The following is a 56359-nucleotide window of genomic DNA, read 5'->3' as shown; positions in this document are numbered from 1 at the left end:
GCGCTCCCGATCTTCTGGTTCGCCGTGCTGCTCAAGCAGTTCCTGGCGATCGGCGTCAACGATTACCTGAACAACCCCCAGGTGAACTGGCCCGCCGTGCTCGTCCTCTCGGTGGTCTCCGGTCTGTTCTGGGCGGGCGTCCTCGGCGGCAACGCCAAGCGCAAGGTGATCGTCTTCGTGTCTGCGTTCGCCGTCTCGCTCGCGGTGCTCGCCTACGCGCTGCTGTCCGGCTGGGTGGAGCACCCAGGCTTCGGCCTGATCGGCACGCTGGTCATCGGGCTCGCCGCCGCGGTGGCGATGGCCGTCATCTTCGCGGGCATCAACAACAGGCGCGCGCTGTACGCGGGTCTCACCACCGCGGTGGTCGGGGCCGTGCTGTACATCCCGATGCAGTGGTTCTTCTACTACGTGCCGATGTCCGACCTGATCGCGGTGGGGCTGCTGATCGTCGCCGTTCTTGTGGCGCTCCTCATCGGCTGGGCGTTCGGCGGTCCCGACCGAGCGGTCTCGATGCGGACCGCCGCCGTCGTCGCGATCTTCGCCTCGGTGGCGATCTACACCGACCGCGTGCTGCAGGGTTGGCAGCTGTACTCGAACGCCAGCGTGATCGGCGGGCGTCCCATCGCCACCATCGGCGCGGCGACCCCCAATCTCGGCGGCGACTACTGGATCACCCAGCTCGACAAGTGGACGCACCTGTTGCTGCCCACGATCGCGCTGGTCGTCATCTCCTTCGCCACCTACACCCGCTACGAGCGCGGTGCGATGCTCGAGGTGCTGAACCAGGACTACATCCGCACCGCGCGGGCCAAGGGTCTTTCCGAGCGCGTCGTGATCGTCCGGCACGCGCTGCGCAACGCGCTGATGCCGCTGGCCTCGATCGTCCCGGTCGACTTCATCAGCCTCATCGGTGGCGCAGTGCTGACGGAGACCATCTTCGGCTGGTCCGGCATGGGTCGTATGTTCGTCCAGGCGCTGTCGGCGAGCGAGATCGACCCGGTGATGATCTACATCATGATCACTGGCGGGCTGGCGATGATCGCCAACCTTGTGGCCGACTTCCTCTACGCCATCATCGATCCCAGGATTCGGGTGAACGCATGAGCAACGACAACACGACCCCCCGTCCCGGCGAACTTCCCGAGGACGAGCGTCGGGTTGGGCCCGGCCCGATCGACGAGGACGCCGCCGGCTCCGGCCGCGACGAGCGCGTTTACGACGATGGCGAGATGGGGGACCGCATCCTCGGCGACGATCCGGTGCGCGGCGGCGCGGCCCCGTCGGGCCCGCTGCGCACCGCCGAGGCCGCCGACGGCGACTTCGCCGTCGAGGAGACCGACGCGCACGGCCGCGGCGAGGGCGTCGGCCAGGCCAAAGAGGTGGAAGGCCTGTCCCAGAGCCAGATCGTCTGGCGGCGCTTCATCCGGCACCGTGGCGCGATCTTCGGCCTGGTGACGCTCACGCTGGTCGCCCTGCTCTCGATCCTCGCCATGGGCCTGGGTCCGATCCCGGGGCTGTGGCCGTTCCAGGACTACATGCGACCCAACAACGTCGTCAACGGCGGTAGCCCGACCCTGCAAATCCCGGGGATCGGGGGCGCCACCTCCTTCGCGATCGGGGAGCACCCCTTCGGCCAGGACGACATCGGCCGGGACAGCTTCGCCCTGGTCATGAAGGGCGTCCAGACGTCCCTGTTCGTCATGTTCTGCCTGAGCTTCATCGCGCTGGTCATCGGCGTGACCATCGGGTCGCTGGCGGGCTACTTCCGCGGCCGCCTCGACCAGATCCTGATGCGCTTCACCGACCTGGTCATCACCCTGCCGGTCATCGTGCTCGGCGCCGTGCTGGGCAAGCTCGTCGGGATCCTGCCGATCCGGTTCAACGCGACCCCGGAGCAGACGCTGGCCATCACGAACAACATGCCGCTGCTGCTGTCGATCGCCCTCGGCTGCATCCTGTGGACGGGCCTGGCCCGCCTGGTGCGCTCGGAGTTCATGTCGCTGCGCGAGCGGGAGTTCGTGGACGCGGCCCGCGTGGCCGGCGCGAGCAACTGGCGCATCATCACCAAGCACATGCTTCCCAACGCGGTCGGCGTCATCATCGTCAACACGACGCTGCTGATGAGCTCAGCCGTCACGCTGGAGGCCGCGCTGTCGTTCCTGAACTTCGGCATCCTGCCGCCGAACATCTCGCTCGGCTGGCTGATCTCGGTCAACCAGGGCGCGTTCGCGACCCGGCCGTGGTTGTTCTGGTGGCCCGGCGTGTTCATCATCTTGTTGGCGCTGTCGGTGAACTTCATCGGCGACGGCCTTCGTGATGCGTTCGACCCGCGGATGCGCAAGATCCCGTCCGCGCGCAAGATGGCGAAGGCGGCCGCGCAGCTGGAGCCGGCCGGCGGCGCGACGGCCGGTTCCGGCGCCACCGCCGCTGGGGCGTCCCGAACGACCGAGGAGGAAACGAAGTGAGCACCGCAGCAGGCGCGTCCGGGGATGGCCAGGGCAAGCGCGGGAGCGCGTTCGACGGCTCCATCAAGCTGTCCCGGGCGACCGGGGGCGAGGTCAAGAAGGGCGACGTGATCCTGGAGGTCCGGGATCTGAGCGTGAACTTCTGGGTCGGCGACGAGTGGTTCGTGGCGGCCGAGCACATCAACTACGACCTGCGGGCCGGCGAGGTGCTGGCGATCGTGGGGGAATCCGGCTCCGGTAAGACGCAGTCGTCCATGAGCCTGCTGGGCCTGCTCCCGGCCAACGGGCGCACGACCGGGTCGGCGAAGCTGAAGGGGACCGAGCTCGTCGGCATGCCGCAGAGCAAAATGCGGGAGGTCCGCGGCAACGAGATCTCCGTGATCTTCCAGGAGCCGATGACGGCGCTCAACCCCGTCTACACGGTCGGCTTCCAGATCGTCGAGACGCTGCGCACGCATTTCCTGATGGCCCCCTCGGCCGCCAAGGAGCGGGCGCTGGAGCTGATGCGGCTGGTGGAGATCCCCGATCCTGAGGACAGCTTCAACAAGTTCCCGCACCAGCTCTCCGGCGGCCAGCGGCAGCGCATCATGATCGCCCAGGCGCTGGCCTGCGACCCGAAGCTGCTCATCGCGGACGAGCCCACCACCGCGCTCGACGTGACCGTGCAGGCCGAGATCCTCAAGCTCATGCGCGAGCTGCGCGAGCGGGTCAACGCGGGCATCATCCTGATCACGCACGACATGGGCGTCGTCGCCGACATGGCCGACCGCATCATCGTGATGAAGGACGGCCGCGTCGTCGAACACGGGACCGCCGACCAGATCTTCAATCGTCCCGAGCACCCGTACACGCGCCAGCTGCTGGCGTCCGTGCCTCACCTGGGCACCGAGGTGGAGGCGACCGAGGGGCGTCCGGCGACGTTGATCGAGCGTGAGGACCAGCCCGTCCCGCTGCGCGACGGCGACTCGTCCATCACCCCGGCGCTGCTGCTGGAGGACGTCGAGATCACCTATCCGAAGCAGGGCCGGCGTCCGGCCTTCACCGCGGCGCGGCACATCAACCTGCGCCTCGACCCGGGCGAGGTCGTCGGCCTCGTGGGGGAGTCCGGTTCCGGGAAGACCACCATCGGACGCGCAGCCGTGGCCCTGCTCCCGGTCAGCGGCGGCAAACTGTCGGTGGCCGGCCGCGACATCACCCACGCCAAGGGCAAAGACCTGCACCCCTTCCGCAAGGAGGTGGGCATCGTCTTCCAGGATCCCGGCTCCTCGCTGAATCCGCGCCTTCCGGTGGGTGAGTCGATCGGGGAGCCGATCTATCTGCACGAGCAGCTCAAGGGCCAGGAGCTGTCCCGTCGGGTGGAGGCGCTGCTCGATTCCGTCCAACTGCCGCGCGCGATGCGCAACCGCTACCCGCACGAGCTGTCCGGCGGTCAGCGGCAGCGCATCGGTATCGCCCGGGCGCTGGCGCTGAACCCGAGGCTCCTCATCGCCGACGAACCGACGTCCGCGCTGGATGTTTCGGTGCAGGCGACGGTCCTCGACCTGTTCCGGAGACTCCAGGCGGAGCGCGGCTTCGCGTGCCTGTTCATAAGCCACGACCTCGCGGTGGTCGAGCAGGTGTCCAGCCAGGTGGCCGTCATGCATCTCGGCAGCCTGGTGGAGGTGGGGCCGACGGAGGACATCGTCCACCGCCCGCAGCACCCCTACACGCAGCGCCTGCTCTCGGCCGTGCCGGTCCCCGACCCGGCCGAGCAGAAGAAGCGCCGCGAGCTTCGGGACGCGATCATCGAGCAGGAGCACATCGTCAGCTGACCTCGAGGCCTCGGCCGGCCGATCGTCGGCCTGCCGAGGACGCGACTAGGGGACGCGTCTAGGGCACCTCGACCCTCAGTTACCATGTGACCATGCGGATCCCTTCCTGAGTGCCAGATGCTCCCTGACTGCTCTCCCGTGAGACCACCACGGGCTGTGTGAGCGTCTGAGGTCCCGAACGGTCTGTCCCATGCGGCTCACCGGCAATCGTGTCGTGCGCTGGGGCTGAAACCACGTTCCACGCAGAGGAATCCCTCGTGAGCATCGCATTGCTTCGCGGTTCAGCGGGCCGCATCTTTCTGATCATCGAGGCCGGCCAGGCTTTCATCTGGGCGGTCGCCTTCACCTTGGGCCTCGTCTACCAGATTGAGGTCGCCCACCTGGACCCATTCCAGCTCGTCCTGATCGGGACGATCTTGGAGGCATCCTGCTTCCTGGCAGAGATTCCGACAGGGATCGTCGCGGACATCCACTCCCGACGGCTGTCGGTCATCGTCGGGATCGCCTTGCTCGGCGTCGGCGTTCTCATCACCGCCGTGCCGCTCTTCTGGACGATCGCGCTCGGCAACGTCGTCTGGGGTGTGGGCTACACGTTCACCTCGCTCCTTCATGCTGATCTCGTTGCTGGCCGGTATCACGAGTGAGGTGTTCGATCGCCTGTGGGCGGACCTGGTGCTGCGGGAGTTCCACCTGCCCGAGCTGGGGGTCTTGTCCGACTCGGCGACATGGTTCAGCTTGTTCGCGCTCGTCGGGTCGGCCGTTTCGTTGGGGGCCAGCCGGTTGGCCAATCGCTACGTCTCAAAGGCCCTGAACGCGGAGCACCCGTCCCGAGTCATGGCTGGAATGTTGTTCGTGCAGGTCCTGTGTGTCGTCGGTTTCGCCTTGGCTCCGTGGTTATGGATGGCGTTGGGGTTCCGATGGCTGCGGGAAGCGGTCATGGCCTTGGCGGCACCTGTGCGTCGCGCGTGGCTCAACCGAAATCTGGAGAGCCAGACGCGTGCCACGACCCTCTCGGCGATGAGTCAGGCCGACGCCCTCGGCCAGGTAATCGGTGGGCCCTCTTTCGGTGCGCTGGCCAAGCTCGCCGGGGTGGCGACGGCGCTGGTGGCCTCGGCCCTCGTGCAGTTGCCTGCAGCCGCGGTGATGCTTCGCGTTCGGCGAAGCGAAGCCGTGATCCAAGAACCCAGCTGACCACCTAGTCGAGGGTCTCGGCGGCCTCGAGCCAGGCGACTTCGAGGCCGTCCTTCTCGTCGGTCAGGGCCGTCAGCTCGCTCTGCAACTGGGTGAGCTTGCCGTAGTCGGACGCGTGTTCGGCCATCTGACCGTGCACGCGCTCGATGCGCTGACCGAGCTTGGCGAGCTGCGACTCGAGCCGCGCAAGCTCCTTCTTGGCTTGGCGGGTCTCGGCCGCCGACGGTCCCGCGGACGCTCGGTCGGACTCGCTTGGCGCGTTGGACGTCACCGCGGACGGTTGCCGGCGGCGGTGCTCGAGGTACTGGTCGACGCCGCCGGGCAGTAGCACGCAGCTTCCGTCGCCCATGAGGGCGTAGGTGACGTCGCAGACCCGCTCGAGGAAGTAGCGGTCGTGCGACACCACGATGAGGGTGCCGGGCCAGGAGTCGAGATAGTCCTCGATGACGTTGAGGGTGTCGATGTCGAGGTCGTTGGTGGGCTCATCGAGCAGGAGCACGTTGGGTTCGCCCATCAGCAACCGCAGGAACTGCAGCCGGCGGCGTTCCCCGCCCGACAGTTCGCCGATGCGCGTCACGAGCCGGTCGCCGGTGAAGCCGAACTCCTCCAACAGCTGCGAGGCGGACGCCTCCCGACCGGTCGCCAGCTGGGTCTCGCGGCGCAACCGGTTCACCGAATCGAGGACGCGTTCGGTGTCGTCGAGCTCGGTGACGGCCTGGGACAGGTGCGCGAGCCGGATCGTCGCACCCTGCTTGACCCGCCCGCGGGTCGGCTCCTGCTCCGTGGCCATCAGCCGCAGGAGCGTCGACTTGCCCGACCCGTTGACGCCGACGATGCCGATGCGGTCGCCGGGGCCGATCGACCAGGTGAGGTTGCGCAGCAGGTTCCGGCCGCCGGGCAGGTCGAGGTCGACGTGCGCGAGGTCGATGACGTCCTTGCCGAGCCTGGTGACGGAGAACTGCTTCAGTGCCAGCCGGTCGCGCGGTTCGGGCTCGTCGGCGATGAGCGAGTTGGCGGCCTCGATGCGGAAGCGCGGCTTCGACGTCCGGGCCGGGGCGCCGCGGCGCAACCAGGCCAACTCCTTGCGGGCGAGGTTCTTGCGGCGCGCCTCGTTCGCGGCGGCCTGCCGCTGGCGCTCCACGCGGGCCAGGACGTAGGCCGCGTACCCGCCGTCGTAGGCGTCCACGGTGGCGTCGTGCACCTCCCAGACGCGGGTGCAGACGGCGTCCAGGAACCAGCGATCGTGGCTGACGATGAGCATCGCCGTGCCGCCGGCGCGCAGTTCGTTGAGGTGGTCGGCGAGCCAGGAGACAGCCTCGACGTCGAGGTGGTTCGTGGGCTCGTCCAGCACGATCAGGTCGTGGCCACCCAGCATGATCGCGACCAGGGCGGTACGGCGCCGCTCGCCGCCGGACAAGTCCCCCACGCGGCCGTCCAGATCGACTCCGTCCAGGAGGTGCTCGACGATCGACCGGGACAGCGCGTTGGACGCCCAGACGTGGTCGGGTCTCCCGCCGACGATGACGTCCCGCACGGTCGCGTCGGCAGCGAAGTCGTCGGTCTGGGCCAGGTAGCCGATGGACGCCCCCGCGGACCTCGTGACCGTCCCGGAATCCGGCTCGATACGCCCGGTCAGCAGGGAGAGCAACGTCGTCTTGCCGTCGCCGTTGCGCCCGACGACGCCGATGACATCCCCCGTGGCCAGGCCGAGGGAGACGTCATCGAGGAGGATCCGGGTGCCGTACGACTTGCCGAGGTGCTCGGCGTTGACGATGTTCGCCAATCAACGGCCCCGCATGGCGCGGTTGACGCCCTTGGGCGAGGGCAGCGGCCCCCGCGGCACGGGGGCCTTCGGCCGGACGGCGTCGAGAGCGCGCAGCCGCGACTGCACCTCGTTGAGCTTCACGGCGTCCATGACCTTCGGCATCTTCTCGATGTGCTTCTGCAGCTCCGACAGCTTCACTTGCTTGTCGCCGTCGCCGATCATCAGCGTCGTGACGGGGACCCCGTAGGCCACCTGCTGGTGCTTGCGCGCCTCCTGGTTGAGCAGTTGGCGGGCGCCGTTGGCCTGACCCTCGCCGACCAGCACGATGCCGCAGGGGCCGACCACGCGGTGCACCATGTCCATCTGCCGGGTGGCGGCCACCCCCAGGTCGTAGGAGTACTTCTTCTTGTTCAGCATCGAGAGCGCGACCTCGGCGGACCCGGGCTGCCCCGCGTAGCGGCTGAAGGCGCCCTTCTTTGCGCGGTTGGTGAGGACGAGCATCGAGACGAGCAGGCCGAGCACGAGGGCCAGCGGCACCCACGCCCACCAGGCCGCGCCGGTCAGGATCGCGACCGTGGCGGCGACGACGGCGGTGAGCACGCCGGAGCCGATGACCCACAGGTCGAGCTTCGGGTCGACCTCGCGGGTGCGCTTGTACACCTCGACCATCTGGCGGGTGCGGCTCCAGTCCTGCGGATTGTCGCTGTTCTTCTTGCGAAGCTTGGCGGCCTTTCGCTCGGCCTTCTGCTTCGCGGCCAGTTGCTTGGCCCTCTCGCTTGCCATCGTCTCTCCGTGTTTCGGGTCGGCTCAGTGGGACTTCGTGCGGGCCTCGACCGCCTGACGGTACAGGCGGCCGGCTCGGTAGGACGATCGGACCAGCGGGCCGCTCAGCACGCCGGCGAAGCCGAGGCCCTTGGCCTCGTCCTCGAACGCGGCGAACTCCGTCGGCGTGACCCAGCGGTCGATCGGGTGGTGCAGCGGGGACGGCCGCAGGTACTGCGTGATCGTCAGCAGATCGGTGCCGGCGTCGCGCAGCGCGACCATGGCCTCGCTGACCTCCTCGGGGGCCTCGCCCATGCCGAGGATCAGGTTCGATTTCGTGACCAGCCCCGCCTCGTGGGCCTGCGTGATGACGCCGAGCGACCGCTCGTAGCTGAAGGCCGGCCGGATGCGCTTGAAGATACGGGGGACCGTCTCGAGGTTGTGCGCGAACACCTCGGGGCGGGCGTCGAACACCGTCTCGAGCGCCGAGCGCTCACCGCGGAAGTCGTCGACCAGCAACTCGACGCCGGTGCCCGGGTTGAGTTCGCGGATCTGCCGGCAGGTCTCGGCGTACAGCCACGACGCCCCGTCCGGCAGGTCGTCGCGTGCGACGCCGGTGACGGTGGCGTAGCGCAGGCCCATCTCGCGGACCGACTCGGCGACGCGGCGGGGCTCGTCCTTGTCGTAGCCGCTCGGGCGTCCGGTCGCGATCTGGCAGAAGTCGCAGCGGCGCGTGCACTGGTCGCCGCCGATGAGGAACGTCGCCTCGCGGTCTTCCCAGCACTCGAAGATGTTGGGGCAGCCCGCCTCCTGGCACACCGTGTGGAGGTCGGCACCCTTCACCCGCTGCTGCATGTCGCGATACTCCGGGCCCATGGTCGCACGCGTCTTGATCCACGAGGGTTTGCGTTCGATGGGGGTCTGCGCGTTCTTCGCCTCGATGCGAAGCAGCTTGCGTCCCGAAGTGGTGTCAGTCACCGCTCCATCCTACCGGTCGAACCGCCGAGCGGCTCGTACGGCTGCCAGGCCAGCAACTCGGTCAGGTACGGCTCGAGCCGACGGCCCATCGCGGCGAGGCTGGGCGGGACGACGCCCGTCTCGTCCTGCAGGGACGTGACGTCGGCGTCCGAGATGCCGCAGGGGACGATGTTGTGGAACGGGCCGGTGCTGCCCGCGGCGACGTTGAGCGCGAAGCCGTGCATCGCCGTCTGCCGCGAGACGCGGATGCCGATGGCGGCGATCTTGCGTTCCAGCCTGCTGGACGTCGCGGGCAGCCAGACGCCGGTGCGGCCGTCCACCCGAATGCCGTGGACGCCGAAGTCGGCCAGGCAGCGGATCAGCGCCTCCTCGACGCGGCGGACGTAGCCCAGCGGGCCGATGCGCCGCGGCAGCGGGATGATCGGGTAGCCGACGAGCTGGCCGGGGCCGTGGTAGGTGATCTTGCCGCCGCGGTCCACGTCGACGACGGGGGTGTTGTCGAACGGACGTTCCTCGGGCAGCGTGCGGCGTCCGGCTGTGTAGACGGGGGAGTGCTGGACGAACAACACCCGCGGGGGAATCTCGCCCGCGCTCACCCGCGCGTGCACGGCGCGCTGGTAGTCCCACAGCTCCTGGTAGTCCGACTGGGCCGGCGGGTCGGTCTCGAGGCCGACGTACTCGAACTCCAGCGCCGGGCCAAGGGACGAGTCGGCCGGCGCGGCGGTCTGAGGGGCGGGGTGGTCGGTGGATTGCTGCGTGGAGGTCACGGGCGCACCCTACCCCCGGTTCGCGTCCGGCCCGGGCCTTGTCGGAAGCCGGTCACGGCGACGGGGCGCCCGGTGTCCCGGACGCCCCGTCGGCTCGCTGCGTTCTCAGCCGTGGATCACAGGCCGAACTCGGCTCCGAACTCGCCCTCCTCGAGGCGGGCCTTCACGAAGCTCAGGTAGCGGGCCGCGTCGGCGCCGTCCACGAGCCGGTGATCGTAGGTGAGCGAGAGGTACATCATGTCGCGGACCGCGATGATGTCGCCCAACTCCGGATCGCTGATGACCACCGGACGCTTGACCATCGCGCCGGTGCCCAGGATCGCCACCTGCGGCTGGTTGATGATCGGCGTGTCCATCAGGGTGCCGGCCGAGCCGTAGTTGGTGATGGTGAACGTGCCGCCGGTCAGCTCGTCGGGGCCGACCTTGTTGGCCCGGGTGCGGGCACCGAGGTCACCGATGCGCTTCGCGAGGCCGGCTACGGTGAGGTCGCCGGCGTCCTTGATCACCGGGACGAGAAGGCCCTTCTCGGTGTCGACGGCGATGCCCAGGTCCTCGCTGGCCGCGTAGGTGATCTGGCCGGCCTCGGTGTCGATCGTCGCGTTCAGCTTCGGGAACTGGCGCAGGCCCTCGACCGCAGCCTTCGAGATGAAGGGCAGGTACGACAGCGAAACGCCCTCGCGGGCCTTGAAGTCGTCCTTGACCTGCGCGCGGATGCGCGAGATCGCGGTGAGGTCTACCTCGACGGTGGCGGTCAGCTGCGCCGAGACCTCCAGGGACTCCTTCATGCGGCGGGCGATCGTGGCGCGCAGGCGGGTGACCTTCTCGGTCGTGCCGGCCTTCGCCGACTGCGGCGCGGGAGCCGACGGCGCAGACTGAGCCGCCGCGGGAGCCTGCGGCTTCTTGGCGGCCTCGGCGGCGTCCAGGACGTCCTGCTTGCGGATGCGTCCGCCGACGCCGGAGCCCTGGACGGTGGCCAGGTCGACGCCGTTGTCGGCGGCGAGCTTGCGCACCAGCGGGGTCACGTACGTCGCGTCGCCGCCCTCGGCGGCCCGCGGGCCCAAGCCCGCCCCCGAGGCCCCGAAGCCGGCCGCCCTCGGCGGCCCGCGGGGCGGCCGGCTTCGGGGCCTCGGGGGCGGGCTTGGGAGCCCCCTTCGGGGCGGGCTTGGGGGCCTCCGGCGCGGGCTTGGGCTCGGGCTTCGGTTCTTCCTTGGGCTCCGGCTTCTCGGGTGCCTTCTCCGTCTCGGCCGGCTCGGCCGCCTCGGCGGCGTCCGTCTTCGGGTCGGACGGCTCGGCCGCGGGCTCGCTGGTCTCCTCAGCGGGGGCGGCCTGCTCTTCGGCCGGGGAGTCGCTGGACTCGCCGCTGTCGGACGGCGCGGCACCGGCGGCGCCGATGATCGCGAGGACGGCGCCCACGTCGGCGGTCTCGTCCTCCTGGACGCGGATCTCGAGCAGCGTGCCGGACGCCGGCGACGGGATCTCGGTGTCGACCTTGTCGGTGGAGATCTCCACCAGCGGCTCGTCCGCCTCGACCTCGTCGCCGATCTCCTTCAGCCAGCGCGAGACGGTGCCCTCGGTGACGGACTCGCCCAGCGCGGGCAGCGTCACCTCGGTGCCTTCGGCGGGGCCGGAGGACGCGGGCTGCGCCGCCTGCGTCGATTCCTCGGCGGGCTCAGCGGCCTCGTCCGTCTCGGTCGGCTCGGCAGCCTCGTCCGCCTCGGCGGGTGCCTTCTGCTCTCCGTCGGCGGCGACGGGCTCGTCCTGCTCGGTGGACGGCGCGGCCGGCTCGGACGCGGCGTCGCCCTCGGCGGGCTCGTCGCCGCCCGCGGGCGCCTCGTTCTCGTCGCCGATGGTGGCAAGGACGGCGCCGACCTCGGCCGTGTCATCTTCCTGCACCAAGATCTCGAGAACCACGCCGCTCGCGGGCGAGGGAATCTCGGTGTCGACCTTGTCGGTGGAGATCTCGACCAGCGGCTCGTCGGCCTCGACGCGGTCGCCGACCTGCTTGAGCCATCGCGAGACGGTTCCTTCGGTCACGCTTTCGCCCAGTGCGGGCAGGGGAACGGGTGTCGACATTGATCGGGCTCCTTCTTCGATGACAGCCAGTAGCGGACTCGGGGTTCAGCCTAGCCCGCTGGGGACGATTTCGTCCCGCTCCTCCCGTCCGGCCGGACGCGAGGAGCCAGGTGAGGCGGCGCGCCCGATCGGACGACGGCGCCCCACCCGCGGGATCAGTTCTGCAGCGACTGGGCCAGCGCCACCAGCGTGCGGACCGCAGCCCCGGTTCCGCCCTTCGCCACGTAGTCGTAGACCTTGTCGCTCCACGACGGCCCGGCGATGTCGAGGTGCGCCCAGGCGGTGTCGGCGGGCACGAACTCGCGCAGGAACGCCGCGGCCACCAGGGCGCCGCCGTACCGGGTCGTGCCGGACGACCGCAGATCCGCCACGTCGGACTTCAGGTTGTCGGTGATCCCGTCGGGCAGCGGCAGCTGCCAGAACGACTCACCCGCGGCTTCCGCGGCCTCGAGCACATGGTCGGCCGTCTGGTCGTCGCTCGCCATCAGCCCGGACGTCCGCTCGCCCAGGGCGACGATGCAGGCCCCGGTCAGCGTCGCCACGTCCACGATGAGCTCGGGGGAGTCCTGGGCCGCCCGGGCGATGCCGTCGGCGAGCACGAGGCGTCCCTCGGCGTCGGTGTTGGCGTTCTCGACGGTCTTGCCGCCGAACATCGTCAGCACGTCGGAGGGGTGGAACGCGCTGCCCGACGGCATGTTCTCGGCCATGCACGCGTAGGCGGTCACCTTCACCCGCAGCTTGAGCTGCGCGATCGCGCGGGTCGCGGCCAGCACGGCGGCGGCGCCCGCCATGTCGGACTTCATCGTGTACATGCCCTCGGGGGTCTTCAGATCGAGGCCGCCGGAGTCGAAGGTGATGCCTTTGCCGACCAGCGCGAGGTGGAACTTCGCGCCGCGCGGGCTGTAGGAGTAGCGCACCAGGCGCGGCGGGCGCTGCGAGCCGCGGCCGACCCCGAGGATGCCGCCATAGCCGTCGCGGGCGAGCGCCTTCTCGTCGAGCACCTCGACCTCGATGCGGGCGTCCTTGGCCGCCTGGCGGGCAAGCTCGGAGAACGACTCGGGGTAGAGCTCGTTCGCGGGGGCGTTCACCCAGTCACGGGCGGCGCAGACCGCGTCGGCGACGACCTGGGCGAGCCCCACGGCCTGGTTGGACGCCGACCCGGCAGGCGCCACCAGCGTGAGGGCCCGCACCGGGGCGGGCTTCGGCTCGGCGGACGCCTTGGCGAAGCGGTAGGACGCCAGCAGCGCGCCCTCGGCGGCGCCCTTGATGACGTCGGGCCCCGCGGTGTCCAGGCTGACGGCCACGCGCAGCGGGGTGTCGCCGGCCAGCTCCGCGGCGCGACGGACGCCGTTGGCGGCGGCGCGACGGACGGCCTCGGGGGTGACGTCGGCGTCCCCGAGGCCCGTGACGACGAGCGTGGTGCCGTCGCCCGGCAACACCGCGGTGGTGCCCGGCTTGGCCGACGCGCCGACGCCCTCGGCGACCTGCACCAGCGGCTGCCCGTAGCGGCCGGCGAGCGCCTTCTCGAGCACGTCGCTCGTCCCCGACAGGATGGCGGTGCCGCCGGCCGAGGTCATCCCGATCACCAGCACGTCGGCGTCCTGCGGGACGGACGATGCCAGGGCGAGGCGGGGCAGTGTGGATGAGGCGATGGTCACGGGTGGCTCCTTCGGCGACGACCGGTACACGGCCCCCGAGGCTACCGCGCGCCGCGGCCGACGACCCCGAATGGACCGTCCGGATGGCTGAAATGGTGGGGTCTGCTGCGATAGGTTCGCGGCATGCCAGAACTGAGGAAGTCCCCGCTGCACAGTCGCCACGAGGCCCTCGGCGCGAAGTTCGCTGAGTTCGGCGGCTGGAGCATGCCGCTGCAGTACACGTCCGTGGTCGCCGAGCACAAGGCGGTGCGGTCCGCCGTGGGCATCTTCGACGTGAGCCACCTCGGAGGCATCCGCGTCGTCGGGCCGAACGCGCGCGGTTTCCTCAACACCTGCTTCACCAACGACCTGGAGAAGATCGGCCCGGGCCAGGCCCAGTACACGCTGGCGTGCACCCGGATGGGGGGCGTCATCGACGACATCATCGTCTACCTCGTGCGCGACGACCACCTGTTCTGCGTGCCCAACGCGGCCAACAACGCCGACATCCTCCAGCTGCTCAAGTCCTCTGCGCCCGCCGCCATCGAGGTCACGAACGAACACACCGTCTACGCGAAGGTGGCCGTGCAGGGCCCCCAGAGCGACGAAGTGCTGGCCGCGCTCGGCGCGCCTGTCGACCATGACTACATGAAGTTCCGCAGCGGCACCATCGCCGGTGTGGACGTCACCGTCTGCCGCACCGGCTACACCGGCGAGCGCGGCTACGAGCTGATGATCCCGGCCGAGGACGCCGGCCCCGTCTGGGACGCGCTGATGGACGCCGGCGCCGCAGAAGGCATTACGCCGTGTGGCCTGGGCGCGCGCGACACCCTGCGCACCGAGATGGGCTACCCCCTGCACGGCCACGAGCTGTCCCTCGACATCGACCCCATCGAGGGCCAGTGCAGCTGGGCCGTCGGGTGGAACAAGCCCGAGTTCTGGGGCTCCGAGGCGCTCAAGGAGCGCAAGGCCCAGGGCGTCGAGCAGCGCATTCGCGCGCTGAAATCGGCCGGGCGCGGCATCCCGCGTCCCGGCATGAAGGTGCTGAACGACGCCGGCGAGGAGATCGGCTTCGTGACGTCGGGGACGTTCTCGCCGACGCTGAACGTCGGCATCGCGCTCGCGATGGTGGACGTCGACGTGCTGCCCGGCAGCGCGGTCAAGGTCGACATCCGGGGGCGTCAGGAGCCGTTCTCCGTCGAGAAGCCCCCGCTCGTCGAGCCGCAGGTGCGGCAGAAGTGAGCCTGGACTCCCACACGACGCGCCGACGGCTGACGGGGAAGTTCTGGGCCCACGTGGCGTTCGCGCTCGTGGGTCTGGCCGCCGTGCTGTGGGCTCTCACCCTCGCGGCGCACCCGAGCATCAGGTGCCGCGGCGTCGAGATGGGGCCCGGCGACGTCTGCGCCAAGGCCGATCAGCCGGACCGCACGCAGAGCTACGAGCAGCGGCTCGCGACCATCGAGAGCGCGCGGCCGGTGGTCGGAGGGGCCGGCGCGGTCGCCGCCGGCTTCGGCTTGTGGCTGGCCTCCACCGAATGGAAGAGGTCCGGGCGTCCCGAGTGAGCCGACGTCAGGGACGCAGCGACATCGGCCCGTAGACCACGCTGTCCCCGTCCAGCAGCGTGACGGCCTCGACGCCGTCCTCGAGGAGGTCGTCGAACGACTCGGTCAGCCACGCCTCGGCGTCGGCCTGCGTGGGGAACTCACCGGAGCGGTAGGAGGGGTTCACGGCGTCGCCCGCGATCCAGGTGAAGGCCATCAGACGTCGTCCCCCCGCTTGACGCGCGGCGCCGGGGTACGCCAGCGACGGAACGACATCTGCCGGTTGAACATGTACATGCCGAGGCCGCGACGGGGACGGTCGGGGAGCCTTTCCGCCAGCATCCGCTTGATGCGGCGCCACAGCAGCACCGAGTCGAGGACCATCACGATCAGGAACGCGTACATGCCGTAGATGACCCACGTCGCGTAGTGCAGGAACGCGGGGATGAAGGTGACCGCCATCAGCACCAGCAGGAGCGGCATCGCGATCTCGCCGATGTTGAACCGGGAGTCGACCACGTCACGCACCAGCTGACGCTCCGGGGTCGCGTCCACGGTCTGGTACTCGCGCTGACGCTGAGCGACGCGGCTCGCGCGCTCGCGGGCCTTCATCTCTTTCTTCGACAGCGTGGGGTTGAGCCGCTGACGACGTGCCGCCTCGGCTTCGCGGCGGGTGGGCGTCGGGTGGTCCTTCTTGGCGGGTCCGCTGTGGCCGGTGGGCTCGACGGGTCGCTCGGGGGCGACGGGCGGCTCCTCATTCTTCTTGGCTTTGAACGCGGGCAAGGCGGATCCTTCGACAACGGTGCGGCACTGGACCTCCCTAGTCTAGGGGATGCCCCTCGCACAGAAGACCGCCTACGCTGGGCACGCAGACTTATATGTCCCAATGGAAGGACCCGACTCGAATGGCCGGACTGTTCAACCGACTCAAGACGATTTTCTCGGCGAAGACTGACCAAGCGCTGGACAAGTTGGAGGATCCGCGCCAGACCCTGGACTACTCCTACCAGCGCCAGTTGGAGCTGCTGCAGAAGGTGCGCCGCGGTGTTGCGGACGTCGCCACCAGCCGCAAGCGCGTCGAGCTTCAGGCCAAGCAGATGAACGCCGAGGTCGACAAGATGACCGTCGCGGCCAAGCGGGCCCTCGAGCAGGGACGTGAAGACCTCGCTCGCGAGGCGCTGACCCGCAAGTCCGGGCTGCAGCAGCAGCTGGGCGACCTGCAGGCGCAACATGCGCAGCTGTCCGAGGAAGAGGAGAAGCTCGTCCGCGCCAGCCAGCGGCTCCAGGCCAAGGTGGACGCCTTCCGCACCAAGAAGGAGACCATCAAGGCCACCTACTCCGCGGCCGAGGCGCAGACCCGCGTCAACGAGGCGTTCAGCGGCGTGAGCGAGGAGATGGGCGACGTCGGCCTGGCGATCCAGCGCGCCGAGGACAAGACGCTCCAGATGCAGGCCCGCGCCGGTGCGGTCGACGAGCTGCTCGCGTCCGGCGCCCTGGACGATCCGACCGGCTTCGGGAAGGACGACATCACCCGCGAACTCGACGCGATGGCGTCCAGCTCGCAGGTCGAGGACGAACTGGCCGCACTGAAGCAGACGGTCGCCATCGGCGACGGCCGGCAGGACGCCCCCGAGCTCGCCCCGGGAACCGCTCAGCAGGCTCCCGGCACGGCGCAGCAGGTGCAGGGCGGCGAGCAGCCCAGCAGCGCCGATGCCCAGCAGCCCGTCCAGGGCGACGACCGGCGGGAGGGCTGAGGCATGATCCTTCGCATCCTCGGTGAGGGCCAGTTCGAACTGGACGACGCCCACCACGACGCGCTCAACGAGTTGGACGACATCGTCGAACGGGCCGTCGCCGACTCCGATCAGGAGGCGCTGACCGCCGCGCTCACGAAGTTGCTCGACCGGGTCCGTTCCCTCGCCCGCCCCGTTCCCGACGACGCGCTCGTCGACTCCGAGTTGATCCTCCCCGACGCCGGCGCCGACCTGGCCGAGCTTCGCCGCTGGCTCGCGGAGAACGACGCCAGCGACGGGCTCATCCCCGGCTGACCGGGTGAGGGTTCTCGTCTGCACGGACGCCGTCGGCGGCCTGTCGTCGGCCGAGGCCGGGACCGCGCTGGGCCGTGCCTTCCGCCGGGCCGGGGCGGCCGGCGTCGCCGTCGTGCCGGCGGCGTCGGGCGGGCAGGCACTTGCCGCGGCTCTGGCCGCCCTCGGGCGTCCGTTACCGGTGCTGGACGGCGGCGGGCCCCAGGCGTCCGCGTTCGTGCCCACCGCGTCCTCGGGGCTGGACGCCGGCGTCCTGCGCGAGGCGTTGGAAATGCGCCCCGACGCTCTCGTCCTTGATCTGACCCGCACTGACGCCCCCGACGGCGGCGCGGGGCTGCTGGCCGCGCTGGGCGCGTCCGGGGCGTCCTTGACCGGTGGGGCGCTCGGCCTGCAAGGGCTGGATGCGCTCGACCTGGGCCCGGCGCGCGCGCTGCTGGGCACCACCCGGCTGATCGGCGTCATCCCGGACGCCCAGCGCGACGACCAGCTCCTCGGGTTGCGCGGGCTGGCGTCCCGGCGGGGGCGCGAAACGGGCGCCGACCCCGCGGACATGCTCGCCGTGGACACCGCCCTGTCCGGGCTGGCCGCGCGCCTCGGCGTCACGGACCGCCCCGGCTTGGGCGCCGCCGGGGGAGCCGGCCTGGCCGTCCTGGGGCTGGGGGGCGAACTCACCACCGGCGTCGACCTGTGCCTGGACGTCGCCGGGGCGTCCCGGAGCGCGGCTCAGGCCGACCTCGTCGTCACCGGCGCGGACACCATCGGGTTCGTCGACCGCGGCGGCCCGGTGGTCGCCGAGCTGTCCGGGCTGGCCGAGCGGGCGTTGCGGCCGTGCATCGCTGTGGCGCGCCGGGTGGACGTCTCCGCGCGCGAACTGCGGACCTTCGGTCTCGAGGCCGCGCACGCGGTGGGCGGAGCCGAGGCGATGGCGTCCGACGAACTGACAGAGCGAACCGTCGGCGTCGCCCGCACCTGGACGTGGTGACACCGACAGTTGTCGGTGGGAGGCCAACGCCGTAGGCGGGCCGACGCCGCCGGGTTGTCCTCGCTGGCCCCGGTTCCGCCGCCGGTTCGGTCGGCGTCCCTGGATGCGGGTGTGCCCGCCTGGTCGCTCCTCCTCGACGGGCGGACCGCGGCGTCCCTTTCACCAAGAACCGAGCCTGGCCTTTTTCTCACGGAGGCTGGGGAATATTCTGTTCAGGTGGCACCGTTGAGCGGCCACTGAAACCTTCGATGTGGAGAAGAACATGAGCGTTGACCAGCAGACCGAAATCGCGGACGGCATCATCCTCACCGAGGTCGCGGCCAAGAAGGTCACCGACCTCCTCGCCAACGAGCAGGAGGACGATCTGTCGCTGCGGATCTCTGTCGCTCCGGGCGGATGCTCCGGGTTGCGCTACCAGCTGGCTCTGGACGACCGCCAGCTCGAGGGCGACGTCGTGAAGGACTACTACGGCGTCAACGTGGTCACCGACCGCATGAGCGCCCCCTACCTCGCCGGCGCGACGATCGATTTCGTCGACACGATCGAGCAGCAGGGCTTCACGATCGACAACCCGAATGCGCAGGGTTCCTGCGCGTGCGGCGACAGCTTCCACTGATCAACACCCGGTCGGGTGGGCCGAACGCCCGCCCGGCCGAGAATCCCCAAAACCCAGAGCCGTCCGGCCGCCCACATGGGGCGCGACCGGGCGGCTGCTTAAGTTAGGGTGTCGCCCAGGAGTTCAGTGCCCCTTGCCGTGACCCCCATGCGGATCCGGTCGGTAGAGACGATGAAAGGGCGTGTCGTGGGTTTGAGACTACGGAAGCCGGGAGTGCGGGCCGCGCTCGTCGCTGCGGGAGCGGCGACGACCTTGGCCCTGACCGGCTGCAGCCAGGCGACGATGGAACAGTGGGGCCGGGCCGGCCTGCCCGAGGCGGCCAGCGATCGCGCCCCCTTCATCGGAAACCTCTGGGTCGGTGCGTGGATCGCCTCGATGACGGTCGGCGTCCTGGTGTGGGGCCTCATCTTCTGGTGCATCGGCCGCTACAAGCGCAAGCACCACAACGAGCTGCCGCGTCAGACCCGCTACAACGTCCCGCTCGAGTTCCTGTACACGCTGGTGCCGCTGATCATCGTCGGCGTTCTCTTCTTCTTCACGGTTCTCGCCCAGGATGGGGTGAACCGCAAGGTCGACAAGCCCGATCACACCGTTGAGGTGATCGGTCAGAAGTGGTCGTGGACCTTCAACTACATGGAGAGCGACAACCCGCGGGTCGGCGCCGTCGTCCACGAGGTCGGCACCCTCGAGAAGATCCCGGAGCTGGTGCTTCCCGTCAACCAGTCGGTGCGGTTCAACCTGCACTCGGCGGACGTCATCCACTCCTTCTGGATCCCCGACTTCTACTACAAGCTGGACGTCATCCCCGGCCGCGTGAACTCCTTCGACGTGACACCCACGAAGGAAGGCACCTTCCTCGGCAAGTGCGCCGAGTTGTGCGGCACCTACCATGCCGCGATGGTCTTCAACGTCCGGGTGGTCAGCGCCGCCGAGTACGACCAATACCTCGCGCAACTCAAGTCCAAGGGCGCGACGGGTGAGATCAAGGCCCCGTCGTTCCCCACCACCGGGCCGGTCCTGCCTAAGGAGCATGAAGGATGAGCACTGCAGCACGCGTAGAAGCGCCCGTTGTCGCGCGGGCGGAGCGCAAGACGGGGGTGGGCGCGCTGGCGATGCGCCTCCTCACCACCACCGACCACAAGCTGATCGGCCAGATGTACCTGTGGACGGCGTTGGCGTTCTTCGCCTTCGGTGGTCTGCTCGCGCTGGCGATCCGTGCCGAGCTGGCGTTCCCGGGGTTGCAGTACCTCAACTACGAGACCTTCAACCAGTTCTTCACGATGCACGGCACGATCATGCTGCTGATGTTCGCGACGCCCATGTTCTCGGCGTTCGCCAACGCGATCATGCCGATCCAGATCGGCGCGCCTGACGTCGCGTTCCCGCGGCTCAACGCGTTCGCCTACTGGCTGTTCCTGTTCGGCTCGCTGATGGCGTGTGCCGGCTTCCTCAGCCCCGAGGGCGCCGCCTCGTTCGGCTGGTTCGCCTACGTCCCGCTGTCGGACGCCATCAACAGCCCCGGCGTCGGCGGTGACCTGTGGCTGATGGGCCTCTACCTGCTGGGCCTGAGCTCGATCATGGGCGCGGTCAACTTCATCACCACGATCTTCACCATGCGCGTCCCCGGCATGACGATGTTCCGGATGCCCATCTTCGTGTGGAACATCCTGGTCACCTCGATGATGATCCTCGTCGCTTTCCCGGTGCTCGCCGCCGGCCTGATGGCGCTGGAGGCGGACCGCCGTCTGGGCATGCACATCTTCGACGCCGCGACCGGTGGTCCGATCCTGTGGCAGCACCTGTTCTGGTTCTTCGGTCACCCGGAGGTCTACATCATCGCCCTGCCGTTCTTCGGCATCGTGACGGAGATCCTTCCGGTGTTCAGCCGCAAGCCGGTCTTCGGCTACGTCGGCCTGGTCGCCGCGACGCTGGCCATCGGCGCCCTGTCGATCTCTGTGTGGGCGCACCACATGTTCGTGACCGGCGCGGTGAACCTGCCGTTCTTCTCGTTCATGACGTTCCTGATCGCGGTGCCGACGGGCGTGAAGTACTTCAACTGGATCGGGACGATGTGGGGCGGCTCAGTCAGACTCGACACACCGATGCTGTTCGTGATCGGCTTCCTCACCACGTTCCTCTTCGGTGGCCTCACCGGCATCATCCTGGCGTCGCCGCCGCTGGACTTCCAGGTGTCCGACTCGTACTTCGTCGTCGCGCACTTCCACTACGTGCTGTTCGGCACCGTCGTGTTCGCGATGTTCGCCGGCTTCTACTACTGGTGGCCGAAGTTCTACGGGCACATGCTCGACGAGAAGTGGGGCAAGGCGCACTTCTGGCTGGTGTTCGTCGGCTTCCACACGACCTTCCTGGTCCAGCACTGGCTGGGCGTCGAGGGCATGCAGCGCCGCATCGCGGACTACCTGCCCGGCGAAGGATTCACGCTGCTGAACCAGATCTCGACCGTCGGCGCCTTCATCCTGGGCATCTCGATGCTGCCGTTCCTGTGGAACGTCTGGATCAGCCGCAAGCACCCGAAGGTCACGGTGGACGATCCGTGGGGCTGGGGCCGCAGCCTCGAGTGGGCCACGTCCTGCCCGCCGCCTCGCCACAACTTCACCTCGATTCCGCGAGTGCGCTCCGAGTCGCCGGCCTTCGACCTGAACCACCCGGAGGCCGCCAGCGACGATGCCCGTGTCCCGGCTGTTCCCGGCCCGGCGGACACCTTGGGCCGCGCGCTGGACGATCGCGACGACAAGTCCGAGGAGGGCTGAGGCCATGAAGGTCGAATCCAAGCTGTTCATGTTCATGACGATCTTCTTCGCGGTCGTCACGGGGATCTACGTGATCGCCAGCATGATGTCCTACGGTCACGTGGAGCCCATCGGCACGACGGTGTTCGTCCTGACGCTGGCCATGGTCGGCATGATCTGGGGCTACCTGGCTGTCACGGGGCGCCACATCGACCCTCGCCCCGAGGACACCAAGCAGGGCGAGATCCCGCAGGGGGCCGGGGCGCTGGGCTTCTTCCCGCCGTCGAGCATCTGGCCGTTCTGGTGCGCGCTGACCGCGTCCGTGCTCCTCTTGGGCGTCGTCTTCGGCTGGTGGGTCACGCTGCTCGGTGCCCTCATGGGCGTCTGGGCCGTGTGCGGATGGTGCTACGAGTTCTACGTGGGGGACTACCGCCACTGAGCGCGAACTCTGACAGCGGGGTGGGATTCTTCGGAATCCCCACCCCGCTGCTTTGTGTCTCGCTTCGCCTCACAGGTCACCTGGCGCCAACCAGTGCGCTCGTGCTCGAACTCCGAGTGTCGCGGCGCGTTCTTGTCCTTCCAGCGCTGACGCGAGAATCTCCGCGACGTCGTGGCACCCAGGTCAGCGACCTGTTCAACACCCTCAGCCCCCGCAAACGAGACATCGCCCGCTTGATCGCCGACGGGCACTCCAACGCCGAGATCGCCGAAACCCTCACCATCGAACCCTCATCGGTTCGGCGCAACGTCAGCCGCATCCTGACCAAGCTCGATCTCCGAGACCGAGTACAGATCGCCGTCCTCTGGCACAAGGCCGGGCTGTAGAGAAGCACCCTGTCATGCCGCTGCCAGCACCGTGGGGTGGTCAACTCGCAGACCGTCGGTTTCGCGTTCATTCCTGGGGCGTCGTTGACGCGGGTGATCGGTTCGAGCTCCGCCAGAACCTTCGCGGGATCGTGCAGAGTGCTCCGCTTGGGTGTTCGTCCCTTCTCCGCCTCCCCGGCCAGGTCTGATCGCCCCGAGACGTCACAGGAGCCCTGCTCGATGGATGGGCACTGGCTCGCCCGCCTTGATGATCTGTTCCCGCAAGGCCGGCGACATCCTGGCCGGCATGTGGCACATCCTCACCCAGTGGGGGCGCGTCCCGCGAACGCTGGTGTGGGATCGGGAAGCCGCGATCGGCGGCACCGGCAAACCCTCGGCCGAGGCCGCCGCGTTCACCGGCACGCTGGGTGTCCGCCTCCACCTCGCCCCGCCCCGCGACCCGGAGTTCAAGGGCCTGGTCGAACGCCGCAACGGCTACCTCGAAACGTCCTTCCTGCCCGGCCGGGTCTTCACCAGCCCCGCCGACTTCAACACCCAGGTCACCGACTGGCTGGCCACCCACGCCAACCAGCGCCGTATCCGCGCCCTCGGGGCCAGCCCCACCGAACGCTGGACCACGGATCGGGCCGCGATGCTCGACCTGCCACCCTTGCCGCCCGTCGTGGGTCTGCACCACCGAGTCCGCCTCGCCCGCGACTACTACATCCGTGTCGACGGCAACGACTACTCCGCGGACCCGCGCGCGATCGGCCGGTTCGTGACCGCGACCACCACCGGCGACCAGGTCCGGATCCTGTGTGACGACGCCCTGGTCGGGCTCCACACCCGCTGCTGGGCGACGGGCCAGACGATCACCGACCCCGCCCACCAGCGCATCGCCCACGACCTGCGCCACGCCTACAACCAGCGCGCCCGCCACACCCCGACCACCCGCGCCCACGACGACGGACACGTCGTCGCGATCCGCGCCCTGCCCGACTACGACGCCCTGTTCGGCGTCGACTTCCACACCCACCAAGGAGCCTCATGACCAGCAAGACCACCGCCCCGAACACCCAGCCCACCACCACCACGGGCTTCACAGCGTCTACCAGTCAGGACGGGGAACGGATCGCCTCCCAGCTCGCCTTCCTCACCCGCGTGCTCAAGATGCCCACCATCGCCAAGACCTGGTCCGAGATCGCCGACCAGGCCCGCGACCTGGGCTGGTCCCACGAGCAATACCTCGCCGCCGTCCTCGAACGCCAAGCCGCCGACCGGGAAGCCGCCGGCACCATGATGCGGATCCGCACCGCCCACTTCCCAGCCATGAAGACCCTCGAGGACTTCAACTACGACCACCTCCCGTCCCTACGCCGCGACCTGCTCGCCCACCTCGCCACCTCCACCTACGTGTCGAAGGCCGAGAACGTGGTCCTGCTCGGGCCGCCCGGCATCGGCAAGACCCACCTCGCGATCGGCCTGGGGATCAAGGCCGCGCAAAACGGCCACAGCGTCCTGTTCGACACCGCCAGCGCCTGGATCAGCCGACTCCAGACCGCCCATCAGGCAGGGCAACTCGACGCCGAACTCAAGAAGATCAAGCGGTACCGCCTGGTCATCGTCGACGAGGTCGGCTACCTGCCCTTCGACGCCGACGCAGCCAACCTGTTCTTCCAACTCGTCGCGTCCCGCTACGAACAAGGCTCCATCATCGTCACCAGCAACCTGCCCTTCGGCCGCTGGGGCGAAACCTTCTCCGACGACGTCATCGCCGCCGCCATGATCGACCGCCTCGTCCACCACGCCGAAGTCCTCGCCCTCTCAGGCGAGTCCTACCGCACCCGCGCCCGCCGAGAACTCCTCACCAAAGACCGCAACAACTAGGGGCAGAGAAGAAGATGCGTGGCTGGGGGGCACCCCACCTCGCGCCAGGGCTCACCCATCAACACGTCAGCTGCTGCTGTACTATTCAGCACATGCTGACCATTGCTTCGCGTCTTGACGCCCTGAACCGCATCGGACGGGCCCTGGCTGACCCCACCAGAGCGCGCATCCTGTTGAGCCTGCTGGATGCGCCCTCGTATCCCGCCGAACTCGCCCAGAGTCTGGACCTGACCCGGTCGAACGTGTCGAACCATCTGGCCTGCCTGCGTGACTGCGGCATTGTCGTGGCCGAGATGCAGGGGCGCAAGGTCCGCTACAACATCGCCGATCATCACCTGCGCGACGCTCTCACTTCGCTGGTCGAGGTGACACTGGCCGTGAACGACACCGCACCCTGTCTCGATCCGGCCTGCAGCGATAGCGCCTGCCAGGAGGTCCGCTGATGTTGGCCACCATGATCCAGGCCGTCGGCCTGTTCGTCGCGACCAACATCGACGACGTCATCGTGTTGTCGCTGTTCTTCGCTCGTGGCGCTGGCCGCGCAGGAACCACGCGACGCATCGTCGTGGGTCAGTACCTGGGATTCCTGGGCATCCTTGGCGCGGCTCTCCTGACTACTTGGGGCGCGAGCCTGGCCCTGCCGGAATCCGCCATCCCCTACTTCGGTCTGATCCCCCTGCTCTTGGGGCTTCGCGCCGCGTGGGAGGCATGGCAGGGCGAGGACGATGACGAGCTCGATGACCGCAAGAAGGTCGCGCCGTTGACCGTCGCGGCTGTGACCTTCGCCAATGGCGGGGACAACATCGGTGTCTACGTCCCCGTCTTCCTCAGTGTCAGTCCAGCCAGCATCCTGACCTACAGCGCAGTCTTCCTGCTGTTCGTCGCAGTCCTCGTGGCCATTGCGAAGTTCGTGGCCACCCGGCCGGGCATCGACGAGTCCCTCGAGAAGTCCGAACACATCCTGTTCCCACTCGTCCTGATCATCTTGGGCGTCGTGATCCTTGTCCAAGGAGGCGCTTTTGGCCTGTGATCTCAGTCGGACGGCGCCCGGTCCTGCTCAGTTTTCAGGCGTCGATTCCTGCTCACTTTTCGGCCGTCGTTGACATGAGCAGGTGGGGAGAAGCGGACCCTTCGGTCGGGATCGTGGATACGCGGCGAATGAACGCTGCGGGACGGCAAGCGGTGGCTCGGGCGAGGCGGCGCGGGTTGCTCGTGCGGATCCTTCCCAGCATCTGGGTGGCGCCGACGGGCACCGAACGGCTCGAGGTTCTCGCCCAGGCTCTGGCGGCGGCGTATCCGGACGCCGTCATCACCGGGCGGGCAGCTGCCCGCCTGACCTGGTGGCCGGAACTGTCCGCCCACGTGCTCACCGCGGCACGGCCGCTGCGCCCACCCCCGGCCCCGCGGTTCAGCTTCGGGGAGCGGCGCGTCGACCCGAACCATGTCATCGAGTACGGCGGGCTCCGGATCACGGACGTGGCGATGACCGTGCTCGACCTGATCCCCGAACTCGGGGGCGCCGCGATCGACGAGGCACTGCGGCGCCGTGTGGTGACACTGGAGGAACTCTGGACGGCGTTGGCCGCTACCCCCGGGCGCCGGGGGAACCGGCGCCGCCGAGCCCTGCTGCACGACTCGCGCGACCAGCCCTGGTCTGAGGCTGAGCGAGCCCTGCATCAGGTGCTGCGTCCGCTTCGCCTGCCGTGCCGCTGGTACAGCAACTTCCGGGTGCCGTTCGATGCCGAGGAGCGGTCGAGCGTGACGTCCGGGGTGTACTACCTGGATGCCGGGCTCCCGGATCTGCTGCTGGACATCGAGGTCGACGGCCACGAGTTTCACGCGACGAAGGCGGCGTTCAACGCCGACCGGCTACGCGACACGCGCCTGGCCGCTCAGGGCTGGCAGGTGGTGCGTCTGGCCGCGGTTCACCTGCTGACAGAACCGGAAAAAGTGCGTGCCCGAATCGAATCGATCGTGCGGCACCGTCTTGCTCTGTTTCGAGACGCTCACCGGCCGCCAGTCCCAAGCGTGATGCGGCGGTGAGCGCGCGGACGGATGCCTGGGCCGAAAACCTTCTCTGCCTGCCCGTCCTCAGCGGGCTGGCGTGGGCCCAGCCGCAGGCCGAACCCGTCCAGGTGCGCGCTGCCGACGTTGAGCACGGCGCGGGTGCGCGGCGGCTTGCGGTGGTGGGAAGGTCCGCAAGCCCCGATTCGGGAGCGTTTGCGGAAGCCCCTACCAGCTCACGTGGAGGGGGCGTCCCTCTTCGTAGCCGGACCGGGACTGCACACCCACGCAGGCCCGCGCGTGGAAGTCCGCCAACCTGCGGGCACCCGCGTAGGTGCAGGACGAGCGCACACCGGTGACGATGAAGTCGATGAGGTCCTCGACGCCGGGACGCTGCGGGTCGAGGTACATCTTCGACGCAGAGATGCCCTCCTCGAACAGGGCGGCGCGCGCCCGGTCGAAGAACGACTGCTCTCGGGTGCGCGACCTCACTGCTCGCGCCGAGGCCATGCCGAACGACTCCTTGTAGCGGCGACCGTCGGCGTCCGTCATGAGGGTGCCGGTGGACTCATGCGTCCCCGCGAACCACGACCCGACCATGACCGCGCCCGCGCCCGCAGCGAGGGCCAGGGCGACGTCGCGAGGGTGCCGGACGCCCCCGTCGGCCCAAATGGCCTTATCGAGGTCATGAGCCGCTTCGGCGCAGTCAAGCACCGCAGAGAACTGGGGACGCCCGACGCCGGTCTGCATGCGGGTGGTGCACATGGCGCCGGGGCCGACCCCGACCTTGACGATGTCCGCACCGGACTCGATGAGGTCGACGGTTCCTTCGGCCGTGACGACGTTCCCGGCGACGATGAGGACGCGGCGACCGGTCTTCTCGGCGTGAGCGTCCCGAACGGCGGAGACGAGCTGCAGGGACTCCAGCATGCGGTCCTGATGGCCGTGCGCCGTGTCCATCACCAGGACGTCCGTGCCGGCCTCGAGGACGGCCTCAGCGCGTTCCTCGACGTTGCCGCTGATCCCGACGGCGGTGCCGACCCGGAGGCGGCCGTCTGCGTCCAACGCGGGGGAGTAGATGGCGGAGCGCATCGCTCCGGTGCGGGTGAGGACGCCGACGAGAGTGCCGTCGTCGCGCACCGCCGCCGCGTATTTCTGTCGCCGCTCGGTCAGCCGGTCGAAGACGGTGACGGGCTCGGCGTCGGCGGGGACCTCGACGGCGTCCGTGCGCATCATCTCGTGCACCTGCACGAACCGATCGAGGCCTTCGAGGTCGGCCTCGGCGATGTACCCGAGCATCGCGCCGTCTTCGAGGACGACGGCCATGCCATGGGACCGCTTGGGGATCAGCGCGAGGGCCTCCCCGACCGTGGTCTCGGGGCTGACGTGGACGGGGGACTCGAAGACGGTGTGAGCGTTCTTCACCCGGGCGATCGACTTCGCGACGATCGCGGGCGGGACGTCTTGGGGGAAGATCGCGATGCCGCCGCGTCGCGCCACGGTCTCGGCCATGCGGCGGCCGGAGACGGCGGTCATGTTGGCCACGATGAGCGGCAGGGGGAGCGCGAGACCGTCGGTGCTGGTGAGGTCGACGTCCATGCGGCTGCGGACGCTGGATCGCGTCGGGGACATGAAGACGTCATCGTACGTGAGGTCGTAGTCGGGCTTAGAGGTCGTGAAGCGCACCAGCGAATCTTACCCCGGAGGCAAGGAAAGGGCCGATGCGCGCTGCGCATCGGCCCTTTCCGCTCGCTGGTCAGCGGTGAGCGTCGGTCTCCAGTTGGTCGTCGAGGATGTCGGCCTTGGTCCCGGACTCGATGTCGGTCGGCTCGGCGGGCCCGTCGTGGTGGTGGGCCGCCTCGAGCGCCGCACGCGACGGCTTGGCCACGTCGCTGGAGAAGTACCACCGCGAAAGGCGGGCACGCAGCTTGGGCCACTTGATCGGCTGGCCGTCGGCGTCCACGGTCTCCACCTCGGCCGCCGGCTCGAACTGCCGCTGCTGGGTGATCGTCCACGCCTCGTCCTGGCTGATCGGCGTGTGCGCCTCGGAGTAGCCCCCGATGAGGGAGCGGTCGATGACGCCGGACTCGCCGCCGTGCAGGAGCCGTTCGCGGTCCTTGCGCTGCAGGCCGAGGCAGATGCGCTTCGTGACGATGAACGCGATGATGGGCGCGACGAACACGGCGACCCGCATGAAGTACGTGACCGCGTTGAGCGACACCTTGAAGTGCGTGGCGAGGATGTCGTTGCCGCCGGCGATCCAGAACATCGCGTAGCAGGTCATGCCGGCGACGCCGAGGGCCGTGCGGGTCGGGACGTCACGGGGACGGTCGAGCAGGTGATGCTCCGAGTTGTCGCGGGTGATCCACCGCTCGATGAAGGGATACAGCCCCAGCACCGTGAACAGCAGGCCCATCAGCAGGACGCTCGGCACGAACACGTTCCACGACCAGGTGGTGCCGCCCCAGTGGGACTCCCAGCCCGGCATGATGCGGACGGCACCCTCGACCCAGCCCATGTACCAGTCGGGCTGCGAGCCGGCCGTCACCTGAGCCGGGTTGTACGGGCCGAAGACCCACACCGGGTTGATCGTCATGAGGGCGCCCATGAGGATGAGCACGCCGAAGACGATGAAGAAGAAGCCGCCGGCCTTCGCCATGTAGACGGGGAAGAGCGGGTAGCCGACCACGTTTTTGTCGGTGCGGCCGGGGCCGGGGAACTGGGTGTGCTTGTGGTAGACGAGCAACGTCATGTGAGCCGCGATGAGCGCCAATAGGATGCCCGGGATCAGCAGGATGTGCACCATGTACAGGCGCGAGATCAGGATGCTGCCGGGGAACTCACCGCCGAACACGAAGAACTCCGCCCAGGTGCCGATCAGCGGGATCGACCGGATCAGGCCGTCCACGAACCGCAGACCGGTACCGGAGAGCAGATCGTCAGGAAGGGAGTAGCCGGAGAATCCTGCGATCAGCGACAGAGCCATGAGGCCGACGCCGATGAGCCAGTTGAGCTCGCGCGGCTTGCGGAACGCGCCCGTGAAGAACACGCGGAGCATGTGCGCGGTGAGCGCGGCCACGAACAGGATGGCGGCCCAGTGGTGGATCTGCCGGACGAGCAGGCCACCGCGGATGTCGAACGAGATGCGAAGGGCGGACTCGAACGCCTCGGACATCGGCAGGCCGCGCATCAGCTGGTAGGTGCCGGTGTACTCGACCTCGGCCATCGACGGCTTGAACCAGATCGTCAGGAAGACGCCGGTCAGCAACAGCACGATGAAGCTGTACAGGGCGATTTCGCCGAGCAGGAACGACCAGTGATCGGGGAAGACCTTCCTCAGGCCGAACTTGACGATCTTGCCGACACCGACGCGCTCGTCCAGCCAGGCGGGGAAGCCGCTGAACTGGCGGAAGCCGGGCTCCTCAGGGGGCGTGCTCGGGACGTCGTACTCCGACGTCGTCGAGATCTTGGCAGGCCTCGCCATTACCGGTCACCGTCCTTGTAGTCGTTGCGCGAATCGCGCTCGAAGTAGCTGGGCGCCACGGGGACCGTGAAGCCGCTGCGCGCGATGAGGTAGCCCTCGCTGTCCGTGGTGATGGGCAACTGCGGCAGCGAGCGGGCGGCCGGCCCGAAGACGACGACACCCGAGTTACCGAGATCGAACGTCGACTGGTGGCAGGGGCACAGCAGGTGGTGCGTCTGCTGCTCCCACAGCGAGATGGGGCAGCCGACGTGCGTGCAGATCTTGCTGTAGGCCAGGATGCCGCCGACCTGCCAGTCCTTGCGCGAGTCGGGGATCTTGATGGTGTGCGGGTCCATGCGGACGATGACGATCGCGGACTTGGCCTTCTCGACGAGCTGCTCGTGGCTGTGCAGATCCTTGAGGTTCTCGGGCTCGGCGTTGACCAGCTGGCCGATCTCGAGGTCGGAGGCCTTCAGCGGACGGTAGGTCACGTCGTTGACCAGGCGGACGCCCTCGGCCCAGATCGTGCGCTCGATGGTCTCCCGGCGGACGGCCTTGACGGGCCAGGGGCCCATGTCGGCGAAGAGCACGATGGCGGGGACCGCGACGATGCCGAGCGCGCCTCCCAGCCCGCCGAGGAGGAGCTTGCGGCGTCCGACGTTCGACTCGGAGACGCCCGCGTTCACCATGGCGAGGGCGTCCTTGCGGTCCGCCGGGTCGGTGCCCGCGGGGTGGCGCTCCTCGGAGATCTCGTGGTCGCCCATGATGTCGCGGGCCCACGTGACGGCCGCGACGCCGATGAGCAACACCGCGAGCCCTCCCGTCAGGCCGAACAGCAGCGTCTGCGCCTTGAAGTCGGTGCCGAGCAGGCTGATGGCGGCGTCCTTCGGAACAGCGAAGTACACGACCACGAAGAGGATCGCGAGGATCGGCACCAGCGCGAACATCGTGATGACCTTGCGGTAGGCACGGTCACCGGCGGCCTTGTTCACGTCGGTGTAGCGCTCGACGTGCGGCTCGATGCCGGGGTTCTCGACGGGGTATTGGTCCCAGGCCTCGTCGTCGTCGGATTGCTCCGAGCGAGCCGGGGTCAGGTCGTTGTTGCGGGTGCTACTCATCGGGCGCGGGCTCCTCGGGATGCGATCCAGACGGCGAACAGGGACAGGCCACCGATACCGATGATCCAGCCGAACAGACCCTCGCTCACCGGGCCGATGCTGCCCAGGCTGAAGCCGGCGGACGGTTGCTTCTCAAGGTTCTTGAGGTAGCCGATGATGGACGCCACGTCGTGGTCGGGGATGGCCCCGGCGCTGAAGACCGGCATCTGCTGGGGGCCGGTGCGCATGGCCTCGTAGATGTGCAGCGGCTCGACGCCGTGCAGAGAGGGGGCGTACTTGCCCTCGGGAAGGGCGCCGCCGATGCCGGAGGCGTTGTGGCAGGCGGAGCAGTTCGTGCGGAACAGCTCGCCGCCGCGGGCGAGGTCTTCGTCGGTCAGCTTCGAGTAGTCGTACGCGGACGAGTTCGGGATGGACGGGCCGGGCCCGAGCGTGGCGACGTAGGCCGACAAGGCCGCGATCTCCTCGGCCGTGTAGGTGTTGACGCGGCGCGGCGCCTGGGCACCCGGGTGCGCCATCGGCATCCGTCCCGTGCTCATCTGGAAGTCGACGGCGGCGGCGCCGACGCCCACCAGGGACGGGCCCTGCTTGGTGCCCTCACCGTTGAGCCCGTGGCACGAGGAGCAGGTGACGGCGAACAGATTCTTGCCGGCGGCCACCTGGCCGGACGTGCCGGCGTCCGCGGAAACCTGCGGGGCGGGGCTTACTGCGACGTAGAAGGCGCCCATCACGAGGAGAGCGAAGGCGAGCAACAGCGGCTTAGCCGCTCGATGCCGCCGCCGGGTCGTCAGGAATCTCATGAACTCCCTTTCTAACGTGGGGCGCGGACTAACGGATGATGTAGATCACGAAGAACAGCACGATCCAGACCACGTCCACGAAATGCCAGTAGTACGAGGTCACGATGGCGTGCACCGCCTGCTCGTGGGTGAAACGGCGCGTGATGTAGGTGCGCCCGAGCATGAGGAGGAAAGCGACGAGGCCGCCGAGGACGTGGAGGCCGTGGAAACCGGTGGCGATGAAGAACGCTGACGTGTACGCGTTGGCCGAGGGGACGAAGCCCTCCGAGGCGAGGTTCGCGTACTCGATCGCCTGTCCGGCGATGAAGATCGAGCCCATGACGAACGTCAGCGTGTACCACTCGCGCAGGCCCCACTTGCCGACGTTGAACAGCGAGCCGGAGCGGCCGACGCGGCCGTGCTCCGCGGCGTGGACGCCGAGCTGGCAGGTGACAGAGCTGAGCACCAGGATCGTGGTGTTGATGATGGAGAACCACGGGGCACTGATGCCGAACGCCTCGGTCAGGAAGTGCGAGGTTCCCCAGTCCCACATCGTCTGCTCGCCCGGACCGGCCATGGCCGTGGTGACGTTGCGCAACGAGAAGTACGCCGCGAAGAGCGCCGCGAAGAACATCAACTCGCTCGCCAGCCAGACGATCGTGCCGACCGCCAGCATGTCGGGCTTGCCCTTGACCCCGTGCAATCGGACTGGGGCGATGGGGTGAATCGCGCCGCTGGCGGTCGCAGGGACCTCGCTCAGCTTCTCTGTATGTGCCACGCGGTCATTATTACTTGTCGGACACGTTGTGGCCACCTCAAAGCGCGTGGACGGCCAAAAATGACCCTCGCCTCTGCAGGGCGTGCCACCCGAAAGGATCGGTCCCCGTGGTCGTGCCAGCGCCGGGCTGCCCGCGCCGTTAGGATGCCGAGGAGAGTTCACGACTTCACAGGACGGCTCATGAGCGAACAGACAATGCGAGACAAGGCCACCGTCTTGCTCTACTCCGACGATCGCGGCCTGCGCGAGCAGGTGCGGCTGGCGCTGGGCAAGCGGGTCGCCCGTGACCTGCCCGAGGTGCAGGTCGTCGAGTGTGCGACGCCCGAGGCGGCCATCAAAGCGCTGGACGCCGGTGGCATCGACCTGGCGATCTTCGACGGGGAGGCGACGCCGCTCGGGGGCATGGGCCTGGCTCGGCAGGTGAAGGACGAGGTCCTCGACCCGCCCCCGATCCTGCTGCTCATCGCCCGGGTCGCCGACGCCTGGCTGGCGACGTGGTCGCGTGCCGAGGCCGTCGTGCCTTACCCCGTCGACCCCGTGCGGCTGCCGGACGCCGCGGCGGATCTGTTGCGACGGCGGTTCGCGGACACCGCGCCGGCGCTGTGAGCGCCCTGACCTGGCCGGACGTCCTCACCTCCATCCTGGAGGGGCACGATCTCGACAAGGCGTCCGCGGAATGGGCGATGAACGAGGTGCTCTCGGGCAACGCGACGCCCGTCCAGATCGCGGGTTTCATGGTCGCGCTGCGCGGCAAGGGTGAGACGGTCGAGGAGATCTCCGGTCTCGCGGACGCGATGCTCGCCAACGCGCTCCCCATCGACCTGCCCACGGACGCGGTGGACATCGTGGGGTCCGGCGGGGACCGAGCCAACACCGTCAACATCTCGACGATGGCCGCCATCGTGGCGGCCGCCGCGGGCGCACGCATCGTCAAGCACGGCAACCGGGCTGCGTCCTCTGCCTGTGGCACCGCGGACGTCCTGGAGGAGCTCGGCATCGTGCTCGACCTGCCCGCGGAGCGGCAGCGAGAGGTGTTCGAGGCCACCGGCATCGTGTTCCTCTTCGCGTCGCACTACCACCCGTCCCTGAGGCACGCGGCGGTTCCCCGGCGTGAGCTGGCGATCTCCACCACGTTCAACTTCCTTGGCCCGCTCGCCAACCCGGCTCGTCCGGACGCCCAAGCGGTCGGCGTCGCCGACGCCCGGATGGCGGAGTTGATGGCCGGCGTGCTGGCCAGGCGGGGCAACCGGGGCCTCGTCTTCCACGGCACCGACGGGCTCGACGAGCTGACGACGACGTCGTCCAGCGACGTCTGGATGCTGGGGCAGGGGCGCAGCCTGCCGACCTCGCTCGACCCCCGCGACCTGGGCATCGCGCGCACGGACCGCGCATCGCTGGTCGGCGCCGGTCCGGCGCACAACGCCGGGGTACTGCGCGAGACGTACGCCGGCAAGGTGGGCCCGGTGCGCGACATCGTGCTGGTCAACGCCGCCGCCGCGCTGCTGGCCTACGACGGCCCGGCGCTCGACGAGCCGCTGGTGCCGCAGATGCAGGCCCGGCTCGACCGGGTGGCCCAGGCCATCGACTCGGGCGCGGCCGCCGCGCTGGTCGACCGCTGGATCGCGCTGACCCAGGAGCTGGCCGCGCGCTGACGCGCCGACCGTGGACGCCTCGGGCCGACGCTCGGGGCGTCTTCGCCTGTCCGTGGAAGACGGCGGCGCAGCGTTCCGCGGCCCCCGCGAGGCGGTCAGGTGCGCCCGGGAGGGCGTTTCGGTCGAGACCTCAGAACAGGGCGAGGGTGAGCACGAGCGCCAGGAAGGGGCCGGCCAGCAGCGCCGGCCCATAGGCGAACGGGGCGTCGGAGCCGGAGGCGAGCCGACGCGCCACGCTCCATACGGCGCCCACCAACGTGCCCAGGAACGCGCTCCAGAGCACGAGTTCGGCCGACGTCAGCGCCGTGACCGCACCGATCGTCGCCGCCAGCCTGACGTCGCCGTAGCCGAGCCCTCCCGAGACACGCCAGAACAACCAGAAGAAGCCGCCGGTCGCGAGCGCCCCGGCCGAGGACGCCACGGCGGGCAGTGGGGATCCCGTGCCGACGCAGGCCACGACGACACCGGCGGCCGCGATCGCGTAGCCGGCGTGGGCGAGGACGCGGGGAAGATAGGTGGTGCGCAGGTCGATCGCCACGGCCAGCACCGACACCGTTGTCAGCGCGGCCCACGCGAGCCAGTGCCAGGGCGTCACGGCTGCGGCCACCAGGGTCGAGGCCGCCGCGCTCGCCACCGTCACTCCGAACGCGAACCAAGGGGTCGCGAGCGTCGCGTAGGGGCGCTTGCCCGCGACGTCGGGGTCGTCCAGCGGCTCCGGCAGTCGCCTCAGGACGGGAATCGCCGCCCCTCCCGTGAGCGCCCCCGCGGCCAGCGCGAGACCGGCGTGGACGAGCTCCATGCGCGAACACTACGCCGGACACAGCGCAGGGGGCCCGGACGAACCGGACCCCCTGCGGGTGGCGCGGGAGGAGCCCCGCGGTGCGGGACTAGCGCTGCGCCTTGGTGAACCCGGCGGCCTGCGCGGCCTCTTCCGAGTTGAACCAGACGTCGGCGATGGTGCGGTCGTAGCCGTCCTTGCCCTGGACGTGGTACTTCATCGACCGCTCGTTGCCCTTGATGGCGAAGCCCTCCGGCGGCTCGTTGCCGACGTAGGAGCCCTCGCCGTAGGGGCTAACGACGAAAGGGTCGCTCTCGCCCTCCAGGGACCCATCGAGGTCGGAACGATCGGCATCGCCGGTCGTGGTGGGCGCGGCCGCGGGCTTGTCGTCCTTCGCGTCGAGCGAATCGCCGCCCTTGTCGTCCACCGTGTCGGCGGCGGTCGTGGTCGAGGTGCCGAAGGTGCTCGGGTCGACCCGGTAGCCGGCGCTCGGCTCGTGGGCCTGCCAGCCGGAGTCGGCCGGGGCGAGGAGCTTCTTGACGGCGAAAACAACCGCGCTCAGCAGTCCGGCGGCGAGGACGACCTTCAGGACGGTCCCCACAACGCTGCGGCGCTTCTGCTTCTTGGTGGTGGGGACGTCGATCTCGCCGGCGAGGGCGAGGCGCGCGGCGTTGAGGCGACGGGCGGCCTCCTGCGAGCGCGGATCCTGGGCGACCTCGTTCAGCGCGTCGTTGATGCGCGGCAGAACGTCCTTCTCGAGGCGCTTCCGGCCGGTGTCCACCAGCGGCTGAATGCGATCGCGAGCCTCATCCACATACGGCTGGACACGGTCGGCGGCCTGGTCGAGGTACGGCTGCAGGTTGCTGCGCGTGTCGCTGGCGAGCCGGGCGCCCTGCTTGCGCAGCTGGGTGCCGCGCTCGTCGACGAAGTCGTGGACGTTGTCGGCCAGATCGCGGGCCTTGGGGCCCACCTGGTTGGCGACCTTCTGAGCCTTGGGCGCGAGGGCGTCGCCCAACTCGGCCACGAGGTCGCCGGCCTGGTGCAGGGCGTCACGACCTCGCTCGGCGACGCTGTGGGTGTTGTCACCGACGTTGTCGAAGAAGTTCTTGCGTTTCACGTGTCCTCCATGGTTGACGTGTTGTCGCGTAATCGCGTGCGCTCCACCGTACCCGCGGCCGGACCAGGGCGACAGCGAGAATGAGCGCGCGTGATGATTCTGCAAAGATGGGTGGGCACGCTTCAGATCTTGACCGCAGAAAGCTTCAGATCTTGACCGCAGAAAGGAGCCGTCCGTGGCTCAGAAAGCTACGTTGCACACCAACCACGGGGACATCGTCATCGACCTCTTCGCCGAGCAGGCGCCCCACACGGTGGAGAACTTCGTCGGCCTCGCCGAGGGGACCAAGGAATACCGCGACCCCGAGACGGGCCAGGCCACCAAGGGCCGGTTCTACGACGGCCTCATCTTCCACCGCATCATCGACGGCTTCATGATCCAGGGCGGTGACCCGCTGGGCACCGGCACCGGCGGCCCCGGCTACCAGTTCGGCGACGAGTTCCACCCCGACCTGTCGTTCAACAAGCCGTTCCTGCTCGCCATGGCGAACGCCGGCCCCGCGACCAACGGCTCGCAGTTCTTCATCACCGTGGCGCCGACGCCGCACCTCAACTTCCGTCACACGATCTTCGGCGAGGTGGCCGACCAGGCCAGCCGCGACGTCGTGACGGAGATCGCGGGCGTCAAGACCGGCCGCATGGACCGTCCCGTCGATCCGGTCGTGATCGAGTCGGTGGAGATCTCCGAGTCCTGATCGAGCCGGGCTCGACGAGTCCAGCCCAACGTTGAGGGCCGCAGCGATGTGCTGCGGCCCTCGATCGTCTCCACGGCACCGGCTTGTCCCGTGGGCGGACCAGGCTGGGTTCCGGGTCAGTCCCCCAGGGAGAAAGCGGCCTCGAGGTCGTGCGAGCTGTAGGTGCGGAAGGCGATGTGGGTCTCGGTGCTGAGGATGCCGGGCACCTTGTTGACGCGGCCGGTGACCACTTCGGCGACCTGGTCGTGCGAGCGCACGCGAACCAGCGCGATGAGGTCGATGACGCCCGTCACCGAGTACACCTCGGAGACCCCGTCGAGGGAGGCCACCTCTTCGGCGACCTCCGGAATCTGTGCGACGTCGGCCTTGATGAAGACAATGGCGGTGATCATGGGCGTCATCCTAGGAGCTGCCTGGGCAGTTCGTCGGCGGGGACCCCGGAGTTGATCGGCCAGTTCCAGTCGCCCTCGACCGTCATGAGCCGGACGCCCGGACGTTCCAGCCACGCCGCGATGCGCTCGGTCTCCTCGATGAGCCCGGCCGGCAACGGGGCGTGCGGCCGGGCGACCGTCTCGGCGACGCGGACGGCGTCCCGCGCGACGGCCTGGGGCACCTCGCCCCGCCGGGCGAAGGCGGACGCGGCGAGGCGTCCGAACCTGATGACGTGGATCTCCCAGCCGCCGTCGGCTGCGTAGGCGGCCACGATCTCCGGGCACCTGGCCAAGGACGCGATGCGCTGGAACCTCAGCGACGAGCGCAGCAGGGCCTCGGCCCGGATGGTGAGCTGTCCCGCCTCCTCGAAGCGCTCCTGCTGGACGAGCGTGCGCAGCCGGCTGCGATTGGCCTGCAGGACCGGCCGGATGTCGCGCGTCAGCCCGTCCCGCACGGCCGCGGCGACCTCGGCGTACTCGTCGACCGTCACGCTCGCGTCGCACGGGCGGCAGCACCGACCCATCTCGCCGAGCGCGCAGGCCGTCCGTGGCTTCCTGGGGGAGAGCCGCTCGGTGCACTGGCGCAGCGGGTAGGCGTCGTAGACCCCGAGCAGCACCTGCTCGGCCGCGGTGCGTCCGCCCATCGGGCCGAAGTAGGACGCGCCGTCGTCCCCGACCTTGGTCACGATCGACAGCCGCGGGAACGCCTCGTCGGTCAGTTTGAGCCACACCTGCCTCTGCGGGAACTTGGAGCGGCGGTTGTAGCGCGGGGCGTGCCGGGCGATCAGCCGGAGCTCGAGCACCTCGGCCTCCAGCGGGGTGCGGCACACCGTGGCTTCGACTCCCGATGCGATCCGCACCATCTCTTCCATGCGCGGCCGCTTCTCGGACGCGGTGAAGTAGCTGCGCACGCGGGTGGCGATGTCCACGCTCTTGCCGACGTAGAGCACCTCGCGTCGGGGGCGTCCGTCGGCGTCGCTGAGATCGGCGTAGAACTGGTAGACGCCTGGCTTGTGGGGAAGGTCGTGCGCCCAGACACGCTTGGCGCGCCGCTCGGGGGAGACGCCGCGGGTGAACTCGCCGAGGTCTTCCAGCGTGCTGACCCCGAGATTGCCCACCCGCTCCAGCAGGCCGTGGAGCACTTCGACGGTGGCCCGGGCGTCGGTGAGAGCGCGATGGTTGGGCGCTTCGGCGACCCGGAAGTGCCGAGCGAGGGTCGCGAGCTTGCAGTTGGGCACCTCGTCGCGGGTGAGGACGCCGCGGGCCAGCCCGACCGTGTCGACGACGTCGGGGTGGTCCCACGGGTAGCCGCGGCGCTCGCATTCCCTGCGCAGGAAGCCCACGTCGAACCGGGCGTTGTGGGCGACGATGACGCAGCCCCGCGCGAACTCCAGGAAGGCGGGCAGCACCTCATCGAGGGCCGGAGCGGTGGCGACCAGGGAATCGGTGATGCCCGTCAGCACCGAGATGAGCGGTGGGATGTGCACATGCGGGTTGACCAGCGATTGGAACTCGCCGAGTGTTTCGCCGCCGCACACCTTGACCGCACCCACCTCGGTGATCGTGTCGTCCGCCGAACTGCCCGTGGTCTCGAGGTCGACGACGACGAACGGGACGGTCGCCAGGTGGCGGCCCAGGTCGGTGAAGGACGGCTGGAAGGAGGCGGTCGCGGTCATGGGCGAGACGCTAGGCGCCGCCACCGACAGTTTTGCGTCGGGGTGCTGACGGGATCCCTGTGCGAGGGGCGGTGACGGAGGAGAGCGGCTGGGACGCCGAAAATGTCGGAGCCTGCTGTCAGGGTCGGGCCATGGACACGATGATCGTTGATTGCGGCCGGTGCGAGGTTCGCGGGGCCGCGTGCTCCGACTGCGTCATCTCGGTGCTGCTGGGCGTCCCGGGTGAGAGCGGCGCGCCCGAACTCACGGGGGAGGAGCAGCGGGTGCTGCAACTCTTCGCCGGGACGGGCATGCTGCCGCCCCTGCGGCACGTGCGGGCGCAGTGAGCTCGTCGGTGGGGAGCAGCGCTCTCATCGCAGAGGTCAGTGGGCGAAGCGGTTGCGCAGGAGCTTTCCGATCGGCCGAGCGAGCACGCCGATCAGGAGCATGCCGAACATGCCCGCCCAGCCGAGCGGCGTCCAGACGACAAGCACGAAGCACACGAGCAGTGCCAGGAGGGTCGCCACCGTGGCGCCGAGTCGCGTCCACTGTCCGGGTGACGGGGCCTGGATGTCGGGACGGCGCAGCGTCTCGATCTGGATCCAGCCCAGCGCGACGGCGATCAGCACGAAGTTGCCGAGGTAGACCGCTGCCTGCACGGGGTCGTCCCTGAACGCGATCGTGATGCCGGTGGTGACGGGCATCAGCACGATCGCGAGGATCCACAGGAAGTTGGCCGCGAGCATGGTTCCGGTGAAGCGGCGCACGTCGCGCATGGCGCCGTGGTGCATGGTCCAGTAGGCGGCGACCAGCACGAAAGACATCAGGAAGCCGGTGATCGCGCCCTGGTTCTCGTCGAGCCACACGGCGGTGGGCACCCGCAGATGCGTCCGGGTGGCCTCCGAGACCGACTCCATCAGGGGCAGCACCAAGAGCGTCAGCGCGATGGCCACCGCGGCGGCGGTGAAGGCGATGATCCTCTCGGTGCCGGTCTGGTGTGAGGCCGGATCGCCGGGTTCAAGGGGTGCGTCTGGGCTGTCGGGTCACGGCGAACACGCTAGCGTCCCCAGACGTGAACAGCGGATGAAGGGAGGGTCACCCGTCTTGGCTCCCGCTCAGGATTTCCTTATCCTTGTTGGCGGACCAGTTCTCGGCTCGCCGCCCCTGATCGACTCCCCCGATCGGGCTGCATCGCGCCGCTTTTCCCCCGAAGGAGTCTGGGTGTCTCGACCCCGTGCGGTACTGCTCGCTGCGGCGAGCGTGACCCTGGCATCCGTCCTGTCCCTGGGCTCGGTGCCGACCATCGCCCATGCGGACCCCGCCGCCGTCGCGGCCGCGCGCCAGAAGGCCGCCAAGGCGACGGAGGCCGTCGCGGCCGCCCGCGCCGAGCTCGACCGGCTCGACGTCGAGGCCAGCGGCATCGAAGAGGACTACATGCAGGCCAAGCTGCAGGTGCAGCAGAGCCAGCAGAAGGTGGACGCCCTCAAGGCCGACATCGCAGCGCAGCAGAAGAAGACGGACGCGCTGGCCGCGCAGGTGCGCGACCTCGCCCGCGCCGACTTCCAGCAGCAGGGCCTCGACACCACCACGAAGATCTTCGTCAGCGGCGACCCCGACTCGTTCCTGAAGGGCATCTCGACGGCCAGCAAGGTGGGCGAGAACACCAACGCCCTGATCCAGCGCTACCAGGCCGAGCAGGCCAACCTGTCCGACCTGCGCCGCGCCGCGGACGTCGAGCTCGCCAACAAGGCGAAGAACTCCAAGCGGCTCTCCGACCTGTCGAACCAGTCCAAGGCCAAGGTCGCGCAGGCGTCCGCGGTGCTGAACAAGCTGAGCCAGGCCGAGCGTGCGGCACTCGCGGAGCAGGAGCGTCGCGAGGTCGAGGAGCAGCAGCGTCTGGCCGCCGAGGCGGCCGCGCGCGCCGCCGCCCAGCAGGCCGCGGCGCAGAAGGCGGCGGCCCGCCAGGCGGCGGCGCAGCAGGCGACCGTCCCGCAGGCGGGTCCGCAGGCGACGTCCCAGGGCGCGGCCGCGAGCACGGCGACGCGTCCCGCGAGCGCTGAGGTCAGCGCTCGCGCGGCTGCGGCCGTGAGTTTCGCTCGCGCCCAGGTCGGCAAGTCGTACGTGTGGGCCGCCGCGGGGCCCGACTCCTTCGACTGCTCCGGCCTGACCCTGATGGCCTACCGCTCGGCCGGGGTCTCGCTGCCGCACTCCTCGCGCATCCAGTTCAGCATGGGCACCCCGGTCGCCAAGCAGGACCTCAAGCCGGGCGACCTGATCTTCTGGTACACCCCGGTGCACCACGTCGGTATCTACGTCGGCGACGGCATGTTCGTCCACGCCCGCAACACGCGCGTCGGCGTCGTGATCCAGTCGCTGGATTCCTACGCCGCCCCGTTCTCCGGCGCCCGTCGCTTCCTCTGAGTCTTTCTCAGCATCTGCCCCCGACACGCGGCGCCGGCCGTCGCGTGTCGGGGGATTTGCTTGTCCGGGGGCTTTGCTTGTCTGCGGTTTTGCTTGGCTGGGGCTTCGCTTGTCCGGGGCGCCGGCCCCGCGGTAGCTGCCGCGTCATCGCGGCGTGATCAGGTGTGACCCGAGGTTGATAACGCCGCCGCCTCGGGCCCTCCTGTGAGACCGCTGTGTGGCTTCTTCGAGACGAACTCTCAACTTTCCTGAGCGATTCTCGCCGTTCATTCAGAGTTCGTCCGAAAAGTGAATGCCTCTGACTAGGTCAAACGAGTAGGAGGGCGCCGCTTCGTTCGGCAAAGTGCTGTCAACTTCCGCATCGGGCTCGATTTTGTTGAGAGATTCGCTTACTCTTTCTCAGGAACGTCCCAGGAACCTTCAGCTTCCCCGCGCTGTGCGTCCTGAAACTGCGGATGTCCGAACTCCCGCTTGACCACATCCCTTGTCCTTTGAAGGAGCGTGACTACTCGTGTCCCGCAGCCGTAAGTTCCTGGTTTCCGCCGCCGTCGTCTCCCTGACCTCCGCCCTGTCGATCACCGGGTTCTCGTCGCCCGAGGCCGTCGCCGCCCCCGCCCCGGCCCCCTCCATCGAGAAGGTGAAGGCCGACATCGCCCGTATCGAGGGTGAGTCCAAGGCGATCGAAGAGAACTACGCCGAGCAGGCCATCAAGGTCGACAACGCGACCGCCCGCCTCAATGTCGCCCGCAAGCAGGCCGCCGCCCAGCAGGCCGAGGTCGCGAAGGTCGACGCCAAGGCAAAGGCCGCGGTCGCGGCCGCCGTCTCCCGCTTCTCCACCAAGGGCGCCGATGCCGCGGTCGTCCGCGAGTTCACCGTCCAGGCCGACAAGCTGGCGCAGCTGAACAACGCCGCCGCCGCCCAGGCATCCGGGGTCGCCGCCGCCAAGCAGACCCTCGGCCAGCTCGCCGCCCAGGGCGACGCGAAGGCCGCCGAGGGCGACAGCCTGCTCAACAGCCTCTCGCCCGAGAACCAGAAGGTCCTCGAGGACGAGGCGGCCACCGAGCGCGCTCGGTCCGAGGCCACCGCGTCCGAGCAGCAGGCCGCGATCGCCGACGCCGCGAAGGTCGCCGCGCAGGGCGGCGTCCAGGCCGATCAGCTGGCCGGTGCCGCCCAGGCCACCGGCGCCCAGTCGCTGAGCATCGCCAGCAACATCAAGGACGCCCGGATGCGCAAGGTTGTTTCCTACGCCCTGTCCCGCGTCGGCAAGAGCCAGTACGTCTGGGGCGCGACCGGCCCGTGGCGCTTCGACTGCTCCGGCCTCATGCTGGCCTCCTACCGCCAGATCGGCGTGGGCCTGCCGCACTCCTCGCGCGTCCAGGCCAGGCGCGGCCGCTGGGTCTCCCGCTACGCCATGAAGCCCGGCGACCTGATCTTCTACTACAGCCCGATCAGCCACGTGGCCATGTATGCCGGCAGCGGCTACATCGTCCACGCGCGCAACACCCGCGTCGACATCGTGCTGCAGAAGTTCGCCGCCTACCCGGCCAAGTTCAACACCGCCCGCCGCATCGTCGGCTGACGCCGCTTGATCGACGGACCTGTGCGCCGCCGCTCCCTGCTGGGGGCGGCGGCGCTCGTCGTCCTGGGCGGCTGTGCCTCGGGACCCGGGCGAGGGGCGCCATGGGGCGCTTCGGTGACTGCTGCGACCGGGCGGCCGGCCGTCCCGTCAGGCGGAAGCGGCCGCGGGGTCGATGCCACGGCGTCGACCGGCGGCTCCTCGCTCGGGGCGCCGTCGGACGAGCGGGCGCGTGCCCTCGCCGCGGCGCTGGTCGCCGCGCTGCGCTCAGGGGACGAGGCCAGGTTCGCCCGCGGCTTCACCGCCGGTCCCATGGCGGCCCTGGGCGCGCGCCTGTGGCGCAACTGGCGGGCGATGCCCGTGGCGGACATCGTCGCCGCCGGGCCGGAGCTCGAGGTGCGCTGGGCCAGCCCCGGCGAGGCCGTGCCAGCGGGGGAGCGGCTCGCGGTGCTCGTGGCCTCGGATGGTGCCATCGGCGCGCTGCGCGGGAAGGGCGTCACGCCGCTGTGGCTGGGCGATGAGGTCACGTTCACGCCGGGGGTGCGCGGCGGGACGCTCGCCTCGACCCGGGTGCCCCGGGACGTCGTGGCGGGCTGGTCGTCGGCCGCCGACCGGGCGGCGCGGCACGTCTCCGCGCGGCTGGACGCACCGGGCTGGGACGGGGCGCTGTCCCTCGTTTTGCCCGCGGACGCCGCCGCGATGGCGCGAGCGACCGGGCGTCCGCTGGAGGAGGCGGCCGGCACGGCGGCGACGACCGTGGCGAGCTCCTCGGGGCCGCCTCGCATCGTGGTCAACGTGACCTCCGTGCGCCCGGACGCGCGGGCCGGGTTGCTGGCGCACGAGGGCGTCCACGTCGCGACGCGATCTGCGGGCTCGCCCGCGCCGCTGTGGGCGGTGGAGGGGTTGGCCGAGTCCGTCGGCACCGAGCTCGACCGCGCGCAGTCCGCCCGCAACGCCGAACTGGTACGCCGCCGCGTGTCGCGCGGCGTGCCGGCAGCGCTTCCCACGCCCGAGGAACTCGCCGCCCCCGGCGTAGACGGCGAGACCGCCTACGCGCTGGCCGAGGTGGCCGTCGAAGCTCTCATCGCCCGCGACGGCCGGGCCGCGACGCTGGCCTGGATCGCCGAGCCGACGCGGCGTCCCGAGCCGCGCGACCCGCTGGGGGCCTACCGGGCCGCGCTGGGCTGATCGCGCCGCCTCTTGTCGCGGGCTACCAGGCGGCGCTCGGCTGGGCGTCCTCCCGGCGGGCGGGATGGCCGGCGATGAAGTCCAGCGAGCGCTCGGCGATCAGGTCGGCGTCCCAGTCGAGGGTCGCCACGTGGAAGCTGTTCAGCAGCGTCACCTCGTCGATCTCCATCGAGGACGTCTGCCGCCGGATCAGCTCCGCGGACGACGGTGGCACGACGTGGTCGATCGCCGAGCGGAACAGCAGGATCGGCGCGGTCACCAGGTCGAGGTAGGGCCGGACGTCGTTCCACAACAGGTTGAGCTGGTGCCCGGCGCGGACGGGCGTGCGTTCGTAGGCCTTCTCCGAGATCCCCGGCTTGGCGATGTCGTTGGCGATCGCCGGCTGGGACTTCATCACGTGGTGCAGCGGCCCGGCGAGCGGCAGCAACCGGTTCGCCGACGTCAGCGCCGGGTTGACGAGCAACAGCCCGGAGATGAGGTCGGGGTGGCGTTCGGCCAACCGCAGGGCCAGCGCACCGCCCATCGACAGCGCCGCGACGAACACCCGCGCGCACGACCGCGTGAGCGTCAGGAACTCCCGCTCGGCGGTCGCGTACCAGTCGATCCAGTCGGTGCGGGCCAGCTCCTGCCACGTGGTGCCGTGGCCGGGCAGCCGGGGGACCGCGACCGTGTGTCCCGCCTCGGCCGTCCGCTCCGCCCACGCGCGCATGGCGTGCGGGCTGCCGGTGAACCCGTGGAGGAAGAGGACGCCGGTGTCGTCGCCGGGCTGGTGGAACGGCTGGGCGGAGTCTTTGAGTGCCATGGCGACATGCTAGGGGGTTGGTTTGTAGTGTTGTCCCGCTCTAGGAGGTGGTCGCCAGTGTGGTACTGGTTCTTCAAGTTCGTCCTTGTCCGGCCGGTCGTGACGTTGGGCTGGCATTCCCGCGTCGAGGGGCTGGAGAACGTCCCGCGGCACGGAGGGGCGGTACTCGCCAGCAACCACGTCTCGGCGCTGGACACCCTGGTGATGCCCGCGCTCATGAAGCGACGCGTCACGTTCCCCGCCAAGGCCGAGCTGTTCGCGGGAAACCGCGGCTTCCTCTCGAAGGTCATCGCGTGGTTCCTGAAGGCGATCGGGCAGGTGCCGCTCGACCGGTCGGGTGGCCGAGCGTCCATGGCCGGCATGGAGCCGGTGCTGGAGGTGCTGCAGGAGGGCCACCTCGTCGGCATCTACCCCGAGGGAACCCGGTCGCCCGACGGCCGCCTCTACAAGGGCAAGACGGGGGTGGCGCGCATGGCGCTGGCCGCGCGGGTCCCGGTTATCCCCATCGCCATGGTCGGCTCCGAGGTGTCGCGCAAGGTGCTGGGCATTCCGTGGGCCGACCACCCCGTCGTCCGCGTCGGGAAGCCGCTGGACTTCTCCCGCTACGACGGCGCCGAGGACGACCGCGCCGTCATCCGCTGGGTCACGGACGAGGTGATGGCCGCGATCCAGGAGCTCGGCGACCTGACCTACGTCGACGCCTATGGGACGTCGGTGAAGTACGGCAGCATGAGCGCCGAGGAGGCCGACCGCCGCATCAAGGAGCGTCCGGGGGATGGCAAACCGGCGCCCGAGCCGCCCGCGCAGTCCTGAGGAGCGCCGCGGCCGTCCGCTGCGAGATGAACAGCCCGGCCCGGGCCGGACGGCTCGCGTAAAGTGTCGCGCGTGTCTGACCTGATCCCCACGCTCGAGCACCTCCGTTCCATCGGCGCCGCCCAGCAGCCCACCTACCCGGACGCCGCGGCGGTCGGGCGCGTCGTCGCGGAGCTGCGCCGCCGCCCACCGCTGGTCTTCGCGGGCGAGGCGGACGCGCTGAAGAGCCGCCTCGCGGAGGCGTCCGCGGGACGCGCGTTCCTGCTGCAGGCGGGCGACTGCGCGGAGACGTTCAGCAACGTCCGTGCGGCCTCCATCCGCGACACGCTGCGCGTGCAGCTGTCGATGGCGATGGTGCTGCAGTATGCGGCGCAGGTGCCGGTGGTGAAGGTGGGACGTATCGCCGGCCAGTACGCGAAGCCGCGCAGCAGCGACACCGAGACCCGCGACGACGTGACGCTGCCGTCGTACCGCGGTGACGCGGTCAACGGGCTCGCGTTCACCCCCGAGGACCGCGTGCACGATCCGAAGCGGCTCGTCGAGGTGTACAACATGTCGGCCGCGACGTTGAACCTCGTCCGGGCGTTCGTTCAGGGCGGTTTCGCCGACCTGCGCAGCCTGCACTCGTGGAACTCGGCGTTCGTCCGCAACTCCAACGTGGAGGCGCGCTACGAGGCGCTGTCGGCCGAGATCGAGCGGGCGCTGGCGTTCATGGTCGCCTGCGGCGTGGACGACGAGGCGTTCCACACGATCGACTTCTACGCTTCGCACGAGGCGCTTCTGATGGAGTACGAGCAGGCGCTGACCCGCATCGACTCGCGCACCGGCCTGCCGTACGGAACCTCCGGGCACATGCTGTGGATCGGCGAGCGCACCCGCCAGCTGGACGGCGCGCACATCGACCTGCTGCGCCGGTTGCGCAACCCGCTGGGCCTCAAGGTCGGCCCGAAGGCCGCGCCGGAGGACGTCGTGGCGCTCGCCGACGCGCTGGACGCCGACCACGAGCCCGGACGCCTGACCGTGATCGCCCGGATGGGCGCCGGCAAGGTGCGCGACGCGCTGCCGGCGATCATCGAGGGCGTCGAGGCGTCCGGCCACGAGGTCGTGTGGGTGTGTGATCCGATGCACGGGAACACGTTCTCGACGTCGAACGGCTTCAAGACCCGCGCGTTCGACCAGGTGCTGGAGGAGGTCAACGGCTTCTTCGACGTGCACGAGCAGCTCGGCACGTGGCCCGGCGGCATCCACATCGAGCTGACCGGTAGCGACGTCACCGAGTGCGTCGGCGGCGTCGATGACCTCGCCGAGCAGGACCTCTCGAACCGCTACGAGACCGCCTGCGATCCGCGCCTCAACCGCAACCAGTCGCTCGAGCTGGCCTTCTACGTGGCCGAGCGGCTCAACAACGACCGCATCAAGCGCGGAAGCAACCCGGTGCAGGCGTTCGAGGCGGTCGAGCTCGCGTGATCGACCTGCGCAGCGACACCGTCACCCGACCCACGCCGGGCATGGTGGAGGCCATGGCGGCCGCGGCGCTGGGCGACGACGTCTACGCCGAGGACCCGACGGTCAACGCGCTGGAGCAGCGGGTGGCCGCCCAGTTCGGGCTCGAGGCGGGACTGTTCTGCGTGAGCGGCTCGCTGTCGAACCAGCTCGGCGTGTGGTCGCTGGTCGAGCCCGGCCAGGAGGTGCTCTGCGACGCGGGCGCGCACATCGCCCGAGCCGAGATGGGCGCGCACGCCGCCAACGCCGGCGTCACCATGCGCACCTGGGTCACCGACGACGGCGTCGCCGAGCTCGCCCAGATCGAGCAGTTGCTCAGCCCGGACGCCGGCCCCTACCTCGTCTCGACCGGCGCGGTCGAGCTGGAGAACACCCACAACTTCGGCGGCGGCACGATTCAGCCGCTCGAGCACCTGCGCGCGGTCTCGCGGCTGTGCCGGGACGCCGGCGTCGGCCTGCACCTCGACGGCGCCCGCATCTGGAACGCCGCCGTCGCCACCGGGGTGGATTTCGCCGAGTACGGCGCGCTGTTCGACACCGTCAGCGTCTGCTTCAGCAAGGGCCTCGGCGCCCCCGTCGGCTCGATGCTGCTCGGCTCGGCAGAGACGATCGCCCGCTGCCGCGTCCAGCGCAAGCGCCTGGGCGCGGGCTGGCGGCAGGCCGGCGGGCTGGCGGCCGCGGCGTCCTATGCGTTGGATCACCACATCGACCGGCTCAGCGACGACCACGCCGCGGCCGGCGTGTTCGCCGAGGCTGTCGCGCGGTACGCCCCCGAGGCTCCCGCCGCGCCGCAGACCAACATCGTCGTTGTGCCCACCGGCGGACGTCCGGCCACCGAGGTCGTCGCGCGGGCGGCCGAGCAGGGGGTGGCGCTGTCCGTGGTCGGCGGGCGCCGCGTGCGAGCCGTGACGCACCTGGACGTCAACCGCGGCGACTGCGAGCGCGCCGGCGAGATCGTCGGCCGCCTCCTCGCCGAGGACTGATCCGGGGCCGGGACGGCTCGGCCGTCCTCAGTCGAGGCAGAACTCGTTGCCCTCGGGGTCCTCCATCCAGATGAACCCCGCCTCCATGGCGTCATCGGCCTCGACGCGGCGCACCTGGCGGGCTCCCAGCGCGACGAGCCGATCGGACTCGGCCTGCAGGGTCGCCATCCGCTCCTCGCCGCGTAGCCCGGGGGCTGCGCGGACGTCCAGATGCAGGCGGTTCTTGGCCGTCTTCGGCTCCGGGACAGCCTGGAAGAACAACCGCGGGCCGGGCTCGCCCTCCGGCGGGACGGCGGCGCTGCGCGTGTGCCGCTCCGACTCCGGGACGCCCCACGCGTCGAGCGCGTCGTCCCAGCTGGCGAACTCCCCGGGCGGCGGCTCGAGGCGGTAGCCGAGCACCTCGCACCAGAACGTCGCCTGGGCGTCCACATCGGCGCAGTCGATCGTCACCTGAACCTCGCGCAGCCTGGTCATTCGTCGCTCCCCTCGTCGGTGGTCGTGCCTCAGTCCACCACCTGCCGGGCCCAGGGACCAGACCGCGCGGGTGTCGGGCGGGCGAACCGCTGGTCACAGGGGACGGGCGGGGTGAGACTGGGGGCATGAAGATCACGCATCTGGGGCACGCGGCCGTCCTCGTCGAGGTGGACGGCAAGCGCATCCTCTTCGATCCGGGCGCGTTCAGCGACGGTTGGCACGGGCTGACCGACCTGGACGCCGTCCTCGTGACCCACCAGCACCCCGACCACATCGACCCCGAGCGCGTCCCCGGCCTGCTCGCCGACAACCCGCAGGCGCTCGTGTACGTCGAGCCGTCGGTCACCGAGAAGGTGCCGCTGGAGCGGGCCGAGCCCCTCGCCGCGGACACCTCCATCGATCTCGGTTCGGTGCACGTGGACGCCGTCGGCGGACTGCACGCGGTGATCCACCGCGACATCCCGCGCGTCGGGAACGTCGGCCTGGTGCTGAGCTGCGAGGGCGAGCCCACCCTGTTCCATCCCGGCGACTCCCTGGCGACCGTGCCTCGGGGCGTCGACGTGCTGGCGCTCCCGGCGATGGGGCCGTGGGCCGCGCTGAAGGAGCATGTTGACTTCGTCCGGGAACTCGGCGCGCCGCTCGGCTTCCCGATCCACGAGGCGCTGCTGAACGAGCGCGGGCTCGGGCTGATCGGGACCAACATCGACAAGCTGACCGACCTGGACTGGCACGACCTCACCTCCGGCGAGCCCTGGACGCCGGCCCTCGACTGACCCGAGGGGGCGGCCACGGGCGCCGATTCGTCGGCGCTCCCGCCGCCGGGTAGTGTGCGGGCGACGGGTGCGCCGAGCGTGCGGTTCCGGCCCCTGTCCGGCGTTGTCGCCGCCACGTTGGCGCGCACGCCGTAAGGCGCCGCACGCACGGTCGTACAGTCAGGAACCCCCATGGTCGCAGCACCCGTCGAGGTGGGCATCGGGCCCGTCTCTTCATCCGACGTCGTCGCCGTCGCCCGGCACGACGCCCCGGTCCGCGTCAGCGCCGAGGCGATGGACGCCGTGGCCGGCACCCGCCGGCACATCGAGGCGCTCGCCGCGTCCGACCGTCCCGTCTACGGGGTGTCGACCGGTTTCGGCGCGCTGGCCACCCGGCACATTCCCGCGGACCGGCGCACCCAGCTGCAGCAGGGGCTGATCCGGTCGCACGCCGCGGGCTCCGGGCTGGAGGTGGAGCGCGAGGTCGTCCGCGCGCTCATGCTGCTGCGCCTGTCGACCCTGGCGACCGGGCGCACCGGCGTCCGTCCGGTGGTCGTCGAGACGTACGCGGCGATGCTGAACGCGGGGATCACCCCCGTCGTGCACGAGTACGGGTCGCTGGGCTGCTCGGGCGATCTCGCGCCGCTGGCGCACTGCGCGCTGGCGCTGATGGGGGAGGGCTACGTCCGGGACGCCCGCGGCGAGCGCCGGCCGTCCCGCGAGGCGCTGGCCGAGGCCGGGATCGAGCCGGTCGTGCTCGCCGAGAAGGAGGGGCTGGCCCTCATCAACGGCACCGACGGCATGCTCGGCATGCTCGTGCTCGCGTGCCACGACCTCGGGATGCTCTTCACCACCGCCGACATCACGGCGGCACTCTCGGTGGAGGGGCTGCTCGGCACCGACCGGGTCTTCGCCGAGGACCTCGCGGCGCTGCGTCCGCAGCCCGGTCAGGCGGCCGCCGCGGCGAACATGAGGCTGCTGCTGCAGGGGTCGCCGCTGGTGGAGAGCCACGAGGGCCCGGACGGCCCGATCGTTCAGGACGCCTACTCGCTGCGCTGCGCCCCCGCGGTCGCCGGCGCCGGACGCGACACGCTCGAGCACGCCCGCCGCGTCGCCGCGAACGAGCTGGCGTCCGCGATCGACAACCCCGTGGTCACGCTCGACGGCCGGGTGGAGAGCAACGGGAACTTCCACGGCGCGCCGGTCGCGTACGCGCTCGACTTCCTGGCGATCGCGGTCGCCGACCTGGCGTCGATGAGCGAGCGGCGCACCGACCGCTTCCTCGACGTGAAGCGCAGCCACGGGCTGCCTCCGTTCCTCGCCGACGACCCGGGCGTCGACTCGGGCCACATGATCCTGCAGTACATGCAGGCCGGGGTCGTCGCCGAGCTGAAGCGGCTGGCCGTCCCGGCGTCCGTTGACTCGATCCCCAGCTCGGCGATGCAGGAGGACCACGTCTCGCTCGGCTGGCACGCCGCGCGCAAGCTGCGCCGCGCGATCGACGGGCTGGCCCGCGTGCTGGCGGGCGAGGCCCTGACCGCCGCCCGCGGGCTCGACCTGCGCGCGTCGTCGCCCGCCGACGCCACCGCGGCCGTGCGCGACCGGATCCGGGAGGTGGTCGCCGGGCCCGGGCCAGACCGGTTCCTGTCCCCGGAGATCGAGGCGGTCGTCGAGCTGGTGAAGTCCGGCGCGCTCGTCGAGGCCGCCGAGAGCGTCACCGGTCCGCTGCTGTAAGTCGCTGGGCAACCCCGGACGTCCGTGGGAGTCGGTCCAGCAGCGCGGGCAGGACGTTGATCGCGGAGGACGACCCCCGGCCGTCCGTGGGAGTCGGACGTGGGGTCAACGCCCCTGCAAACGCCGGGTGATCTCCTGCGCACCGGCGACCACGGCGTCCACCAGCGGGCCGGGCTCACGCAGCGCGACGCGGGAGCGCCAGGTGCAGCTCACGGCCGCGATCGCCTGGCCGTGCAGGTCGAACACCGGGGCGCCCGCCGAGCGCAGCCCCGGGGTGACGAGCTCGACCTCCTCCGACCAGCCGCGCCGGCGTTCGGCCTCCAACTCGGCCAGCAGCTCGGCGGCCGACCGCGGGCCGCGTCCGGTGCGTGACGTGAAGTCCGCCGGCCGGGCAAACAGCGCCCGCACGGTCGCCGGGCCGAGCTGGGCGAGGATCGCGCGTCCGTTCGCGGTCAGGTGCGCCGGCAGCAGGACCCCGATCTCGGTGACCAGCGTGGGTTCCAGGTCGGACTCGCGCGGCGGGTGTTCCTTGGCGAGGTACAGCGTGTTCGCGCCGCGCAGGATGCCCAGGTGCACCACGATCTCGTGCCGAGCCGCGATGCGCGTCAGCACCGGACGGGCGGTCCGCTCGAGCTGCTCGTGCCCGGTGAAGGAACTCGCCAGCCGGTACGCTGCCGCGCCGAGCGCGTAGCCGCGCGCCTCGGGGACGTGGAGCACGAACCCGCGCTCGGTCAGCGCGGTGAGCAGGTGGTAGAGGCTCGAGCGGGGCAGGCCCAGGTCGCGGGCGAGCGTGGCCGCGGGCACGGTGCCGGTGCGTTCGGCCAGGTAGGTCAGCACGTCGAGGGCGCGTCCCACCGCGGGTGATGCGCTCGACTCGGCCATCGCCCGACGGTAGCAGCGCGGGCCGGCCAGGCGTCAGGACGGTCGTGCGTTCGCCGCGGCGTGTGTGCGCAGGGCCTCGTCGATCAGCCGTGCCGCCGTGCGCGCGGTGCGGGCGTCCACGTCGAAGCGCGGGTTCAGCTCCGCCACCTCCAGCAGCCCGAGCTTGCCGGACGCCGCCACCGCGCGCACGGCCGCGCGGACTGCGTCCAGGCCGATGCCGAAGCCGGCCGGCGCGCTGACGCCGGGCGCCACGCAGGCGGGCAGGGCGTCCAGGTCGATGCTCAGGTGCAGCCGGTCGACGTCCGCCAGCAGGGGCGTGAGGAAGGCGCGGACCGCGTCGGGCGTGCAGGAGTCGTCCTCGAGGAAGGGGACGCCGAGCGCGGCGGCGGCGTCGAAGAGGACCCGGGTGTTGTTGGCGCGGCTGATGCCGACGACGGCGTAGCGGACGTCGCGCCCGGCGGCGGCCTCCGCGGATGCCATTTGCAGGAAGGGGGTGCCGGAGCTGGGCAGCTCGTCGGCGCGCAGGTCGAAGTGGGCGTCGATGTTGAGGACGCCCCACCGCTCGCCGGGCCTCCCCGCGAGGTGGGCCGCCCACCCCCGGTAGCTGCCGTAGGCCACGGCGTGCCCGCCGCCCAGCACCACCGGGAGCGAGCCGGCCTCGAGCACGCGCGCCACCACTGCTCCGAGGCGCGCCTGGCCGGCCTCGAGGTCGCCGTCGGCGACGACGACGTCCCCGGCGTCCGCGAGAGCCAGCCCGGGATCGGCCAGCGAGGCCAGCCCGCCGCGCAGCGCCTCCGGACCCTCCGCGGCGCCCACGCGTCCGCCGTTGCGCCGCACTCCTTCGTCGGACGCGAACCCGATCAGCACGGCGTCCGCCCGCTCGAGGCGGGGCTCCGGCGGCCAGCCCGTCATCACGGTGTGCCAGCGGGCGTGCTCGGGGCCGGGTCCGTCGTCGCGTCCCGACCAGGCGCTCGGCGGGCGGTCGGTCGCGGCGTCGTGGGTGGCTACGGCGGGGTAGCGGTCGTCAGGGCCGGCCATGCCAGCGTCCCTCCTTCATCGCGGCGCGCACCAGCGGGACCCCCGGCCGGTACGCCAGGTGCAGGTGCGTCGGGGCGTCCAGCAGTGCCAGGTCGGCCGACGCGCCCGGGCGGAGCACCCCCACGTCGTCGCGGCGCAGCGCCCGCGCCCCGCCGGCGGTCGCGGACCAGAGCGCCTCGTCGGGCGTCATCCCCAGGTCGCGGACGGCCACGGCGATGCAGAACGGCAGCGACGTCGTGTAGGACGTCCCGGGGTTGCAGTCCGCGCCCAGCGCCACGGTGACGCCGGCGTCCAGCAGAGCGCGGGCGTCCGGGTAGCGGTTGCGGGTGGAGAAGTCGGCGCCCGGCAGCAGCGTCGCGACCGTGTCGGAGGAGGCCAGCGCCTCGATGTCGGCGGCGTCGGTGTGGCAGACGTGGTCGACGGACGCCGCGTCGAGCTCGACGGCCAGCCGCACGCCCGGTCCCTGGGTCAGCTGGTTCCCGTGCACCCGGACGCCGAGCCCTGCCGCCTTCCCGGTGGACAGGACGGCGCGGGACTGGTCCTCGTCGAAGGCGTCCCGCTCGCAGAACACGTCGATCCAGCGCGCGTGCGGCGCACAGGCCGGGATCATCTCGTCGATCACCATCGCCACGTAGTCGTCCGGCCGGCCGGCGAACTCCGGGGGCAGGACGTGCGCGGCCAGCAGCGTCGCCTCGTCCGCGTGGCCGGCGGCGATGCGCACCGAGCGCTCCTCGTCGCGCACGGTCTGGCCGTAGCCGGATTTGCACTCCACCGTCGTGGTGCCCTGGGCGAGGTATTCGGCGACCAGCCGGTCGACGTTGGCGGTCAGCTGCGCGTCGGACGCGGCCCTGGTGTGCGCCAGCGTCGTCCGGATGCCGCCGGCCGCGTACGCCTGCCCGGCCATGCGGGCGGCGAACTCCTCCGCGCGCTCCCCGGCGAACACGAGGTGGCTGTGCGACTCGACGAAACCCGGGACGACCGCGCGCCCGCCGGCGTCGGTCCGGCCGTCCGCCGGGTTGCCCCGAGCCTCGGACGCCGCGCCGACCCACGCCACCCGGCCGTCCTGGACGACGATCGCCGCGTCGGTCAGCACGCCGAGGCGTCCGCGGCCCAGCGCCGGGTCGTTGGTGACCAGGTGGCCGATGTTGTCGACGAGCAGCGCCGGGGCGGCGTCCATCTCAGCCCTCCCGCATCGGGATGCGGACGCCGCGCTCGCGCGCCACCTCGGCGGCGTGCTCGTAGCCGGCGTCCACGTGCCGCATGACGCCCGTGCCCGGGTCGTTGGTGAGGACGCGCTCCACCTTCTGCGCGGCGAGCTCGGTGCCGTCGACGATGCACACCTGGCCGGCGTGGATCGAGCGGCCCATGCCCACCCCGCCGCCGTGGTGGATCGACACCCAGCTCGCCCCGGACGCGGTGTTGAGCAGGGCATTCAACAGCGGCCAGTCCGCGACCGCGTCGCTGCCGTCGGCCATCGCCTCGGTCTCGCGGTAGGGGGACGCCACCGAGCCCGCGTCGAGGTGGTCGCGCCCGATCGCGAGGGGTCCGATCTCGCCGGCGGCCACCATCTCGTTGAACCGGAGCCCGGCCCGGTGCCGCTGGCCGTAGCCGAGCCAGCAGATGCGGGCGGGCAGGCCCTGGAAATGGACGCGCTCCCCGGCCAATTCGATCCACCGGCGCAGGTGGTCGTCCTCGCCGAAGAGTTCCAGGATCGCGGCATCGGTCTTGCGGATGTCCTCGGGATCGCCGGACAGGGCGGCCCAGCGGAACGGCCCCTTGCCCTCCTCGAACAGGCCGCGGATGTAGGCCGGCACGAAGCCCGGAAACGCGAACGCCCGGTCGTAACCGCCCTTGCGGGCCTCGTCACGGATGGAGTTGCCGTAGTCGAAGACCTCGGCGCCGGCGTCCGCGAACTCCACCATCGCCCGGACGTGCCGCGCCATGGACGCCCGGGCGTCCTGGGTGAAGCGGGCAGGGTCGTCCGCGGCGCGCTGAGCCATCTGTTCGACGGAGTAGCCGAGCGGCAGATAGGCGAGCGGGTCGTGGGCGGACGTCTGGTCGGTCACGACGTCGATCGTGATGTCGCCCGCGCGATGCCGCTCGAGCAGCGCCGGGACGACCTCGGCGGCGTTGCCCAGCAGCGCGATCGACAGCGGTTGACGGGCGGCCTTTGCCTCGTTGGCCAGCCGGATAGCGTCGTCGAGGTCGTCGGCGGCGACGTCGCAGTAGCGGTGCGCGATCCGGCGCTCGATGCGGGACGGGTCGCACTCGACGCAGATCGCGACGCCGTCGTTCATGGTGACCGCCGGCGGCTGCGCCCCGCCCATGCCGCCGAGCCCCGCGGTCAGGGTGATCGTGCCGGCCAGGCTGCCGCCGAAGCGCTTGTCGGCGACCGCGGCGAACGTTTCGTACGTGCCCTGCAGGATCCCTTGGGAGCCGATGTAGATCCACGAGCCGGCCGTCATCTGGCCGTACATCATCAGGCCCTTGGCCTCGAGCTCGCGGAAGTGTTCCCAGGTGGCCCAGTCGCCGACCAGGTTCGAGTTCGCCAGCAGCACCCGCGGAGCCCACTCGTGCGTGCGGAACACCCCGACCGGCTTGCCCGACTGCACGAGCAACGTCTCGTCGTTCTTCAGCGTCCGCAGCGTCCGGACGATCGCGTCGAACGCGTCCCAGCTGCGCGCCGCGCGTCCGCTGCCGCCGTAGACGACGAGCGCGTCGGGGTGCTCGGCGTTCTCGGGGTCGAGATTGTTCATCAGCATCCGCAGCGCGCCCTCCTGCTGCCACCCCAGCGTGTGCAGCTCGAGCCCGTGCGGCGCGTGGATCTCGCGGGGTCCTCGTCCGGTGAGGGCGTCGGACATCGTCGTCTTGCCCATGGTTCCTCCTTCGTCGCCACCAGCATCGCCGCAGGTGGGGCAGCTGGAGACGATGTCGTCGGCGAGTCTCGGATCCGAGACGGGTGCGCGGCTGGAGCCGCGCGACGTGCCGCTTCAGCGTCAGAGGAGCGCCCTGTCCGATGACCGGGCTTTTTGGGCCAGCGGTCTTCCGGTCATAACGGGATTATCCTGCCACTAGCGCATGGCCAAAAATGCTCCGGTCGGCAAAGGGCGTTGTCGCAGCGGTATGCACGGAACGCGGTTTCGCGCTGGGGGCAGGATAATCCCGTTATGACCGCGAGTCCGCGAGGTGCGGGACGGGAACAATGCACAGAGGCTGCGGGAGGGAAATGCCCAGAGGCCGCGGGAGGAAAGGGCAGACGCGGGAGGGAAAGCCCAGAGGCGCCGACGCGAAAGCCGAGAGGCGTGGGAGCGAAAGCCCAGAGTGGCGCGCGGGAGGGACTCAGTACGACGGACGCGCACCGCGGCCATCACGCCCCGGACATCGGACATCGGACATCGCCAGGTAGCCCCGCGCCAACGGCCACGGTGGCAGGCTGGGCACAGCAGAGTCCGCTGGCCGTGAATGGCCACCTGACCGGCAAGGAGAATCGATGCCCACGAAGACCGCCGACGCGGGGGAGCGACCATGACCGAGACCAACCAGGAACCGCTCGTCGCCGAGCAGGTCGAGCTCTTCGCCCGCGCGGGCTCCGAGGACGCGCTCGAGGCCGCCATCGCACAGGCCGTGCCGCTGTTCCAGGCGAGCCATGGGTG

At 70.2% G+C, this 56359-nt stretch carries 57 protein-coding genes and 1 pseudogene (2 of these 58 only partly in view); 33 read left to right on the top strand and 25 right to left on the bottom strand.

What is annotated here, in order from left to right:
• From BN1187_RS11495 to BN1187_RS11475, 5 genes are all read left to right on the top strand, one after another.
• Positions 1-1104 carry the 3' portion of an ABC transporter permease gene (locus BN1187_RS11495; protein WP_040161855.1) on the top strand. It extends 423 nt beyond the left edge of the window, so the window shows 1104 of its 1527 coding nt (coding positions 424-1527); the start codon falls outside the window, past its left edge; it ends in the stop codon at positions 1102-1104.
• A complete protein-coding gene (locus tag BN1187_RS11490; protein ID WP_218184644.1) occupies positions 1101-2465 on the top strand; it encodes an ABC transporter permease in 1365 nt (454 codons plus the stop codon). The genes BN1187_RS11495 and BN1187_RS11490 overlap by 4 nt, the downstream gene beginning before the upstream one ends.
• Positions 2462-4276, top strand: a complete 1815-nt coding sequence (locus tag BN1187_RS11485; RefSeq protein ID WP_235750663.1) for an ABC transporter ATP-binding protein — start codon at positions 2462-2464, stop codon at positions 4274-4276. Before BN1187_RS11490 ends, BN1187_RS11485 begins: the two co-directional genes overlap by 4 nt.
• Positions 4277-4533: 257 nt before the next feature.
• On the top strand, positions 4534-4920 hold the full coding sequence (locus BN1187_RS11480) for an MFS transporter (RefSeq protein WP_040161852.1): 387 nt from the start codon (positions 4534-4536) through the stop codon (positions 4918-4920).
• Positions 4886-5467: an MFS transporter gene (locus tag BN1187_RS11475; RefSeq protein ID WP_147675115.1), complete on the top strand. Its 582-nt coding sequence runs from the start codon at positions 4886-4888 to the stop codon at positions 5465-5467. The genes BN1187_RS11480 and BN1187_RS11475 overlap by 35 nt, the downstream gene beginning before the upstream one ends.
• Before the next feature lie 4 nt (positions 5468-5471).
• Here the strand turns inward: BN1187_RS11475 and BN1187_RS11470 are convergent, their stop codons facing one another.
• The 7 genes and pseudogenes from BN1187_RS11470 to BN1187_RS11445 all read right to left on the bottom strand — a co-directional run bounded on the left by BN1187_RS11470 (position 5472) and on the right by BN1187_RS11445 (position 13470).
• Entirely contained in the window at positions 5472-7250 is a 1779-nt protein-coding gene (locus BN1187_RS11470; protein ID WP_040161845.1) for an ABC-F family ATP-binding cassette domain-containing protein, read from the bottom strand.
• Positions 7251-8015: a DUF4191 domain-containing protein gene (locus BN1187_RS11465; protein WP_040161842.1), complete on the bottom strand. Its 765-nt coding sequence runs from the start codon at positions 8013-8015 to the stop codon at positions 7251-7253.
• Between the two features lie 24 nt (positions 8016-8039).
• Positions 8040-8972 (bottom strand): lipoyl synthase, encoded by a 933-nt coding sequence (gene lipA / locus BN1187_RS11460; RefSeq protein ID WP_040161838.1) that lies wholly within the window; start codon positions 8970-8972, stop codon positions 8040-8042.
• On the bottom strand, positions 8969-9739 hold the full coding sequence (gene lipB / locus BN1187_RS11455; protein WP_082034668.1) for a lipoyl(octanoyl) transferase LipB: 771 nt from the start codon (positions 9737-9739) through the stop codon (positions 8969-8971). The genes lipA and lipB overlap by 4 nt, the downstream gene beginning before the upstream one ends.
• Before the next feature lie 116 nt (positions 9740-9855).
• Positions 9856-11118 carry a 2-oxoglutarate dehydrogenase, E2 component, dihydrolipoamide succinyltransferase gene (sucB, locus tag BN1187_RS11450; RefSeq protein WP_235750662.1) on the bottom strand — a complete coding sequence of 421 codons (1263 nt, stop codon included), beginning with the start codon at positions 11116-11118 and terminating at the stop codon, positions 9856-9858.
• Between the two features lie 70 nt (positions 11119-11188).
• Positions 11189-11812, bottom strand: a pseudogene (locus BN1187_RS14915) (biotin/lipoyl-containing protein); the annotation flags it as partial.
• Positions 11813-11967: 155 nt separating this feature from the next.
• Positions 11968-13470, bottom strand: coding sequence for a leucyl aminopeptidase (locus BN1187_RS11445; RefSeq protein ID WP_040161835.1), 1503 nt, complete (start codon positions 13468-13470; stop codon positions 11968-11970).
• A 123-nt stretch (positions 13471-13593) separates the two neighbouring features.
• Between BN1187_RS11445 and gcvT the strand changes: the two genes are divergently transcribed.
• Together gcvT and BN1187_RS11435 are read left to right on the top strand one after the other, a co-directional pair.
• Entirely contained in the window at positions 13594-14691 is a 1098-nt protein-coding gene (gene gcvT, locus BN1187_RS11440; protein ID WP_040161832.1) for a glycine cleavage system aminomethyltransferase GcvT, read from the top strand.
• Complete coding sequence (locus tag BN1187_RS11435) at positions 14688-15011, top strand: hypothetical protein (RefSeq protein ID WP_052462632.1); 324 nt, start codon at positions 14688-14690, stop codon at positions 15009-15011. Before gcvT ends, BN1187_RS11435 begins: the two co-directional genes overlap by 4 nt.
• Before the next feature lie 7 nt (positions 15012-15018).
• Here BN1187_RS11435 and BN1187_RS11430 read toward each other — a convergent pair whose 3' ends face one another.
• Positions 15019-15207 carry an SGNH/GDSL hydrolase family protein gene (locus tag BN1187_RS11430; RefSeq protein ID WP_040161830.1) on the bottom strand — a complete coding sequence of 63 codons (189 nt, stop codon included), beginning with the start codon at positions 15205-15207 and terminating at the stop codon, positions 15019-15021.
• Positions 15207-15773 carry a DUF3043 domain-containing protein gene (locus tag BN1187_RS11425; protein ID WP_052462631.1) on the bottom strand — a complete coding sequence of 189 codons (567 nt, stop codon included), beginning with the start codon at positions 15771-15773 and terminating at the stop codon, positions 15207-15209. The genes BN1187_RS11430 and BN1187_RS11425 overlap by 1 nt, the downstream gene beginning before the upstream one ends.
• Positions 15774-15895: 122 nt before the next feature.
• Here BN1187_RS11425 and BN1187_RS11420 point away from each other — a divergent pair, with 122 nt between their 5' ends.
• The 13 genes from BN1187_RS11420 (at position 15896) to BN1187_RS11360 (ending at position 26117) form a co-directional block, all read left to right on the top strand.
• Positions 15896-16744, top strand: a complete 849-nt coding sequence (locus BN1187_RS11420; protein ID WP_040161825.1) for a PspA/IM30 family protein — start codon at positions 15896-15898, stop codon at positions 16742-16744.
• 3 nt (positions 16745-16747) lie between these two features.
• The gene (pspAA, locus tag BN1187_RS11415) at positions 16748-17038 is read left to right on the top strand and encodes a PspA-associated protein PspAA (RefSeq protein WP_040161822.1); all 291 of its coding nucleotides are present in this window, start codon (positions 16748-16750) and stop codon (positions 17036-17038) included.
• Positions 17039-17042: 4 nt separating this feature from the next.
• Positions 17043-18017, top strand: a complete 975-nt coding sequence (locus BN1187_RS11410; RefSeq protein ID WP_040161820.1) for a glycerate kinase — start codon at positions 17043-17045, stop codon at positions 18015-18017.
• Between the two features lie 262 nt (positions 18018-18279).
• Positions 18280-18633: a HesB/IscA family protein gene (locus tag BN1187_RS11405; protein WP_040163122.1), complete on the top strand. Its 354-nt coding sequence runs from the start codon at positions 18280-18282 to the stop codon at positions 18631-18633.
• A gap of 186 nt (positions 18634-18819) precedes the next feature.
• Entirely contained in the window at positions 18820-19674 is an 855-nt protein-coding gene (gene ctaC, locus BN1187_RS11400) for an aa3-type cytochrome oxidase subunit II (protein ID WP_452436156.1), read from the top strand.
• Positions 19671-21404, top strand: a complete 1734-nt coding sequence (gene ctaD, locus BN1187_RS11395) for an aa3-type cytochrome oxidase subunit I (RefSeq protein ID WP_040161817.1) — start codon at positions 19671-19673, stop codon at positions 21402-21404. Before ctaC ends, ctaD begins: the two co-directional genes overlap by 4 nt.
• Positions 21405-21408: 4 nt before the next feature.
• Positions 21409-21822, top strand: coding sequence for a cytochrome c oxidase subunit 4 (locus BN1187_RS11390; protein WP_040161815.1), 414 nt, complete (start codon positions 21409-21411; stop codon positions 21820-21822).
• A gap of 101 nt (positions 21823-21923) precedes the next feature.
• Positions 21924-22208, top strand: a complete 285-nt coding sequence (locus BN1187_RS11385) for a response regulator transcription factor (RefSeq protein WP_218184643.1) — start codon at positions 21924-21926, stop codon at positions 22206-22208.
• A gap of 223 nt (positions 22209-22431) precedes the next feature.
• Complete coding sequence (locus tag BN1187_RS11380; protein ID WP_082034667.1) at positions 22432-23238, top strand: Mu transposase domain-containing protein; 807 nt, start codon at positions 22432-22434, stop codon at positions 23236-23238.
• Complete coding sequence (istB, locus tag BN1187_RS11375) at positions 23235-24074, top strand: IS21-like element helper ATPase IstB (RefSeq protein ID WP_040161810.1); 840 nt, start codon at positions 23235-23237, stop codon at positions 24072-24074. Before BN1187_RS11380 ends, istB begins: the two co-directional genes overlap by 4 nt.
• 92 nt (positions 24075-24166) lie before the next feature.
• Complete coding sequence (cmtR, locus tag BN1187_RS11370; RefSeq protein ID WP_040161808.1) at positions 24167-24517, top strand: Cd(II)/Pb(II)-sensing metalloregulatory transcriptional regulator CmtR; 351 nt, start codon at positions 24167-24169, stop codon at positions 24515-24517.
• Entirely contained in the window at positions 24517-25104 is a 588-nt protein-coding gene (locus BN1187_RS11365; protein ID WP_390620221.1) for a cadmium resistance transporter, read from the top strand. The genes cmtR and BN1187_RS11365 overlap by 1 nt, the downstream gene beginning before the upstream one ends.
• Before the next feature lie 182 nt (positions 25105-25286).
• A complete protein-coding gene (locus BN1187_RS11360; protein WP_235750699.1) occupies positions 25287-26117 on the top strand; it encodes an endonuclease domain-containing protein in 831 nt (276 codons plus the stop codon).
• A 189-nt stretch (positions 26118-26306) separates the two neighbouring features.
• Here BN1187_RS11360 and BN1187_RS11355 read toward each other — a convergent pair whose 3' ends face one another.
• The 5 genes from BN1187_RS11355 to ctaE form a co-directional block, all read right to left on the bottom strand.
• Positions 26307-27764 carry a GuaB1 family IMP dehydrogenase-related protein gene (locus BN1187_RS11355; RefSeq protein ID WP_040161797.1) on the bottom strand — a complete coding sequence of 486 codons (1458 nt, stop codon included), beginning with the start codon at positions 27762-27764 and terminating at the stop codon, positions 26307-26309.
• 70 nt (positions 27765-27834) lie between these two features.
• Complete coding sequence (qcrB, locus tag BN1187_RS11350) at positions 27835-29562, bottom strand: cytochrome bc1 complex cytochrome b subunit (protein ID WP_040161794.1); 1728 nt, start codon at positions 29560-29562, stop codon at positions 27835-27837.
• Positions 29562-30659 carry a cytochrome bc1 complex Rieske iron-sulfur subunit gene (gene qcrA / locus BN1187_RS11345; protein WP_082034666.1) on the bottom strand — a complete coding sequence of 366 codons (1098 nt, stop codon included), beginning with the start codon at positions 30657-30659 and terminating at the stop codon, positions 29562-29564. Before qcrA ends, qcrB begins: the two co-directional genes overlap by 1 nt.
• On the bottom strand, positions 30656-31456 hold the full coding sequence (qcrC, locus tag BN1187_RS11340) for a cytochrome bc1 complex diheme cytochrome c subunit (protein ID WP_040161793.1): 801 nt from the start codon (positions 31454-31456) through the stop codon (positions 30656-30658). Before qcrC ends, qcrA begins: the two co-directional genes overlap by 4 nt.
• A 28-nt stretch (positions 31457-31484) precedes the next feature.
• The gene (ctaE, locus tag BN1187_RS11335) at positions 31485-32213 is read right to left on the bottom strand and encodes an aa3-type cytochrome oxidase subunit III (protein ID WP_452436151.1); all 729 of its coding nucleotides are present in this window, start codon (positions 32211-32213) and stop codon (positions 31485-31487) included.
• A 180-nt stretch (positions 32214-32393) separates the two neighbouring features.
• Here ctaE and BN1187_RS11330 point away from each other — a divergent pair, with 180 nt between their 5' ends.
• The gene (locus BN1187_RS11330; RefSeq protein WP_218184642.1) at positions 32394-32819 is read left to right on the top strand and encodes a DNA-binding transcriptional response regulator; all 426 of its coding nucleotides are present in this window, start codon (positions 32394-32396) and stop codon (positions 32817-32819) included.
• Positions 32816-33865: an anthranilate phosphoribosyltransferase gene (gene trpD / locus BN1187_RS11325; protein ID WP_040161788.1), complete on the top strand. Its 1050-nt coding sequence runs from the start codon at positions 32816-32818 to the stop codon at positions 33863-33865. Before BN1187_RS11330 ends, trpD begins: the two co-directional genes overlap by 4 nt.
• A gap of 130 nt (positions 33866-33995) precedes the next feature.
• Here trpD and BN1187_RS11320 read toward each other — a convergent pair whose 3' ends face one another.
• Positions 33996-34664 (bottom strand): prepilin peptidase, encoded by a 669-nt coding sequence (locus BN1187_RS11320; protein WP_052462629.1) that lies wholly within the window; start codon positions 34662-34664, stop codon positions 33996-33998.
• An 88-nt stretch (positions 34665-34752) separates the two neighbouring features.
• Positions 34753-35760: a sunset domain-containing protein gene (locus tag BN1187_RS15140; protein ID WP_040161786.1), complete on the bottom strand. Its 1008-nt coding sequence runs from the start codon at positions 35758-35760 to the stop codon at positions 34753-34755.
• 175 nt (positions 35761-35935) lie between these two features.
• Between BN1187_RS15140 and BN1187_RS11310 the strand changes: the two genes are divergently transcribed.
• Positions 35936-36454, top strand: a complete 519-nt coding sequence (locus BN1187_RS11310; protein WP_040161784.1) for a peptidylprolyl isomerase — start codon at positions 35936-35938, stop codon at positions 36452-36454.
• A gap of 116 nt (positions 36455-36570) precedes the next feature.
• Here BN1187_RS11310 and BN1187_RS11305 read toward each other — a convergent pair whose 3' ends face one another.
• Positions 36571-36846: an Lrp/AsnC family transcriptional regulator gene (locus tag BN1187_RS11305; RefSeq protein WP_040161782.1), complete on the bottom strand. Its 276-nt coding sequence runs from the start codon at positions 36844-36846 to the stop codon at positions 36571-36573.
• A 5-nt stretch (positions 36847-36851) separates the two neighbouring features.
• Entirely contained in the window at positions 36852-38561 is a 1710-nt protein-coding gene (locus tag BN1187_RS11300; protein WP_040161781.1) for a DEDD exonuclease domain-containing protein, read from the bottom strand.
• Positions 38562-38692: 131 nt separating this feature from the next.
• On the opposite strand from BN1187_RS11300, the gene BN1187_RS11295 reads away from it, so the two are divergent.
• Positions 38693-38887, top strand: coding sequence for a hypothetical protein (locus BN1187_RS11295; protein ID WP_040161780.1), 195 nt, complete (start codon positions 38693-38695; stop codon positions 38885-38887).
• A gap of 36 nt (positions 38888-38923) precedes the next feature.
• Here BN1187_RS11295 and BN1187_RS11290 read toward each other — a convergent pair whose 3' ends face one another.
• Positions 38924-39514, bottom strand: coding sequence for a TMEM175 family protein (locus BN1187_RS11290; RefSeq protein WP_261795332.1), 591 nt, complete (start codon positions 39512-39514; stop codon positions 38924-38926).
• A 247-nt stretch (positions 39515-39761) separates the two neighbouring features.
• Between BN1187_RS11290 and BN1187_RS11285 the strand changes: the two genes are divergently transcribed.
• The 3 genes from BN1187_RS11285 to BN1187_RS11275 all read left to right on the top strand — a co-directional run bounded on the left by BN1187_RS11285 (position 39762) and on the right by BN1187_RS11275 (position 43725).
• Positions 39762-40961, top strand: coding sequence for a C40 family peptidase (locus tag BN1187_RS11285; RefSeq protein WP_157754772.1), 1200 nt, complete (start codon positions 39762-39764; stop codon positions 40959-40961).
• A gap of 511 nt (positions 40962-41472) precedes the next feature.
• Positions 41473-42540 carry a C40 family peptidase gene (locus BN1187_RS11280; protein WP_040161778.1) on the top strand — a complete coding sequence of 356 codons (1068 nt, stop codon included), beginning with the start codon at positions 41473-41475 and terminating at the stop codon, positions 42538-42540.
• 114 nt (positions 42541-42654) lie between these two features.
• Complete coding sequence (locus BN1187_RS11275; RefSeq protein ID WP_040161776.1) at positions 42655-43725, top strand: hypothetical protein; 1071 nt, start codon at positions 42655-42657, stop codon at positions 43723-43725.
• A 22-nt stretch (positions 43726-43747) separates the two neighbouring features.
• On the opposite strand, the gene BN1187_RS11270 is transcribed toward BN1187_RS11275, so the two are convergent.
• Positions 43748-44527, bottom strand: coding sequence for an alpha/beta hydrolase (locus BN1187_RS11270; RefSeq protein WP_040161772.1), 780 nt, complete (start codon positions 44525-44527; stop codon positions 43748-43750).
• A 57-nt stretch (positions 44528-44584) separates the two neighbouring features.
• Here BN1187_RS11270 and BN1187_RS11265 point away from each other — a divergent pair, with 57 nt between their 5' ends.
• From BN1187_RS11265 to BN1187_RS11255, 3 genes are all read left to right on the top strand, one after another.
• A complete protein-coding gene (locus BN1187_RS11265; protein ID WP_040161769.1) occupies positions 44585-45340 on the top strand; it encodes a lysophospholipid acyltransferase family protein in 756 nt (251 codons plus the stop codon).
• Between the two features lie 72 nt (positions 45341-45412).
• Complete coding sequence (locus BN1187_RS11260) at positions 45413-46807, top strand: class II 3-deoxy-7-phosphoheptulonate synthase (RefSeq protein WP_040163104.1); 1395 nt, start codon at positions 45413-45415, stop codon at positions 46805-46807.
• On the top strand, positions 46804-47826 hold the full coding sequence (locus BN1187_RS11255) for a threonine aldolase family protein (protein ID WP_040161766.1): 1023 nt from the start codon (positions 46804-46806) through the stop codon (positions 47824-47826). Before BN1187_RS11260 ends, BN1187_RS11255 begins: the two co-directional genes overlap by 4 nt.
• Positions 47827-47853: 27 nt before the next feature.
• Here BN1187_RS11255 and BN1187_RS11250 read toward each other — a convergent pair whose 3' ends face one another.
• Positions 47854-48300: a VOC family protein gene (locus BN1187_RS11250; protein ID WP_040161764.1), complete on the bottom strand. Its 447-nt coding sequence runs from the start codon at positions 48298-48300 to the stop codon at positions 47854-47856.
• A 125-nt stretch (positions 48301-48425) separates the two neighbouring features.
• Here BN1187_RS11250 and BN1187_RS11245 point away from each other — a divergent pair, with 125 nt between their 5' ends.
• Both BN1187_RS11245 and hutH read left to right on the top strand, forming a co-directional pair.
• Positions 48426-49073 carry an MBL fold metallo-hydrolase gene (locus BN1187_RS11245; protein WP_040161762.1) on the top strand — a complete coding sequence of 216 codons (648 nt, stop codon included), beginning with the start codon at positions 48426-48428 and terminating at the stop codon, positions 49071-49073.
• 171 nt (positions 49074-49244) lie between these two features.
• Entirely contained in the window at positions 49245-50786 is a 1542-nt protein-coding gene (hutH, locus tag BN1187_RS11240) for a histidine ammonia-lyase (protein ID WP_040161759.1), read from the top strand.
• A 105-nt stretch (positions 50787-50891) separates the two neighbouring features.
• Here the strand turns inward: hutH and BN1187_RS11235 are convergent, their stop codons facing one another.
• Genes BN1187_RS11235 through hutU form a run of 4 tightly spaced genes read right to left on the bottom strand, consistent with a single transcriptional unit; the run spans position 50892 to position 55582 of the window.
• The gene (locus BN1187_RS11235) at positions 50892-51668 is read right to left on the bottom strand and encodes an IclR family transcriptional regulator (protein ID WP_040161758.1); all 777 of its coding nucleotides are present in this window, start codon (positions 51666-51668) and stop codon (positions 50892-50894) included.
• 33 nt (positions 51669-51701) lie between these two features.
• Complete coding sequence (gene hutG / locus BN1187_RS11230; RefSeq protein ID WP_040161756.1) at positions 51702-52706, bottom strand: formimidoylglutamase; 1005 nt, start codon at positions 52704-52706, stop codon at positions 51702-51704.
• Positions 52693-53883, bottom strand: coding sequence for an imidazolonepropionase (gene hutI, locus BN1187_RS11225; RefSeq protein ID WP_040161754.1), 1191 nt, complete (start codon positions 53881-53883; stop codon positions 52693-52695). The genes hutG and hutI overlap by 14 nt, the downstream gene beginning before the upstream one ends.
• Position 53884: 1 nt before the next feature.
• Positions 53885-55582 (bottom strand): urocanate hydratase, encoded by a 1698-nt coding sequence (gene hutU / locus BN1187_RS11220; RefSeq protein ID WP_052462627.1) that lies wholly within the window; start codon positions 55580-55582, stop codon positions 53885-53887.
• A 649-nt stretch (positions 55583-56231) separates the two neighbouring features.
• Between hutU and BN1187_RS11215 the strand changes: the two genes are divergently transcribed.
• Positions 56232-56359: the 5' portion of a putative quinol monooxygenase gene (locus tag BN1187_RS11215; RefSeq protein ID WP_040161752.1), read on the top strand. Its footprint extends 196 nt past the window's final position; only the first 128 of its 324 coding nucleotides appear in the window; the start codon lies at positions 56232-56234; its stop codon lies off the right edge, out of view.

It is taken from the genome of Nigerium massiliense (assembly GCF_000826085.1).
In the GTDB taxonomy this organism is placed as follows: Bacteria; Actinomycetota; Actinomycetes; order Propionibacteriales; family Propionibacteriaceae; genus Propioniciclava; species Propioniciclava massiliense.
This window is presented reverse-complemented; position numbering and strand designations above follow the sequence as displayed.

Excerpts from the sequence above, each read along its gene's own strand:
- pspAA (WP_040161822.1), top strand. The coding sequence starts at position 16,748 with ATGATCCTTCGCATCCTCGGTGAGGGCCAGTTCGAACTGGACGACGCC.
- BN1187_RS11365 (WP_390620221.1), top strand. The coding sequence starts at position 24,517 with ATGTTGGCCACCATGATCCAGGCCGTCGGCCTGTTCGTCGCGACCAAC.
- BN1187_RS11390 (WP_040161815.1), top strand. The coding sequence starts at position 21,409 with ATGAAGGTCGAATCCAAGCTGTTCATGTTCATGACGATCTTCTTCGCG.
- BN1187_RS11430 (WP_040161830.1), bottom strand. The coding sequence starts at position 15,207 with ATGGCCTTCACCTGGATCGCGGGCGACGCCGTGAACCCCTCCTACCGC.
- qcrC (WP_040161793.1), bottom strand. The coding sequence starts at position 31,456 with ATGAGATTCCTGACGACCCGGCGGCGGCATCGAGCGGCTAAGCCGCTG.
- hutG (WP_040161756.1), bottom strand. The coding sequence starts at position 52,706 with ATGGCCGGCCCTGACGACCGCTACCCCGCCGTAGCCACCCACGACGCC.
- qcrA (WP_082034666.1), bottom strand. The coding sequence starts at position 30,659 with ATGAGTAGCACCCGCAACAACGACCTGACCCCGGCTCGCTCGGAGCAA.
- BN1187_RS11295 (WP_040161780.1), top strand. The coding sequence starts at position 38,693 with ATGGACACGATGATCGTTGATTGCGGCCGGTGCGAGGTTCGCGGGGCC.
- BN1187_RS11405 (WP_040163122.1), top strand. The coding sequence starts at position 18,280 with ATGAGCGTTGACCAGCAGACCGAAATCGCGGACGGCATCATCCTCACC.
- BN1187_RS11235 (WP_040161758.1), bottom strand. The coding sequence starts at position 51,668 with ATGGCCGAGTCGAGCGCATCACCCGCGGTGGGACGCGCCCTCGACGTG.
- qcrB (WP_040161794.1), bottom strand. The coding sequence starts at position 29,562 with ATGGCGAGGCCTGCCAAGATCTCGACGACGTCGGAGTACGACGTCCCG.
- hutI (WP_040161754.1), bottom strand. The coding sequence starts at position 53,883 with ATGGACGCCGCCCCGGCGCTGCTCGTCGACAACATCGGCCACCTGGTC.
- BN1187_RS11475 (WP_147675115.1), top strand. The coding sequence starts at position 4,886 with ATGCTGATCTCGTTGCTGGCCGGTATCACGAGTGAGGTGTTCGATCGC.
- BN1187_RS11465 (WP_040161842.1), bottom strand. The coding sequence starts at position 8,015 with ATGGCAAGCGAGAGGGCCAAGCAACTGGCCGCGAAGCAGAAGGCCGAG.
- BN1187_RS11380 (WP_082034667.1), top strand. The coding sequence starts at position 22,432 with ATGGGCACTGGCTCGCCCGCCTTGATGATCTGTTCCCGCAAGGCCGGC.
- ctaD (WP_040161817.1), top strand. The coding sequence starts at position 19,671 with ATGAGCACTGCAGCACGCGTAGAAGCGCCCGTTGTCGCGCGGGCGGAG.
- BN1187_RS11250 (WP_040161764.1), bottom strand. The coding sequence starts at position 48,300 with ATGACCAGGCTGCGCGAGGTTCAGGTGACGATCGACTGCGCCGATGTG.
- gcvT (WP_040161832.1), top strand. The coding sequence starts at position 13,594 with ATGCCAGAACTGAGGAAGTCCCCGCTGCACAGTCGCCACGAGGCCCTC.
- BN1187_RS11330 (WP_218184642.1), top strand. The coding sequence starts at position 32,394 with ATGAGCGAACAGACAATGCGAGACAAGGCCACCGTCTTGCTCTACTCC.
- BN1187_RS11300 (WP_040161781.1), bottom strand. The coding sequence starts at position 38,561 with ATGACCGCGACCGCCTCCTTCCAGCCGTCCTTCACCGACCTGGGCCGC.
- BN1187_RS11245 (WP_040161762.1), top strand. The coding sequence starts at position 48,426 with ATGAAGATCACGCATCTGGGGCACGCGGCCGTCCTCGTCGAGGTGGAC.
- cmtR (WP_040161808.1), top strand. The coding sequence starts at position 24,167 with ATGCTGACCATTGCTTCGCGTCTTGACGCCCTGAACCGCATCGGACGG.
- hutU (WP_052462627.1), bottom strand. The coding sequence starts at position 55,582 with ATGGGCAAGACGACGATGTCCGACGCCCTCACCGGACGAGGACCCCGC.
- istB (WP_040161810.1), top strand. The coding sequence starts at position 23,235 with ATGACCAGCAAGACCACCGCCCCGAACACCCAGCCCACCACCACCACG.
- BN1187_RS11270 (WP_040161772.1), bottom strand. The coding sequence starts at position 44,527 with ATGGCACTCAAAGACTCCGCCCAGCCGTTCCACCAGCCCGGCGACGAC.
- BN1187_RS11490 (WP_218184644.1), top strand. The coding sequence starts at position 1,101 with ATGAGCAACGACAACACGACCCCCCGTCCCGGCGAACTTCCCGAGGAC.
- hutH (WP_040161759.1), top strand. The coding sequence starts at position 49,245 with ATGGTCGCAGCACCCGTCGAGGTGGGCATCGGGCCCGTCTCTTCATCC.
- BN1187_RS11305 (WP_040161782.1), bottom strand. The coding sequence starts at position 36,846 with ATGATCACCGCCATTGTCTTCATCAAGGCCGACGTCGCACAGATTCCG.
- BN1187_RS11420 (WP_040161825.1), top strand. The coding sequence starts at position 15,896 with ATGGCCGGACTGTTCAACCGACTCAAGACGATTTTCTCGGCGAAGACT.
- BN1187_RS11320 (WP_052462629.1), bottom strand. The coding sequence starts at position 34,664 with ATGGAGCTCGTCCACGCCGGTCTCGCGCTGGCCGCGGGGGCGCTCACG.